Genomic DNA, 55,079 nt, shown 5'->3' on the forward strand with positions numbered 1-55,079 from the left:
AGCCCGGCCAGGTCATATGTCTTGTCACCGTCGACGACGACGGGCCGCTCACTACCCGCGGCGCCCAGCCGGGCGAGCTTCACTATGTCTCCTTCTCGTGGAGTGGTCGGGTGTCTGAACCGAATGTTAGGGAAAAATCGTGCCAGTAGCGAGCCTTGACGCCCAAGACATCGGATGTCTATCGTTCGGCGTGACGCAGGCCATACTGCGGCTCTCACGAAGGAGTGTGCGTGGCTCGAATCATCGCCCTGCAGACCCACGACGTGCGGTTCCCGACTTCCCAGACGCTGGACGGGTCCGACGCGATGAACCCGGATCCCGACTATTCGGCCGCCTACCTCCGGTTGATCACCGACGCCGGTGACGGGCTGGAGGGGCACGGTTTCGTCTTCACCATCGGGCGCGGCAACGACGTGCAGGTCGCCGCGCTGCACGCGCTCGAAGGCCACCTCGTCGGCCGTGACGTCGACCGGACGCTGGCCGATCTCGGCGGTCTGTGGCGTGAGCTCGTGCACGATTCGCACCTGCGCTGGCTGGGTCCCGAGAAGGGGATCATGCACATGGCGATCGGTGCCGCGGTCACGGCGTTGTGGGATCTGCGCGCCAAACGCGAGGGCAAGCCGTTGTGGCAGCTGCTCGCGTCGCTGAGCCCGGAAGAGATCGTCGATCTGGTCGATTTCCGTTACCTGACAGACGCTTTGACCCGGGACGAGGCGCTGGAGATCCTGCGCGCGGCCCGGTCCGGGCGGGCCGGGCGTGAGGCGCGGCTGCTGGCCGAGGGATATCCCGCCTACACCACGACTCCGGGCTGGCTGGGCTACGACGACGACAAGCTCGCCCGGCTGTGCCGCGAGGCCGTCGCCGACGGTTTCACCCAGATCAAACTCAAGGTCGGCGCCGATCTCGACGACGACGTCCGCAGGCTCCGGATCGCCCGCGAGGTCGTCGGCCCCGGCATCCGCATCGCGGTCGACGCGAACCAGCGCTGGGACGTCGCGGACGCGATCCGCTGGCTGGACGCGTTGCGGCCCTTCGACATCGCGTGGATCGAGGAGCCGACGAGCCCGGACGACGTGCTCGCGCACGCGGCCATCGCCAAGGCCGTTTCCCCGATCCCGGTCGCGACCGGTGAGCACGCCGCAAACCGCGTGATGTTCAAGCAGTTCCTGCAGGCGAAAGCGCTTTCCGTGCTCCAGCTCGACGCGACGAGGGTCGCCGGGGTGAACGAGAACATCGCGATCCTGTTGCTGGCAGCCAAATTCGGTGTCCGGGTGTGCCCGCACGCCGGCGGGGTCGGCCTGTGCGAGGCGGTGCAGCATCTGGCGATGTTCGACTATGTGGCGGTGTCCGGCAGCGCCGAGAACCGGATGATCGAGTACGTCGACCATCTGCACGAGCATTTCGTGACACCCGTCGAGGTCCACGGCGGCCGGTACTTCGCGCCGACCGCGGCCGGCGCGGGCACCGAGATGCACAAGGCGTCCATTGTGGAGTACAGCCATGGCTAGCCCGCCGCTCGGCCGGTTCGCGCTCGGGACGGCGAGTCTCGGCAATCTTTACGCGCCGGTCGGAGACGAGCAGGCGCACGCCGTGCTCGAAGCGGCGTGGGAGTGCGGTGTCCGCTACTTCGACACCGCGCCGCACTACGGGCTCGGGCTGGCCGAACGCCGCCTCGGCGCGTTCCTCAAGACAAAACCCCGCGCCGACTACGTGGTGTCCACAAAGGTCGGCAGGCTGCTGGTGCCCGACCCCGAGGGCGCCGCCCGGCTCGACCTCGCCGACGGCTACCACGTGCCCGCGGACCACCGTCGCGTCTGGGACTTCTCCGCGGCGGGCATCCGCCGCAGCCTGGAGGAGTCACTGGCCCGGCTGGGGCTGGACTCGGTCGACATCGTCTACCTGCACGACCCCGACGAATACGACCTGGAACCGGCGCTGGCGCAGGGACTTCCCGCCGTGGCCGCACTGCGCGACGAAGGCGTGGTGCGCGCGGTGGGGCTCGGGTCGAAGTCGACGAAGGCCCTCGCCGCCGGCGCCCGCTCGGGGGCGCTGGACCTGTTGATGATCGCCGGCCGGTTCACGCTGCTCGAACAGCCCGCCGTGGACGACATCGTGCCCGAATGCCGGGCTCACTCGGTCGGCATCGCCGCCGCGGGGGTGTTCAATTCCGGCCTGCTCGCCACGCCGGAACCCTCGCCCGAGGCGCATTACGAGTACGGCCGGGTGCCGCCGGAAGTGCTCGCCACCGCACGCGAGATCGCCGTGGTGTGCACCGAGTTCGGTGTGGACCTGCCGACGGCCGCGCTTCGGTACCCGCTGCGCGAACCCCTCGTGCGCACCGTCGTCGTCGGTGCCGCGAGCGCGGAGGAGGTGCGGCAGAACCACCGGCGCCTGTCGGCGGCCGTGCCCGACGGGCTGTGGACCGCGTTGCGCGACAAGGGGCTGGTGCGGCAATGACCATCGACACGCACCTGCACCTGTGGGATCTCACGGTGAGCGAGTACGCGTGGATCCCCGGCGGCCCGTTGCACTCCACCTACACCGCGAAACAGGCGCGGTCCGAATTGGACTCCGCCGGTGTCGGTACCGCGATTCTCGTGCAGGCGGAGGATTCCGAGGCCGATACCGAGTTCATGCTCGCGCAGGCCGCCGAGCACGACTGGATCACCGGCGTGGTCGGCTGGGTGAAGCTGGAGGATCCGGACACCGCGGCCCGGCAGCTCGACCGCTGGCAGGAGCACGGCGCGTTCCGCGGCGTGCGGCACCTGGTGCACGACGATCCGCGGGAGGGGTTCCTCGAACTGCCCGGTGTGCGCCGGTCGCTGGCGACGCTCGCCGAGCGCGGCCTGACCTTCGACGTGCCCGACGCGTGGCCGAGACATCTCGGCCGGATCGCGCACCTCGCCGCGGCGGTGCCCGGCCTCACCGTCGTGGTCGACCATCTCGGCAAACCGCCACGCGATCCCGAGGCCTTCCGGCGGTGGCGCGCGACGTTGCGCGAGGTCGCGAAACGGTCCAACACCGTGGCGAAACTGTCCGGCCTGCAGCTGCCCGGCGAACCGTTCACCGTCGAAGCCGTGCGGCCAGCCGTGACCGAGGCGCTGGAGGCGTTCGGGCCGGAACGCCTGATGTACGGCGGGGACTGGCCGATGACCGTCCTTTTCGGAGGATACGCCCGCGCCTGGGAAATCCTCTCGGCGCTGATCGGTGAACTGTCCGCACCCGAACGCGAGAAGGTGCTGTCGGGCACGGCGCACCGGGTTTACGGAGGCAGCCGATGACAGGGGTGATCACCGTGACCGAACCGCTGCTCGAGGTCGAGGGAGTGGACAAGAGCTTCCCCGGTGTGCGGGCGCTGCACGACATGCGGCTGGACCTGTCCTCCGGCGAAGTACTCGCGCTGGTGGGCGAGAACGGGGCCGGCAAGTCCACCCTGATGAAACTGTTGTCGGGCATCCACAAGGCCGACGCGGGACATTTCAGGCTGGGCGGAAAGCCCTACGAACCGACCAATCCGCGGCACGCGCTGGAACTGGGCATCAGCATCATCCACCAGGAGTTCAACCTGGTGCCGCATCTGACCGTGGCTCAGAACATCTTCATCGGCCGGGAACCGCGGCGCGGCAAGGTCCTGCTGGACGAGCGCAAGCTCAACGCCGAAGCCACCACATTGCTGGAAAAGCTGGGCCTGCCACTGGATCCGCGTGCCGTCGTCGGCGAACTGACCGTCGCCAACCAGCAGATGGTGGAGATCGCCAAGGCGCTGTCCTACGAACCGCGCGTGCTCATCATGGACGAGCCGACCGCGGCGCTCAACGACGCCGAGGTCGACACGCTGCACGAGCTGATCCGCCGGTTCGTGCGGCCCGGAACGGGCGTCATCTACATCTCGCACCGGATGGAGGAGATCAAGCGGATCGCCGACCGGGTCACGGTGATCCGCGACGGCGAGTACATCGACACGCTCGACGTGGCCACGGCGAGCACGCCGGAGATCATCGCGCTGATGGTCGGCCGCGCGATCAACACCGACGCCCGGCCGCAGGGCGTGCGCGACGACCGCGACGTGGTGCTCTCGGTCGCCGGGCTCGGCACGAAGGACCTGCTCACCGACGTGTCGTTCGATCTGCGCAAGGGCGAGATCCTCGGGTTCGCCGGGCTGATGGGCGCCGGCCGCACCGAGGTCGCACGGGCGCTCGTCGGCGCGGACAAGATCGCCACGGGCACGATCACGGTGCACGGCAAGCGGGTCCGCATCTCCACCCCGGCCGACGCGGCGCGGCTGGGCATCGGGTACCTGTCCGAGGACCGCAAACGGTACGGGCTGCTGCTGGACGCCGACGTCAAGGCCAACATCGCGCTCTCGGCGCTGCGGGAGCAGTTCACCAAGGGCGGCTTCGTGCGGGACCGCGCGCTGCGCACGAAAGTGGGCGAGTACGTCGGCACGCTGCGCATCAAGACACCTTCGCTGGACCAGACGACGAAAAACCTCTCCGGCGGCAACCAGCAGAAGGTGGTGATCGCCAAATGGCTGGCCAAGGACTGCGACGTACTGATCTTCGACGAGCCGACGCGCGGCATCGACGTCGGCGCGAAAGAGGAGATCTACCAGCTGCTCAACGAACTGGCGGCGCAGGGCAAGGCGATCATCATGATCTCCTCGGAGCTGCCGGAGATCCTGCGCATGTCGCACCGCGTCGTGGTGATGAGCGAGGGCCGCGTCACCGGCGTGCTGAACGCGGCCGAGGCGACGCAGGAGAACATCATGCACTTCGCGACCCTGCGGCCCGACGAGAACCCGGCCGACGCGGCCGAACTCGGCCTCATCGCTGAGGAAGGAATCCAGGCATGACCACCGTGAAGGCTCCCGCACGGGAGCGGACCCAGGCCACCGGGCTGACGGGGGCGATCAAGAGCAGGCTGCAGCAACTGCTCGCGTTCGCGAGTCTCGTCGTGATCTACGCGTTCTTCTCGATCGTGAGCCCGTTCTTCTTCTCCTACGGCAACTTCATCGCGATCCTGTTCTCCACGGTGGTGATCGGCACACTCGCCATCGGCACCACGTTCGTCATCATCTCGGCGGGCATCGACCTCTCGATCGGCACCGGGATGGCGTTGTGCGCGGTCATGGCGGGCGTGTTCATGGTGAACATGCACCTGCCGCTGGGGCTGGGTGTGCCGCTGGCGATCCTGTTCGGCGGGCTGATGGGACTGGTCAACGGGATCAACGTGGCGATACTGCGGATCCCGCCGTTCATCGCGACGCTGGCGATGATGCTCGTCGCGGAGGGGCTCGCGCTGGTGCTGTCGCATTCGACGCCGATCTACTTCAGCGATGTCGCCGGCTACACCGACCTCTCCACCGGCAACCTGATCCCGAACGTGCCGAACGCGGTGCTGATCCTGCTGGTCGTCGCGATCATCGCGGGCGTGTTGCTGACCAAGAGCGTGCTCGGCCGCTACACGTACTCGATCGGCAGCAACGAGGAGGCCACCGCGCTGTCCGGGATCGACGTGCGGAAGTGGAAGATCGCGATCTACGCGTTCGCGGGCTTGTTCACCGGGCTCGCGGGCGTGATGATCTCGGCGCGGCTCGGTTCGGCGCAGCCCGCGACCGGGATGGGCTACGAACTGCAGGCGATCGCCGCGGTGGTGATCGGCGGGACGTCGCTGTCCGGCGGCAAGGGCTCGATCATCGGCACCCTGATCGGCGCGCTGATCATCTCGGTGCTCAACAACGGCCTGCAGATCATGTCGATTCCGCAGGAATGGCAGAACGTCATCCTCGGCGGCGTGATTCTCGTGGCGGTGTACACGGACCGGATCCGGAAAAAGGAAGCCTGAACAAAGGAGTTCACGCATGAGGACACGGAAGATCGTCGCCGCGGCCGCCGGCGCGGTGCTCGCGCTGAGCCTGGCGGCGTGCGGCCAGAGCGGTACCTCTGGCGCGAGCGGGAATGGCGGACCGCTGATCGCGATCGTCTCGAAGGGGTTCCAGCACCAGTTCTGGCAGTCGGTGAAGAAGGGCGCGGAGGACGAGGCCGCCGCCAAGGGCGCGCGGATCACCTTCGTCGGCCCGCCGACGGAGAAGGACGTCGAGCAGCAGGTCAACATGCTGACCAACGAGCTGGCGAAATCGCCGCAGGCACTGGGTTTCGCGGCACTGGACTCGCGGGCCGCGGCGCCGCTGCTGCAGCAGGCGAAATCGCAGAAGATCCCGGTCGTGGCGTTCGACTCCGGTGTGGACAGTGACATCCCGGTGACCACCGTGGCCACGGACAACAAGGCCGCGGCGGCGGAGGCCGCCAAGCATCTCGCCGAACAGATCGGCGGCCAGGGCAAGGTCGCGATGGTCGTCCACGACCAGACGAGTCTGTCCGGCAAGGACCGGCGCGACGGGTTCATGGCGTGGATGAAGCAGAACGCGCCCGGCATCACGGTGCTGGAGCCGCAGTACGGCGGTGGTGACCAGCTGGAGTCGGCGAACATCACCAAGTCGATCATCCAGGCGAACCCGGACCTCAAGGGCATCTACGCGTCCAACGAGGGTTCCGCGATCGGCGTGATCAAGGGCGTCGAGGAGAGCGGCAAGTCCGGCGCGATCAAGATCGCCGGATTCGACTCGGGCAAGGCGCAGATCGACGCGATCAACAGCGGCGTGATGGCCGGTGCCGTCACGCAGGACCCGGTGGACATGGGCAGGCAGCTCGTCGACGCCGCGCTGAAGGCGATCAAGAACGAGCAGCTGCCCAAGCGCATCGACACGGCCTACTACTGGTACGACAAGTCCAACATCAACGATCCGAAGATCGCGGCCGCGCTGTATCAGTAGTGAACGCGCCCGCCTTCGCGGCGGCGCAGGCGGCCCCGGCGGCCCGCACGGCGGCTTCGTCGTCGAGCAGGCCGCCGTCCAGCAGGAACCGGTAGTACAGCGGCGCCGACACCGCGCGGATCACCTCGCGCGTGTCGGTGCCGGCCGGGATCTCGCCGCGCTCGACGGCCTGGCGGGCGCACGGCTCCCACTCCTCGATCCGGACCTCGTAGAACCTCCGCAACGCCGCCGCGGTGCGCTCGTCGCACGTCGCCGCCGCGATGACCGCCTTGAACAGCGGGCCCTGCCTGGCATCGGTCAGGGTGCGCCGGACCAGCCGCGCGTTCGCGGTCAGATCTCCCAGCAGCGCACCCGTTTCCGTGCGCGGTACCGACTGCTCGGCCATGTCCTCGAGCAGATCGGTGACCAGCGCCGTCACCGTGCCCCAGCGCCGGTACAGCGTCGTCTTGCCGACCTCGGCGCGGCGCGCGACCTCGGCCAGGTCCAGGTGCGCGAAGCCCTGTTCGGCCAGTACGTCTCCCGCCGCCTCCAGCACGGCCGCCCGCACCCGCGCGGTGCGGCCACCAGGGCGAACGGTGCCCGGTTCCATAAATGGGTCTCCAGTTCCGTTAGTTGTGCTAACCTGACCGCATTCTAACGGAACTATGGAACCATTAAGGGGATGTCGTGGAGTACAGGAGACTGGGTGCGTCGGGACTCGAGGTGCCCGTGCTGAGCTTCGGCGCGGCCACGTTCGGCGGGCGGGGCGCGCTGTTCGGCGAGTGGGGCGACACCGACGTGGCCGGGGCGCGGCGGATGGTCGACATCTGCCTGGACGCGGGCCTCACCCTGTTCGACACCGCGGACGTCTACTCGGACGGGGCGTCGGAGGAGGTGCTCGGGCAGGCGATCAAGGGGCGCCGGGACCGGGTGCTGATCTCGACCAAGACGGGGCTGCCGTGGGAAGGCGGCGCCGGCACCTCGCGCGTGCGGCTGATCAAGGCCGTGGACGACGCCCTGCGCAGGCTGGGCACCGCCCACATCGACCTGTTCCAGTTGCATGCCTACGACGCGGGCACCCCGCTCCACGAGGTACTGTCCACACTGGACGATCTGACGCGTGCAGGGAAGATCCGGTACGCCGGGGTATCGAACTTCTCCGGCTGGCAACTGATGGCCTCGCTCGACCTCGCCGACCGGTACGGCTACCCGCGGTATGTCGCGCACCAGGTGTACTACTCACTCGTCGGCCGCGACTACGAATGGGATCTCATGCCGCTCGGCCTCGTGCAGGGCGTCGGCGCGATGGTGTGGAGCCCGCTCGGCTGGGGCAGGCTGACCGGCAAGGTGCGCCGCGGGCGGCCGCTGCCGGCCCGGAGCCGGCTGCACCGCACCGCCGACTACGGCCCGCCCGTCGAGGACGAGAAGCTCTACCGTGCCGTCGACGTCCTGGACGAGATCGCCGAGGAGACCGGCAAGGCGGTGCCGCAGATCGCGCTGAACTGGCTGTTGCGGCGCCCGACCGTCGCGTCGGTCATCGTCGGGGCCCGCGACGAGCGGCAGCTGCGGCAGAACCTGGGCGCCGTGGGCTGGTCGCTGACCGACGCGCAGATCGCGCGCCTGGACAAGGCCTCGGCCACGACGGCCCCATACCCGCATTTTCCTTACCAGCGCCAGGAGGGCTTCGCGCGGTTGAATCCGCCGCCCGTGTGACCTGGACTTAAGGTGTAGCCCTGCGATGTGGTCAGGGAGGTCCGGCGGCTGTGGTGGACAAGCGGAGACGTGGCAGGCCGCCGGCGAGCGCGGGGCCGAGCACCAGGGACCAGATCCTCAAAGCCGGGCGCGAGGTGTTCTCCGAACTCGGCTACGAGGGCACCACCTTCAAGGCGATCGCCGAGCGCGCCGGGCTCACCCGGCCCGCCGTGAGCCACTACTTCCGCAACAAGGAGCTGCTCTTCCTCGCGTTGTCCGAATCGGCACGCGACACCGTGGTCACGGCCGGTGCGGACCGGGCGGGCGGCGCGATCACGCTGCCGGACCGGCTCGCGGCGTTCCTGGACTCGGCCATGCAGGTCGACTCCGCCGATCCCTCGTTCGCGCGGTTCATGGCGGCTTCGGTGCTGGACGCGTTCCGGCATCCGCAGCTGCGCGAGGCCGCGCACGGCCAGCTCGACCACGTGCGTGCTTTCGTGCGCCAGGCCCTCGAAGCCGCCGTCGCCGAGGGCGAGGTGCGGCCCGACCTCGACGTTCCGGCCGTCACCGAGATGCTCATCGCGGTGCTGTGGGGGATGGGCCTCTACGCCGGTTTCGTCGGCACCCACGAACAACTGGAGGACGTGGTCGCGCAGTTCGTCCGGCTGCTCACCGGCGATCTCTGGTAGCTCAGGACACGATCCGCCGCAGCAGCTGCACCAGCTGGGCCCGTTCGCCTTCGTCGAGTGCGCCCAGTGCCTCGTCGTCGACCTTCGTGGCCAGCTCACTCGCCTTGGCGAACGCGTCGCGGCCGGAGTCGGTGATCACGACCAGCCGGGTGCGGCGGTCGTCGGGATGTGGATCGCGGCGCACGTAGCCCTCCCGCTGCAGGTCGTCGACCAGCGCGACCACCGCGCTGGGGTCGATGCCCAGCAGCTCGCCCAGCTCGCGCTGCGACAGCCCGCCGTGCTCGGCCGTGGCCATCAGCACCGTGTAGTGCCGTGCCCGCAGCCCGAACGATTCCAGCTCCCGGTTGAGGTTGCGGATCAGCCGCCCGCCGGCCAGCGACAGCAGGAAACCCGCGTCGCCGTCGAGCGTGCGGCCCTTTTTCGAAGTGGTGATGGCTCCTCCTCCCGCCTCCGTCGGCCCATTGTGCCACCCGGCCACGTGATGAGAACAATCATTGACAGGCCCAACGATTGATGAGTACACCTATTCTCAGCACATCTCGACGAGGAGGGCTGGAATGGACTTGACCGGCAAGGTCGCGATCGTGACCGGCAGCGGGCGCGGGCTCGGTCTGGCGTATGCCAGGGAACTGGCCGCGGCGGGGGCGAAGGTCGTCGTCAACGACGTCGACGCCGCGACCGCCGAGGCAGCCGCGAAGGAGATCACCGACGCCGGCGGCACCGCCGTCGCCGAGGTCGCCGCCGTCGGCCGCACCGAGGCCGCGGAAGCGCTGGTCGCTCGCGCGGTGGACGAGTTCGGCAGGCTCGACGTGCTGGTCACCAACGCGGGCGTGCTGCGCGACAAGGTGCTGTGGAAGATGTCCGACGACGACTTCGACACCGTCATCGACGTGCACCTGCGCGGCACCTTCACCTGCGCCCGCGCCGCCGTGCGGCGCATGCGGGAGCAGGGCGAGGGCGGCAGGCTCATCCTGATCGGCTCCCCGGCCGGTCAGCGCGGCAACTTCGGGCAGACCAACTACTCCGCGGCCAAGGCGGGCATCGTCGGTTTCGCCCGCACCTGGGCGATGGAACTGGAGCGCGCCAACATCACCGTCAACGCCGTCATCCCGGTCGCCGCGACCGCGATGACCGAGACGATCCCCGCGCTCAAGCCCTACGTCGACGCGCTGCGCGCCGGTGAGCCGATGCCGCCGTTCGCGCGCACGGCACTGGCCTTCGGCACGCCCGAGGACGCCGCCGGGCTGGTCGCGTTCCTGGCCTCCGACGCCGCTTCGGGCGTCACCGGGCAGGCGATCGGCATCGGCGGGGACCGGCTGTCGCTGTGGTCGCATCCGCAGCAGGTCGTCGCCGCCTACGCCGACGGCGGCTGGCGTCCCGGCGCGATCGCCGAAGCGTGGCCGACGACGGTGGGCGCGCAGTTGCAGACTGTGGGCGAGAACCTGCCCGAACCGCCCGCCGCATAAGGAGATCACCGTGGATCACGAAAAGCTCGACGCGATCGATGTGCACGTCCACATCGAGACCGACGACCACGGGCACCTGTCCCTGCCCGACGATTTCCTGGAGGCAGCGTCGGCGCATTTCGGTGCCGACGCCAAGCGCCCGACGCTGGACGAGATCGCGGCCTACTACCGCGAGCGCAACTTCGGCGCCGTCGTGTTCACCGTCGACATCGAGTACTTCTCCGGGCATCCCGCGTTGTCCAACGAGGAGATCGCCGAGGGTGCGGCCCAGCACCCCGACGTGCTGATCCCGTTCGCCAGCATCGATCCGCACAAGGGCAGGGCCGGTGCGCGGCGGCTGCGGCGGCTGGTGGAGGACCACGGCGTGCGCGGCCTGAAATTCCACCCGAGCATCCAGGACTTCGCGCCGAACGACGGCACCGCCGACCCGCTGCTGGACGTGGCACAGGAGTACGGCATCCCGGCGTTGTTCCACACCGGACAGACGGGGATCGGGGCGAACATGCCGGGCGGGGGCGGTGTCCGGCTGTCGCTGTCGAACCCGATGCTGCTCGACGACGTGGCCGTGAAGTTCCCCGGACTGACGATCATCATGGCGCACCCGTCGTTCCCGTGGCAGGACGAGGCCCTGGCCGTGGCCACCCACAAGCCCAACGTCTACATCGACCTGTCCGGCTGGTCGCCGAAGTACTTCCCGCCGCAGCTGGTGCGCTACGCGAACTCGCTGCTGCAGGACAAGGTGCTGTTCGGCTCGGACTATCCGCTCATCACGCCGGACCGGTGGCTGCGCGATTTCGACAAGCTCGACATGAAACCCGAAGTGCGCCCCAAGATCCTCAAGGGCAACGCGGTGCGCGCACTCGGACTGGACGAGGAGAAGGCATGAAGGTCACTTTCGACGAGCTGAAGACCCTGGCGGGCACCGATCTCGGCACCAGCGACTGGATCACGGTCGACCAGGGCCGGATCAACATTTTCGCCGACGCGACCGACGACCACCAGTGGATCCACGTCGATCCGGAGAGAGCCAAGGACGGCCCGTTCGGCGGCCCGATCGCGCACGGCTACCTCACCCTGTCGCTGATCATTCCACTGTGGACGAATCTGCTGGACGTCGAGGACGTGACGACGAAGGTCAACTACGGCATGAACAAGGTGCGTTTCCCCGCGCCGGTGCCCGCCGGCGCGCGGATCAGGCTGGCAGGCAGGCTCGCCGACGTCGCGGAGGTCGCCGGTAACGGTGTGCAGATGACGGCCGACCTCACGGTCGAGATCGAGGGCGGCACCAAGCCCGCGTGCGTGGCCCAGACGGTCATGCGCTTCTACCACTAGGCACGGCACGAGAGGTCGACGATGATCTACCGCAGCCCGCTTCCCGACATCGCCATCCCGGACGTGACGCTCACCGAGTTCGTGATCGGGGGAGCGCGGCGGTACGGGGACGCGACGGCACTCGTGGACGGCGTGACGGGGGAAAGCCTGACCTACGCCGAGTTGCGCGACTCGGTGTACTCCGCCGCCGCCGGGCTCGCCGCGCTCGGCTTGGGTCCCGGCGACGTGGTCGCGCTGATGAGCCACAACCAGCCCCGGTTCGCGGTCGCGCTGCACGCCGCGATCGCGGCCGGGGCCGCGGTCACGCCCGTCAACCCGGTGTTCACGCCGGCCGAGGTGGTCAAGCAGCTCACCGCCGCGAAGGCGAAAGTGCTGATCGTGGCGGAGGAGGCGGAGGCCAAGGGACGCGAGGCCGCGGCGGCCGCCGGTATCGAGCACGTGTTCACGCTCGGCTCGCTGCCGGCCGGCGGCGAGCCGCCCGCGCAGGATCTCGACCCGGCCGCCACCGTCGCGGTGTTGCCGTTTTCCAGTGGTACCACCGGAGTTCCCAAGGGCGTGCGGCTGACCCACCGCAACCTGGTGGCCAATCTCGCCCAGACCAGGGTGGGCTGGAAGATCGGCCGGGACGACGTGCAGGCCGCGGTGCTGCCGTTCTTCCACATCTACGGGTTCACGATCATCCTCAACTCCGGGTTGCTGGCCGGCGCGAAGGTGGTCACGCTGCCGCGCTTCGAACCGCGCGGCTACCTCGCGGCGCTGGCCCGGTATCGCGTCACGCGCGCGTACTTCGCCCCGCCGATGGTGCTCACGCTCGCGACCGCGCCGGAGGTGGAGGACTACGACCTGTCCTCGCTGAGGTTCGCGCTGTGCGGGGCGGCGCCGCTGGATGTCGAGGTCACCGAGCGCGCGGAGAAACGGCTGGGCTGCCGGATCCGGCAGGGCTACGGGATGACCGAGGCGAGCCCCGGCACGCACCAGGTCTTCGACGACGAGTTCGCCACCGTGCCGCCCGGCAGCGTGGGCCGGCTGTCGCCGAACACCGAGGCGCGACTGGTGGAGCCGGGCACCGACACCGACGTCGGACCGGGTGAGACCGGTGAGCTGCTGATCCGCGGCCCGCAGGTGATGGCCGGGTACCTGAACAACCCGGAGGCCACGGCCGCGACGGTGACCGATGGCTGGCTGCACACGGGCGATCTGGTGCGTGCCGACGACGACGGCGTGTTCTGGATCGTGGACCGGCTCAAGGAACTGATCAAGTACAAGGGTTACCAGGTGGCGCCCGCGGAACTGGAGTCGGTGCTGCTGACTCATCCCGGCGTGCGGGACGCGGCCGTCGTCGGTGTTCCGCACGCCGAGGGCGGGGAGGCGCCGAAAGCCTTTGTGGTGGCCGGAAAACCGCTTGACGGCGAAGAGCTGATGGCGTACGTAGCCGAGCGTGTGGCGCCGTACAAGAAGGTGCGCGAGATCGAGTTCATCGACGCCATCCCCAAATCACCGACCGGAAAGATCCTGCGGCGGATGCTCAAACGCTGAACCGGTACTCGGCGGGCGTCCGGCCGGTCTCGCGTTTGAACACGTGGCCGAAATGGGACGCGCCACGGAAACCCCAGCGGGTGCCGATGCTCGACGCCGGTACCCGGGCCAGCGCCGGATCGGCCAGGTCTCGGCGGCACATCTCGATCCGGCGGGTCCTGATCCACCGCCCGACGCTGGTTCCGGTCTCCTCGAACAAGTGATGAAGGTGCCGCGGCGAGATGTAGTGCGCGGCGGCGATGCGGCCCGGGGTGAGCCCGGGATCGCCGAGATTGTCCTCGATGTAGCCCTTCACGTGTCCCAGCAGATCCCACTGCGCGGCGGGCTCGCCGCCGAGTTCGACGCGCAGCAGGGCACTCACCAGGTCCATCGCGCCGCGCACCGCGGCCGGCCCGTGGTCGCCGAGCGTCTCCAGATTGCGGTTCAGGCTGATCAGCAGATCCCACACGGTCGCGCTCAGCCCCGGGCCGTACTCGAACGCCGTCGCGGTGATCCCGGCCAGCGGCTCGGGTGCGCGTGAGCCCAGGCGCTCCTTGGGAAACCGGATGCACGTCGAGGAGTAGTCGTCGCTCGCGGTGATGGCGGCGGGCCTGGACGAGTCGTACACCGCGAACAGGCCCGGTTTCAGCACCGCGATCTTCTCGTCCTGGGTCATCCGCAGCTCGCCGGACAGTTGCAGGGTCAGCACGTAGAACCCGCTGTCCGCCTGGGAAATCGTGGCGGCATCGCGGTAGGCGGCGTGCCTGCCGCAGCTCATGTTGATGAAGCTGACCCCGGCCAGCGAACGGTTGGTGAAGATCCCGGCGAAGGCGCGTGGGCGGTCGCAGTCGAACTGGAAGCGCATGACACCACGCCGCACGGCGCTGGTCCACGAGCCGAACGGCACCGTCCGCTCGCTCTGGGAGACCAGGTCGGCGGCATGCTCCGCGACTGACGTCATCGTCGCTCCACGGTTTGGCTGCGCGCTCAACCACACGCTACCCGCCGCCCGGGCCGAGTCAACCCCGCACGGACACGACAGGGTCGTGCGCTCTGGCGCAATGCCTTCGCGGCGCGGATCTTCCTAGTGTTTTCAGTGCAGTACCCCTCAACGCGGAGGTTGCCATGGCCTATCTCGAAGGCTCCCATCACGTGACGTTGTCGGTGGGGCACGCGCAGGAGGACGTCGATTTCCACGTCAAGGTCCTCGGGATGCGCTTCATCAAGCGCACGGTCCTGTTCGACGGCTCGCTGCCGATTTATCACCTCTACTACTCCAACGCCAACGGCGATCCCTCCAGCGTGGTGACGACGTTCCCGTGGGCGCAGGCCGGGTTCTTCGGCAAGCGCGGCACCAACCAGGCCCGCGAGGTGCTGCTGTCGGTGCCGCACGATTCGCTCGACTTCTGGCACCGGCGGCTGACCGAGCACGACGTCGAGGTGGCCGACGTCGAACGGTTCGGGCAGCGGCGGCTCGCGTTCCGGCATCCCTCGGGCATCGAGTACATGTTCGTCGGCAACACCGGCGACGACCGGACCGGGCATCCCGGTTACGGCGTTCCCCCGGAGTGCGCGATCCACGGCATCCACGGGGTCGGTGTGCACATGTCCACTCCGGACCGGATGCTCGAATTCGCCACGGATTCGTTCTTCTCCCAGGGCAAGCTCTCCGAGGAAGGGGACGTCGTCGCGCTGCAGGTGGGCAACCAGAAGGTGGGCAACCACATCGAGATCACCTACAACCGCACCGACGACCAGGGCACCTGGCGTTACGGCGCGGGCACCTACCACCACTTCGCGTGGAACGCGGCCACCCTGGAGAACCAGGACGAGGTCAAGTTCGCCATCGAGGGCGCGGGCTACACCGACATCTCCGAACTCAAGGACCGCAAGTACTTCAAGAGCGTCTACGTGCGCACGCCCAGCGGTGCGCTGTTCGAACTCGCCGTCACCCACGCCGAGGGCGGCTGGACCTGCGACGAATCGCCTAAGGAGCTGGGCACGAAATTCCAGCTGCCGGAACAGTTCGAGCACCGGCGCGAGGAGATCTTCGCGAAGCTGGAGCCGATCGAGATCTAGGAGAGCCCGGATGAGCGCACCACACGTGGCGGGCGGTCATCAGGTGACCGTCCGTCGTGGGCAGTTCTGGATTCCCGGCGAACGCGTGGAAACCGAGGGCGGGACGGTGCAGCGCGGGCCGATGTTCGTGTCCTGGGAGGCGCCGCTGTCCCAGGCCCATCCGCTGCCGCTGGTGCTCGTGCACGGCGGTGGCGGGCAGGGCACGGACTGGACCGGCACCCCGGACGGGCGGCCGGGCTGGGCCACGCGGATGGTGGAGGCGGGTTTCGCCGTGTACGTCGTGGACCGGTGCGGGCACGGGCGTTCCCCGTACCACCCCGACGTGATCGGGCCGATGGGTGCGCCGCTGAGCTACGAGGCCGCGACCGGGTTGTTCGCGCCGGGGGAGTTCGATCCCGATCAGCTCCTCGCCTCGATGGGACCGCTGCCCGCGGACCTCGCGGAATCGCAGCGGATGGACGCCGACCGGCTCGCCCGGCTGCTCGACCGCACCGGCCGGGCGGTGCTGGTGACGCATTCGCTGGGCGGCCCGGTCGGCTGGCTGACCGCGAACGCCCGGCCGGACCTCGTCGCGGCCATCGCCGCGATCGAACCCGTCGGGCCGCCGTTCGCGGAACTGCCCGGAATGGGCACGCTGACCTGGGGCGTGACCAGCGCGCCCGTCGCGTGCGACCCGGCCGGCGGGCGCCCGGAAGACGTGCCGGGACGGCGCATCCCGGGCCTGGACGGGCTGCCGGTCGCACTGGTCACCGGTGGCGCGTCGGCGTTCGCCGGGTTCGCCGGCGAGATCATCGGGTTCCTGCGCGGGGCGGGCGCCCTGGCCGAGCGCCTGCACCTGCCCGAGCACGGCATCGACGGCAACGGCCACGGCCTGATCTTCGAGTCCAATTCGGACGACACCGTGAAACCGGTGCTGGAGTGGATTCTCGCGCAAGGGAAGGAGTGACGATCCATGGGGCAGCTGCATGTCAGCGACGAGTTCGACGCGCTCATGGCCCGGCTGGACGGGATCGCCGGGGTGCTGGAGGACAACGCCGACCAGGGCGAGGAGATCGGCAGGCTCACCGACGAGGCCGCGAAGGCACTGAAGGAAACCGGCGCGTTCCGGGTCGGTGTTCCGCGTGCGCTCGGCGGCTACGAGTTCTCGCCGCGCCAGGTGATCGACACGATCGCGAAGATCACCTACACCGACGCCTCCGCGGGCTGGGCGTTCATGGCAGTGCAGATGGTCACCGGCACCACCGCCGCCTACCTCGGCGAAAAGGCCGCCGGTGTCCTGTTCCCCGACGTCCGAAGTGGACATCACGCCTTGATCGCCGGGCAGGGCACGAAACTGGGCAAGGCCGTCACGGCCGAGGGCGGCTACCGGATCAGCGGGCACTGGCATTTCGCGTCCGGAATCCCGATGTGCAGCCACATCCACACCGCGGCGTTCTGCGAGCAAACCGGCGAGGCGCTGGTGTTCACGCTGCCCGTCGAACAGGCCACACTGATCGACAACTGGGACGTGATGGGCCTGCGCGCCACCGCGAGCATCGACTACACGGTCGACGACGTGTTCGTGCCGGAGGAGTTCGTGTACCCCATCGCCACGATGGACGTGCGGCTCGGCGGCGCGATCTACCGCATGGGCCTGGCGAACATGGCCGGCATCTGCCACACCGGCTGGGCCTTCGGCGTCGGCCGCAGGATGCTGGACGAGATGCGCGCCCTCGCCGCGAAGAAGACCGGCAATCCCGGCGCGACCGTGGACACGCACCAGTTCTACGCCGAGTACGCGCAGGCCGAGGCGAAGCTGCGGGCGGCGCGCGCGTGGGCGATGGAGGTGTGGGCCGACAACGAGGCGACCCTGGATCGCGGCGAGAAGCTCTCGACCGAGCAGGAGACGGTCACCCGGCTGATGCTCAACAACGCCACCTGGTCGGTGCACGCCGCCGGACTGGCCGCGTACAAGTGGGCGGGCACGGCGGCGCTGCGACGTGGTGCGCTGCAACGGTTCTTCCGCGATCTGCACGCCGGAACCCAGCACGTCACCTCGGGCCCGGGCGTGCTGCAGGGCTGCGGAAAGTGGCTCGCGGGCCTGGCCCCGGACGCGCACTGGGAGTTCCTGGAGCTGAAAGGGTGACGGCGATGCTCGAATGGGGCCCGCCGAGGGACCGGGCGGCGTGCGCGGTGCTCGCGGTGCACGGCCGCGGCCAGGACCCCGGATTCATGCGGGACACCGCCGCGCGCTTCGGCGCGGTCAACGCCCGGTTCTACGCACCCGAAGCGCCCGGCAGCAGCTGGTATCCGCATCCGTTCCTGGTCGAGCCGACGCGCAACCAGCCCGCGCTGGGCCGTTCCCTGAGCACGATCGGCACCTGCGTGGAACGCCTGGGCGAACAGGGTTTCGGACCGGAACGCGTGGTGCTGTGGGGCTTTTCGCAGGGCGCGTGCCTGCTCAGCCAGTACCTGCTCACTGTCGCGCCGCGCGCCTATGGCGGCGCCGCGCTGTTCACCGGCGGCTACCTCGGCCCGGGCTCCGTGCCACCGCCCGCGGGAAATCCGTTGCGCGGACTGAATGTTGTGCTGCGCAGCATCGAACACGACCCGTTCGTGCCCAGCCGGCGCGTCGAGGAGACGGCCGCGGTGCTGACCAAGGCCGGTGCGTCGGTGGACCTGCGCATCGACCCCGGCGACGAGCACATGATCACGGGCGAGGCATGCGCGGCCGCGGCGCGGTTGCTGGGCTCGGTGGTGCCGATGCCCGCGGCGCCGGGGTCCTAGGTCCTGTCACCACCCGCCACACCACGATCCGCCACGAAGATCGGCGGAATCCCGCCCCTGGGTCATCCCTATGCGGGCGTGGCGGGCCTCAGTTGATGATCGGCGCGCCCGTCTTCTCCTTGATCTCGCCCGCGTCCACGCCCGGAGCGGTCTCCACCAGCCGCAGGCCCTCCGGAGTCACGTCGAGCACCGCCAGATCGGTGATGATCCGGTCCACCACACCGGCGCCGGTCAGCGGCAGATCGCACTTCTCCACGATCTTCGGCGTGCCGTCCTTGGCGATGTGATCGGTGATCACCACGACCCGCTTGGTGCCCGCGACCAGGTCCATCGCGCCGCCCATGCCCTTGACCAGCGCACCCGGCACGGTCCAGTTCGCCAGATCGCCGTTCGCACCGACCTGCAGCGCGCCCAGCAGGGCGATGTCGACGTGCCCGCCGCGGATCATCGCGAACGACGTGGCCGAGTCGAAGAAGCTGCCACCCGGATTGACCGTCACGGTCTGCTTGCCCGCGTTGATCAGGTCCGGGTCCTCTTCGCCCTCGATCGGGAACGGGCCGAGCCCGAGGATGCCGTTCTCGCTCTGCAGCGTCACCCGCACGCCTTGGGGCACGTGGTTGGCGACCAGCGTCGGGATCCCGATGCCGAGGTTGACGTAGTCGCCGTCGCGCAGTTCCCGCGCCGCGACCGCGGCCATCTCGTCGCGTGTCCAGCCCATGATCTCAGACCTCCGCCCTCGGCCGCACGGTCAGCTTCTCGATCTCCTTGACCCGCTCGGCCGCCTTGATCAGCCGGTTGACGAACACACCGGGCGTGATCACCAGGTCCGGGTCGACGAAGGAGTCGAGCACGATCTCGGCCTCGGCGACGCTGACCTTGCCGCACGTGGCCACCAGCGGGTTGAAGTTGCGCGCGGCGTAGCGGTAGACGAGATTGCCCGCGCGGTCCGCGGTGTGCGCGTGCACCAGCGACAGGTCCGCGACGATCCCGCGCTCCTGCACGTAGGTGACGCCGTCGAACTCGGCGTGCGGCTTGCCCTCCGCGATCGGCGTGCCCACCCCGGTCTTGGTATAGAACGCGGGAATCCCGGCGCCCCCGGCACGCATCCGCTCGGCGAGCGTGCCCTGCGGCGCGAACTCGACCTCGATCTCGCCGTCGAGGTACTGCTGCGCGAACAGCTTGTTCTCCCCGACGTAGGACGCGATCACCTTGCGCACCTGGCGGTTCTCCAGCAGCAGGCCGAGGCCCTTGCCGTCCACGCCCATGTTGTTGGACACGATCGTCAGGTCCCGTACCCCGGAGTCGCGCACGGCCTCGATGAGGTCGTTCGGATTCCCGGACAACCCGAAACCGCCCACGGCGATCGTGATGCCGTCCTTCAGCACGTCGGATAGCGCGTCGGCGGCGCTGCCATACATCGTGGACACGCGACCTCTCTTCCCAGCCTGTCCGTTCAATGAGCGACACCGGAAGTGAAAGCTCGCGCAGGTCAGGCGTCAAGGAAGCTCTCGCCTGATGAACGTCCCGGTGATGCGCGTTCACTGAGTGGACTACTATCGGTTGTGTGACCAGCCCTCCCGTGCACGTGACCGGCCGCATCGCCGCGGTGCTGCGCGCGCTGTCCGGCGTCGAGGGCCGGGGTGCGGCCACTTCGGCCCTCGCCCGTGCGACGGGACTCGCCCGGCCGACCGTGCACCGGCTGCTGGCCGCGCTCGCCGCCGAGGGCTATGTGGACCGCGACCAGCGCGACGGGCTGTGGTATCTCGGCCCGGAGCTGTACCTGCTGGGCGAGGTCGCGGCGCGCCGGTACGACGTCACCCAGCACGCGCGCGCGAGCGTGCACCGGCTGGCCGCCGCGACGGGGGAGAGCGCGTTCTTCTCCGCGCGCCGCGGGGAGGAGACGGTCTGCCTGCTGCGCGAGGACGGCGCGTTCCCGATCCGGTCGTTCGTGCTCTACGAGGGCGCCCGGTTCCCGCTCGGCGTGGTCTCCGCCGGTATCGTCGTGCTGGCGATGCTGCCCGACCGCGAGGTCGACGACTACCTCGGCCGCACCGATTTGACCGTCCACTGGGGACAGTCGCACAGCGCGGAGGCGTTACGGGAGCGGATCGCCCGCACGCGTGAGACCGGCTACTCGGTCAATCCGGGGCTCGTCGTCGAGGGCAGCTGGGGCATGGCCGCCACGGTGTTCAGCCGGGCGGGCGAACCGGCGTGGGCGCTCACCCTGACCGGCGTCGAGTCCCGCTTCCGCGACGAGCGCCGGCCCGAGCTGGGTGCGCTGCTGCTGAAGGAGGCGCACGCGCTGACCAACCTCCTGCGGGCGTAAATCTGGTTTATAGTTCCACCGTGGCAAGGCATTCCGCGGTTCACCTCGCCAATCTCGACCTGAACCTGCTGGTGACCCTGCGGGAGCTGCTCCGCGAGCGGAACGTGACCCGCGCGGCCGCCCGGCTCGGCGTGTCCCAGCCCGCCGTCAGTGCCTCGCTCGCCCGGCTGCGGCGCCACTTCGACGACGAACTGCTGGTGCGCAGCCGCGGCGGCTACGTGCTCTCCGCACTCGCGATCCAGCTCGCGGACCAGGTCGAGACCATCTGTACTGCCACCGAACGGCTCTTCGGCACCGGTCACGACTTCGATCCCGGTGCCTCGCGCCGCGAGTTCACACTGCTCATGGCCGACTACACGGTCGAGGTGCTGGGCGCGCGCCTGTCCACGCTGCTGGCCGAACAGGCTCCCGGCACGCACCTGCACGTGCGGCTCGTGCGGGAGGCGTTCGCGGCCGACATCGCGACCACGATCCGGTTCATCGACGGCATGGTCGCGCCCCCGGTGAGCCGGTTCGACCTGCCCGAGGTGCGGTCGGTGGAGCTGTTCACCGACCGCTGGGTGGTCGTCGCCGACCCCGCGAACCCGCACCTGGCCGGCGGCCCGGTCAGCCTGGAGGACCTGGCGGGGATGCCGTGGGTCGCGCCGTTCCAGCCCGACCGCGGTTTCCCGCCGGCGGCGCCGATGAGCCGCCAGCTCGTGCTGTTCGGGATCCAGCCACGCATCCAGATCCGGGTCGAGAGCTACCAGGCGGTGCCGCATTTCGTGGCGGGCACCGAGCGCGTCGCGTTGCTGCAGGAACGGCTCGCCACGCGGGTCGCGGGCCCGCTCGGGCTGCGGGTGCTGCCCTGCCCCGGCGACCCGGAGCCGATCGTGGAACGGCTGTGGTGGCACGCCGGTTACGACGGCGATCCGGCGCACCGCTGGCTGCGTGAGTCGCTGGTCGCGCTGGCCGCCGACCTGGCGGTATAAACCGGGCTGATCGCCGCGCAGCACAATTGTCTATTTCCGCGAGCGGCGATCGGGCTCCTAGCGTGTGAGCCATGCCGCATCCCCTCACCGAACTCAAGGTCCGCACCGTGCGCAAACCGGCCGGACCGGCGACCCACCGGGTGACCGCCGACGTCTGCGTGGTCGGCGCCGGCATCGCGGGCCTGTCGGCCGCGATCGAATCCGCCCGGCTGGGCCGCGACGTCGTGCTCGTGGACGCACTGCCGGTGCTGGGCGGGCAGATGGTCAACTCGCTGATCGGGCTGTTCTGTGGCGTTTTCGGCAACGCGCCGGAGTACCGCCAGCTCACCCACGGCATCTTCGACGACATCTTCCGCGATCTCGGCGAAACCGGGGACGTGTTCTACACCCGGCGCCACACCATGACGGTGGGCTACGACGAGGTCGTGCTGGGGCGCTGGGTCGAGAACACGGTGTCGGAGCTGGGCATCCAGGTGATCACCGGCGCGTCGATCACCGGCGTCGTCCGCGACGGCGGGCGCGTCGAGTCGGTCACCTTCGCCACCCGCTACGGCAGCGTCGAGGTCAGCGCGCTCGGGTTCACCGACGCCAGCGGCGACGCCTCGCTGGTGTGGGAGGCGGGGCTGCCGTGCCGGCTGCCCGAGCGCGAGATCTACGGCTCCCAGCAGCTCGTGGTCGAGCACGTGGACGAGGACGGCAAACCGGAACCGGACGACCTCGCCGAACGGGTGGGCGCCAAGGCCGAGCAGTACGGGCTGCGCCGTCACGACGGGCTCGCGTTCTACTTCCCCTCTCGCGGCACGGCCGTGCTGAACATGACCCACATCGAGGCCCCGCTGGAACCCGTCGCCGCGGCCCGCGCGCAGCTCGAAGGCAAGGCGCAGGCCGACCGCGTGGTGGACTTCCTGCGCGCGGAGTTTCCCGAGGCCTTCGCCCGCGCGCGCGTGCGCGCCTACGGGCTTCCCGGCCGTCGCCAGACACGGTGGGCGCAGGGGGCGCACCAGCTGACGATCGGCGAAGTCCGGGCGGGCACCCGCTTTCCCGACGCGGTCGCGCGCACGGCGTGGCCGGTCGAGCTGCACGACACCGCCGAGGGCTACGTGTGGGAGACCTTCGACGCCGACCACCTGCACTACGTGCCGCTGCGGTCGATGACCCCGCCCGAGGCGCACAACCTGCTGGTCGCCGGGCGCTGTGTGGACGGCGACGCGGCGGCGTTGTCGAGCGTGCGCGTGATGGGGCCGTGCGGGGCGATGGGCATGGCGGCGGCGCATGCGCTGGAGCTGGCGGGCAAGGACAGCGTGCACGACATCGACCATGCCGAACTGGCTGCCCGGCTGACCGCCAATCTCGACGGCTGATCGGAGAATCCCGTGGTACGCAGCGATTTCCCACCCGGCACGGTGCGCTGGGCGACCCGCCGGGCGCAGTGGCGGGCACTGGGGCTCACCGACGACGACCTGCGCAAACCGAAGATCGCGATCGTCAACTCCTCCTCGGATCTGGCGATCTGCTTCAGTCACCTGGACGAGATCGCGGCGCGGATCAAGAAGGGCGTCGCGGCGGCGGGTGGGCTCGGGTTCGAGGTGCGCACCACCGCGCCGAGCGATTTCATCCACTCCGCCGGTCACGGCGGCGGATACATCCTCTCCGCGCGCGACCTGATCGTGAACGACATCGAGGTCGCCGTGGAAGGCGCGCAGCTCGACGGCATGATCTGCCTCGCCAGCTGCGACAAGACCGCGCCGGCGCAGCTGATGGCGGCCGGCCGGCTGAACGTTCCCACGCTGCTCGTCGCGTGCGGATACCAGCCCAGCGGGTGTTTCCGCGGTGGGCACTGCGATATCGAGGACGTGTTCCTGCACGCCTGCGGTTCGTCCACAGTGGACGAGTTGACCGAGATGAGCGAGACCGCGATCGGCGGGCCCGGGGTGTGTCCCGGTATGGGCACCGCGAACTCGATGCACATCGTCGCCGAGGCACTCGGCATGGCGCTGCCCGGCACCACGCCGGTCGCCGCGAACTCACCCGCCATGTGGGCCGCGGCCGACGCGGCCGCGGCGCGCATCGTGGAGATGATCGGCGAGGATCTGCGGCCCCGCCAGGTGCTCACCGAGGCAGCGTTCACCAACGCGGTCCGGGTGGCGCTGGCGATCGGCGCGTCGATCAACACGATCAAGCACCTGCAGGCCGTCGCCGAAGAGTCCGAAGTGGACATCGATGTGCTCGGCCGGTACGCCGAACTGGGCGCGACCACACCGGTGCTCTCGGCGGTCCGGCCGAACGGGCCGCACACGATCGAACAGTTCGAGGCCGCCGGCGGCGCGGCCGCGGTGCTGCGGCAACTCGGCGACCTGATCGATCCGGCGCCGCTGACCGTGTCCGGGCGGACGGTGGGGCAGAACCCCGCGCCGGTGGTCGACCCCGAGGTCATCCGCCCTCGTGACCGTCCTTTCGCGACAGAGCCGCTCATCGTCGTGGTACGAGGTTCGCTCACCCCGGCGGGCGGAATCGTGAAACTCGCCGTGGACGACGAGCGCCCGGCCGCGTTCACCGGTCCGGCACGGTGTTTCGAGGCGCAGGAGGACGCCGTCGCCGCGCTCGGTGCCGACCGGATCGTCGCCGGTGACGTCGTCGTGCTGCGGGGCCTCGGCCCGCGCGGCCGACCCGGGATGGGCATGGCCTCGCAGATCGTGTTCGCGCTCGACCGCGCCGGGCTGACCGGGAAGGTCGCCGTGGTGACCGACGGGCAGCTGTCCGGCCTGGTCAACCGCGGCATCGTGGTCGGCGAGGCGAGACCGGAAGCCGCCGACGGCGGGCCGCTCGCCCTGGTCCGCGACGGCGACACCGTGCACGTCGACTTGCCGCGCCGCACCTGTGACCTGCTCGCCGACGTCACCGGCCGCGACCCCCGGTCCGCCCGTGAGCACGCCGAGACCGGCTGGCTCTCCATCTACCGCCGCACCGTGCGGCCCCTTGAAGACGGAGCGGTTCTCCGTCCCTGACACCCCAACCACCGGAGGACGGCAATGACGCTGCCCGGCAAACCCACCACCGTGATCACCGAAGCCGACGAACGGCGTTCCGCGCGCGGCGGGGCGTTCTCGATGTTCGTCGACAGTTTCGACGTCTACCTGCCCGCGCTCGTGCTGCCCGCGGCGATGGCGTACTTCATGCCCGCGCACCTGCCCGCCGAGGTCCGCGCGACCTTCACGACGCTGCTGTTCACCGTCGGCCTCGTCGCGCGGCCCATCGGCAGCGTCCTCTTCGGCAACCTGTCCGACCGCATCGGCCGCAAACCCGTCACCATGATCAGCGGCTGGGGCTTCACGATCGTCACGCTGCTGATCGGCCTGCTGCCCGGCTACGGATCCTGGGGCTACGGCGCGATCGCGATCTTCGCCGTGCTCCGGCTGATCGGCGGCATCTTCCTCGCCGGCGGATACGCCGCCCCGATCCCGCTCGCGCTGGAACAGGCGAATCCCACGCGGCGCGGCCGCGTGGGCGGGCTCATCGGCGTCGGCGCGCCCGGCTCGTTCCTCGTGATCAACCTGCTGCTGCTCGGCATGCTCGACGTGCTGCCGCACAGTGGTTTCCTGTCCTGGGGCTGGCGCATCCCGTTCTTCCTCGGGTTCGTGCTCGGGCTGGTCTACCTGTGGCACTACCGCCGCGTGAAGGAGGACGACACGCTCTTCGAGGGGCGCCGCACGAAGCGCCAGCCGGTGGTCGAACTGTTCACCACGCACCGCCGCCTGATCGTCAGCGTGTTCCTGTTCACCTGCGGCTACTGGTTCGCCACGCAGATGTCGGTGTCGTTCCTGCCGACGCTGCTGGTGCAGGTGCTGGACCAGAGCCCGCGGATGTCGACCACCGTGGAGATCATCAGCTCGGTGCTCACGATCGTGGCGATCATGGCGGTCGCCGCCCTCGGGCAGCGGATCGGGCGGCGCGCGCTGCTGATGCGCTGGGCGCTGGTGCTGGCGTTCGTGGTCGCCGGCGCGTTCGCACTGCTGACGGTGGCCGCGCGGGCCGGCGCCCCGGTGTGGCTCATCGGGCTGATCGCGGTGATCGCGAAGGTGCTGCCCTCGGCGCCGCTCGGCGTGATCCTGGTGTACCTCAACGAACGGTTCCCCGCCTCGGTGCGCGCCAGCGGCTACGGCATCGGCTACATGTTCGGCCTGATCCTGCCGGGGCTCTACACCTTCTGGCTGCTCGCGCTCAGCTCGTTCATGCCCTACGAGTTCACCCCGATCGTGCTCATCGTCTTCGGCGGCCTGCTGATGTTCGCCGCCGTGCGCCGCGGCCCGGAGACCAACGCTCCCGTCCCGGCGGTGACGGCGGCCCGGGAGGAGGTAGCGCGGTGATCCTCACCGACGAGGAGAAGGCGATGCGCGACGGCGCCGAGGGGCCCGCCGTCGCCGCGGCCATGGACCTGCTCATCCGCTACGGGGAGGCGCTGGACGCGCAACGCCTGTGCGACACGCGAAACGTCGCGGGCACCACCACGCAGCCCTCGCCGGTGAAGGCGAAACTCGTCGCCGAAGGCGGCTGGCACAAGGCCTTCGCGGTGCTCAACCTCGACTCCGACGCCGAGTTGGAGATCCCGGACATGAGGGTGCCGACCTGTCAGCTGCAGCAGGGTTTCGGCCCCGATTCGGCCGGGATCGCCCCGTACCCCCAGGAGTTCGTCGAGCTGCAGACCGACGCCGAGGCGTTCTACGGCCGGCGGGGCGTCAACATCCTCGCCACGTGCACCCCGTACCAGGTGGGCAACCTCCCGGTACGCGGCGAGCACTGCGCGTGGATGGAGTCCTCCGCGGTCGTGTACTGCAACTCGGTGATCGGTGCGCGCACCAACTGCGAGGGCGGCGCGTCCACCGGCGCGGCGTCGCTGACCGGCAAGATTCCCTGCTGGGGCAACCATCTACCGGAGAACCGGTTCGGTACTCACCTCATCCATGTGGACGAGGGCGTGCGGGACTTCCAGGACTGGGGCATGCTCGGCTACTTCGCGGGCGGGCTCGTGCAGGACGAGCGGCCCGTCGTGACCGGCGAGTTCGCGCATCCGGATCTGGTGGACCTCAAGCATTTCGGCGCCGCCGCGGCTTCGTCGGGTGGTGTGGAGCTCTATCACCTGCCGGGGATCACGCCGGAAGCGCCGACCGTCGAAGCCGCCTTCCGCGGCCGGATGCCGGATGCGATCCACTATGGACAGAAGGAGCGGCTGGCGGTTTACGAGACGCTCAACAACCAGGGCAGCTCGACCGACGTCGATTTCGTGCTGCTGGGCTGCCCGCACGCCTCGGTCGACCAGATCCGTGCCGCCGCGAAAGCGCTGGACGGCAAGCGTTTGCACGACGGCACCCAGCTGTGGATCATGGTGCCACGAGCGTTGAAGGCGGTGGCGGACCGCAGCGGCTACACCGCGGTGATCGAGGCGGCGGGAGGGAAACTGCTCGCCGACTCGTGCCCGGCGATGTCGCGTGCCGCACCGCCCGGCACGAAGGTGTTCGCGACGGACTCGGCCAAGCAGGCGCACTATCTGCCCGCGATCCTCGGCATCGAGGCGTGGTTCGGCTCGCTGGAGGACTGTGTGGACGCGGCCGTCACCGGGCGCTGGCGGGGTGAGCTGACGTGATCACGTTGCGCGGGCGCACGGTCGTGCCGGGAATTGTGGAGGGCGAGGCACTCGTGTCGCACGAAACCATCTCCGGCTGGGGCGGCATCGACCCGGCGACCGGCACGATCATCGAACGGCGGCACGAGCTGTCCGGGGTGTGCTTCACCGGCAAGATCCTGGTTTTCCCCGGCGCGAAGGGCTCTTCGGGCTGGTCCGGGTTCTTCCAGTCCACCCGGCTGCTCGGCACGGCGCCGCTCGGCCTGCTGTTCACCGTCACCACGACGAAGGCCGCGCTCGGCGCCGTGGTGACCAGGGTTCCGGCGATGAGCGATTTCGACATCGACCCGGTGTCGGTGATCCGTACCGGTGACCGCGTGCGCATCGACGCCGATCACGGGGTGGTGGAGGTCGAGCCCGCGCGGCCCTGAACGCTGGTGGGCAAGGAAAAGCCGAGTGCCTCGGCGGCGGCTTCGGGGGTGGGCTGCGACCAGCGGTCGAGGACGTGCGCGTTCGCCGACAGCGAGCGCATTTCCGCCCGGTCGAGGTAGAGCATGCCGTCGAGGTGGTCGGTCTCGTGCTGGACGATGCGCGCCGGCCAGCCCTCGGCCACCTCGTCGAGTTCGCGGCCGGTCTCGTCCTGGCCGCGCAGCCGCACGCGCTCGAGCCGCGCGGTGACCGCCTGCCAGCCCGGGACGCTCAGGCATCCTTCGAAGAACGCCGCCACACCGGGACCCGCCGCCTCGTAGCGAGGATTGACCAGCACGCGGAACGGCTGCGGCACCCGGCGGCGTGCCCGCAGCACCTCCGCCGGCCCGGGCGCGGGATCCTCGATGACGGCGATCCGCAACGGCACCCCGATCTGCGGCGCGGCCAGCCCGACACCCGGCGCCTCGTTCATCGTCGTGCGCATCAGGGCGAGCAGGCCGTCCAGTTGTGCGGCGGAAAGCTGCCCGTCGTAAGGCAGCGCGGGCCGCCGCAGCACGGGATCGCCCGCCGTCACGATCGGCGCGGGCGAGGCACCGGCGAGCAGTGTGTCGACCAGGTCACCGAGAGACGTCACGGGCGGAGCCTTTCCTTGCCATTTCGGGTCTTCCGACTCTAGTACCTCGCTGGAGATCACTGTCGGGTGTGTCCATTGTGTCCGCTCGGCGTCGGAACGGGACCGGCGGACCGGTGCCGGCCACCTGACATGGGGTCGTGGCTCCGCCGCTCGCGCTGGAACCGGCGAGGTAGCGGCCGCGAGATCCGGCCGATGACGAACCGGGAGTGCCATGGATCGTGCACCCGCTCGGGCTGTGGGAGGACCCCGCCTGCGACGAGCGCGCCCGATCGTGGGCGCGGCACGTGCGGGAGGCGAGGCCGCACTCGCCCACCGAGCGCTCAACTCGCGCGCGCCCAAACCCCAACGTGCGCGCCGAAAGCCGAACTCGGGCGCGCGCAACCCTGGACTCGCGCCCACCCGACGCCCAACTCGCGCGTTCGACGCCCGACTTGCGCGCATCCATAGCCGAACTCGCGCCCAGCCGACGCCGAACTGGCGCGCTCAACCCTGAACTCGGGCGCGCTTAAACCTCGACTCGGCCGCAGCGAAACCTCAACTCGCGCGTTCGACGCCCGACTTGGCCGCGCTCAAACCCCGACTCGGCCGCAGCGAAACCCCGACTCGCGCGTATCCAAACCTCGACTCGGGCGCGGCCAGAGCTGGACTCGCGGGTGGGGTTAGAACTCGTCGCTTGCCGAGAGCTTGTGCTCGAACTCGTCGGCCTTGGCGGCGACCGAGCGCATCGGGCGCTCGAACTCCTCCTGGATGTGCAGCGACGTCAGCGGCACCATGTGCTTGATCAGCGCGACACCGTCGACCACGGCGGCGCCGCCGACGCTGGTCGAGCCCGCGAGTTCGAGCAGGCGGCGCAGGTCGATCTTGTCGGCCCAGCCGACCGCGGAGGAGATCTCGGCCCACTCCGCGCCGTCGTGCTCGGGCAGGTGGTGCACGGTGACCTGCTGGGAACGGCTGTCCCCGGTGTCGAGCCGGAAGCGCAGCCAGTCGCCCCGTTCCTCCAGCACCTCGTACCGCACGCGCACGTAGTTGATCACGTCGGTCCAGATGGTCACTCTTTCCCCGCCTCTCGCCCCGTGGCCTTTGGCGCCAGCTTAACGGTCAGGACCCCGGCAGCTCGCCGTACCGCACCGCTGCGCCGACCATGGTCGCCAGCACCTCGATATCGGCCAGCTCCGCCACCCCGACGCGATAGGGATCCGCGCCCAGCACGACGAGATCGGCGAGTTTCCCGCGTTCGACACTGCCCGCCACGTCCTCCATCAGGCAGGCCGTCGCGGCGCCGAGCGTCGCCGCCCGCAACGCCTCGGCCACGGTCAGCTCCTCGCCCGGCCCGACGTGCCTCCCGGTCGCCGCGCGCCGCTGCACCATGAACCGCACCGCGCGCAGCGGGGCGCCGTCCACCACCGGCCGGTCCGAACTCGACGCCAGCGGGATACCCGCGTCGAGCAGCGCGCGGCCCCGGTACAGCCAGCCCGCGCGGTCCGGGCCGAGCACGTCGGAGTAGTCGTCCCCGTTGACCCACAGGAACTCCGGCTGGATCACCGCGGTCGCGCCGACCGCCGCGAGCCGGGCGAGCTGGTCCGGCCGCACCATCCCGCAGTGCTCGATCCGGTGCCGGGGATCGGGCCTGGGCACCGCCCGCTGCGCCTCCTCCAGCGCGTCCAGCGCCACGTCCAGCGCACGGTCACCGATCGCGTGCACCGCCAGCTGCCAGCCCGCCGCGTGCCCGTCGAGGATCACTCGCCGCAGCGCGGCCGGATCGTCCTGCAGCAGCCCGGAAGAATCGCTGCCTTCATAAGGCGCGGACAGCGCCGCCGTGCGGGCCTGGATGCCGCCGTCGAGCCACAGTTTCAGCGCTCCGACACCGAGCCATTCGTCCCCGAAGCCGGTGCGCAGCCCCAGATCCATCCCGCGCCGGATGCCGTCCTCGGGATGCGCCGCGAGCTTTCGCAGCGCGTCCGCGGCGACCATCAGCCGCATCCGCACGGGCAGCCTGCCCTGGTCCCGCGCCGACTGGTAGGCCGAGACCTCGACCGGCGGCGTCGCGATGAGCCCGCCGCCGATCCCGGCTTCCGCGCACATCGTGATGCCCTGCGACAGGCACGTGCGTCCGGCGCGTTCGATCGCGTCGACCAGTTCGGCGTTGCGGTAGGGCAGCCGCGCCGCGCGCACCGCGGTCTGCGCGTTCTCCAGCATCAGGCCGTTGGGTTCGCCGTCGTCCCTGCCGACCTCGTCGCCGAGCGCGGCCAGTTCCGCGGCGGGCACCAGGTCGAGCACCGCGCTGTTGACCACCCCGGCGTGCCCCGACGTGTGCTTGAGCCACAGCCGCCGCCCCGCCGACACGGCGTCCAGCTCGGCGCGCGTGAGGTGACCGCCGATGGCGCGCTGGTCGTAGCCGGTGACCTCGACCCAGTCACCGGGTGCCGCCGCGCGGCACGCCTTTTCGAGCGCGGCGAGCATCCCGGCCCGCTCCACGATGCCGGTCAGGTCGGTGCCGCCCTGCGCCATGCCCGACCACACCATGTGCGTGTGCGCGTCGACGAATCCGGGCAGCACCACGGCGCCGCCCAGCCGCACGGTCCGCGCCGCGGGCAGCCCGTCCAGCTGTTCGTCCACACCCACGATGCGGCCGTGCCAGATGCCGATCCGGCTCGCGCGCGGCCGGCGCGGGGACATGGTGTGCACGGTCGCGTCCTCGAGCAGCAGATCAAGCATCCGCGCGTCCTCCCGCGAGCGCGACGGTCGTGGCCAGTATCGCGCCGAGCTGCACGCCGACCAGTTTCGCCAGCGGGATTTCCTGCCGCTGCTGGGGATCCTCGGCGATCCAGCCCTCGAACACCTCCGACAGCCGCTGGTGCGCCGCCCGGATCGCGGGCGTGCCGTTGCCGATCGCGAGCTCGCCGCCGAGCACGTTGAGCAGCATGCCGCCGAACCGGACCCGCCCGGACAGCACGCTGCCGATCGCGTGGAACCGCTCCGCGACGACAGCGGGCCGGTCGTTGTCCTGCCTGCCCGCCAGCGTCCGCGAGGATTCGGCGGCGTCCCACAGGAACGGGATGAACGCCTCGCTCGCGCGCAGGTACGGCGAGCGCACCGACAGATCCGGCCGCACCGATTCCAGCAGCCCGGTGAGCGTGCGCGCGGTCTCCTCGAATCGTTCGCCCCGCTCGGCGAGCAACTCGGGATAGGACATCGCCAGCGGGGTGTGGTCGTCGGCGTCGGGGCTGGCCCAGTACGGCACCTCCGCCGCCAGATACCGCGTGCCGTACCTGGCGGCGTAGGCGCCGCTGGAGGTGCCCGCCTTCCGCCGTCCGGCGTCCAGGCCGAGCTCCTCCATGAAGTCGCATTCCTGCTCGGCGGTGAAACCGCGGAAGATCGCGGGCGCGATCTGCTCGATGAACGCCGCCTCCGGCTCACCGGTGTGCAGCGGCAGCCCGAGCCGCACCGGGATCGCGGCGAGCTGTTCGTTGAGCGCGTCGGTGGTGTCGCTGAGGTAGTAGTAGACGCCGCCGTACTCGCCGTTGTGCAGTGAGCACAGCAGCGCCGGTTTCGTCTCGTCGATCACCCGCATGAGCGCGATCGTCTCCGGCATCACCCGGTCGAAGAAGTTTTCCTTGTAGGCGAAGGGGAAACTCCACTCCACCTGCTCGCCGGGCGCGGGCCGGTAGAACGAGCGGCCGTAGGAGCCCAGCGTGAGCGGGGGAGTGAACCAGCCTTCGTTGAGCCGCGTGCCGTCCGGGTCGATGCACGGGATGATGTGCCAGGTACAGCCGAGTTCCTCGCGCAGCGCGTCGTTTTCGGTGAGGGTCCGCGCGAGCCGGATCGAGGTGAGCCCGCCGACCGGTTCGTTGGGGTGCACCGCGGCGACCACGAGGATCCGGCGCGGGCCGCCGGAGATCGTCAGTGACCACAATGGCTCGCCCAGCTTCGACGAACCGATCCGGTGCCAGCGCGTCAGCTCCGGGTACTGCCGCGCGATCTGCCCGGCCTGGGCGAGCAACTCGTCCACGCCGGCGAAGCGCTCGACGGGCGGGATCGACCCGGCGAGCGCCATGATGCGTTCGAACACCACGTTCCTTTCAGGTTCTTCGCGGGGGCGCGCACCGTTCGTCGCCGCTCGATGCGCTCCTTCCCGGTGCCCGTCAGCGCGACCCCGGCGCCAGGAGTCCCCGGCGGAAGGCCTCGGCGACCGCGGCGGCGCGGTCGCCGACTCCGAGTTTGCCGTAGATGTTGAGCAGATGGGTTTTGACGGTGGCCTCGGTGATGAACAGCTTCGCGGCGGCGTCGCGGTTGGTGTTGCCCGCCGCGACGAGTTCCAGTACCTCCAGCTCCCGGCGGCTCAGCGGCCCGGCTTCGGGGGTGCGCACCCGGTTCATCAGCGCGGCGGCCACCGACGGGGCGAGCACGGCCTCGCCCCGCGCCGCGGCGGTGACCGCGCGCAGCAGTTCGGCGCGCGGCGCGTCCTTGAGCAGATATCCGGTCGCGCCGGCCTCGATCGCGGGCAGCACGTGGCTGTCGGTGTCGTAGGTGGTCAGCACCAGCACCCGCGCGGTGCTGCCCTGGCGCGCGAGTTCGCTGATCGCGGCGACGCCGTCCATGCCGGGCATTCGCAGGTCCATCAGGATCACGTCGGGCCGCAGCGTCGCGGCCAGCCGCACCGCCTCGGCGCCGTCGGCGGCCTCGCCGAGCACGCCGAACCCCGGCTCGCGGGCGAACATGCTGCACAGCCCGTCCCGCACCACGGGATGGTCGTCGACGACCAGCAGCCCGATCATGACCGCACCGCCGGCACACGGGCCGAGATCCCCGTACCGCATCCCGGTCCGGACTCGACGCGCAGCGTGCCGGACAGGCTTTCCACGCGCTGCCGCATCGCGACGAGACCGAACCCGTCCGACGAGCCACCGGGATCGAACCCCCGGCCGTCGTCGCGGACGTCGAGCGCGACCTCACCGTCCAGATAGGACAGTGTGAGGCCGACGCGGTTCGCGTTCGCGTGCCTGGCCACGTTGGCCAGCGCCTCCTGCGCCGTGCGCAGCAGCGCGATCTCGGCCTCGGCGGGCAACGGGCAGGCGGTGCCGGTCGTGGTGACCTCCACCGTCAGCCCGTTGCGCGCGGACCATTTCGCGGCGACTCCGGCCAGGGCCTCGCTCAGCCGCGCGGCCTCCAGCGGTTCCGGCCGCAGTGCGCGTACCGACCGCCGCGCCTCGGACAGGCTTTCCCGCGCCAGCGCGGTCGCGGCGCCGACGTGACGGCGCCACCCCACCGGATCGTGCTCGGCGGCCTGCAACTGCGTGACGATCCCGGTCAGTCCCTGCGCCAGCGTGTCGTGGATTTCGCGGGCCATCCGCTGCCGTTCGTCGAGCACCCCGGCCTCGCGGGCGAGCCGGACGTTCTCGTCGAACATCGCCTCCAGCCTGCGGTTGGCCTCGCGCACGTCGGCCAGCGCCTGCCTGCGCTGCTCGTCCTGCTGCCCGTCCCGCCAGGCGAACCACGCGAACCCGCACATCGGCACCACGTTCACCACCAGGATCGCCAGATACCCCACCAGCCCGGCGGCGGTGGTCTTGTCCAGTCCGTACGCCTGCGCCGTGCCCGCCACGACCGCGACCGCGCCGACCCCGGCCAGCCGCCACGGCCAGCGCAGGACCCGGAACGCGTAGAAGTAGGCGGCGGGAGTGAAGAAACCGAACCACGGCGCCCGCACGACGAGCACCGCCGTGATCGCGAGCAGCACCGTGAAGAACACCGCCATCACCACCGGCCGCGTGCGCCATCCCGGCCGCAGCGTGAACACCCCCAGCATCCACGCGGCGGCCGCGCCACACAGCCAGAACACGACGGGGTCCGGCCCGATCGGCACCGTGACGAGCACGAGCACCGCCAGCAGCACGTACGGCACGACCGTGACCACCGGCGAAGACACACCATCTCGGCTCATCGGCGCCCTCCCCGGCAGCCAATCTAGTCGCGTCGCCGGTTCACCAGCACCACCACGGCCGCGAGCAGCACCCCGCAGACGGCCTGTTCGATCCGCAGCCAGACCGGGAACGTGCCGGGCAGCGCGATGATCACCACCGCCGCGGCGAGCATCACGGCGGAGATGATCCGCAGCCGCCGCAGAGCCGGGCGTGAGCCATTCGCGGCGCGCACCGTGAACAGGAAGATCAGCGCGGCGTTGAGCAGTACGAACAGTCCGCGGATCCACACCGCGTCGGTGACCAGAGCCGGGTCGCCGTGCAGCAGTGCGGCGGCCACGAGGGTGAGCACGCTGAGCGCGAGATAGCCGACCGCGAGCAGGCGCACCGTGCGCAACGGCGGGGCGGCGGTGAGGTTTTTGTTCATGTCACAGAGCTTCGCCGGGATATCGGCGCGCCGGTATCGGTCGATCCGCCGGCCGCGGGGATGATTCCGTGCTCCACCGATCGGTTGATTCTCAGGGTTCGGCTCCGGGAGAAACCGGAGGACTTTTGTCGGGGGCAGGGCCTATGTTGGGTGCACAGCAGACAGGGGGTATGTCGGTTATGCCTGAATCAGACGTAGCGGTGCGAGCGCGTGGCCTGGTCAAGACCTACGGGTCGACCCGCGCGCTCGACGGGGTCGATCTCGACATCCCGGTCGGGCAGGTGATGGGCCTGCTCGGCCCGAACGGTGCCGGCAAGACCACCACCGTGCGCATCCTGACCACCCTGCTGCGGCCCGATGCGGGGCAGGCGTCGGTCGCCGGGCACGACGTGCTCACCGAGCCCGATCCGGTGCGGCGCGCGATCGGGCTGTCCGGTCAGTACGCGGCGGTCGACGAGAACCTCACCGGTTTCGAGAACCTGTACATGGTGGGCAGGCTCTACGGCAGGAAACGGGCGGCGGCCAAGGCGCGGGCGCGTGAGCTGCTGAGCCGGTTCCGGCTGGAGGAGGCGGCCGACCGGCCCGCGAAAGGCTATTCGGGTGGGATGCGCAGGCGGCTGGACCTGGCCGGGGCGCTGGTCGGCGAGCCCAGCGTGGTAATCCTGGACGAGCCGACCACGGGCCTGGACCCGGCGGGCCGCCTCGACACCTGGGACGTGATCAAGGAACTCGTCGCCGACGGCACCACGGTGCTGCTCACGACGCAGTACCTGGAGGAGGCCGACCAGCTCGCCGACGCCATCGTGGTGATCGACAAGGGCAAGGTGATCGCGCGCGGCACGGCCGACGAGCTGAAGGCGCAGACCGGGGGAGAGCGGCTGGAGCTGGTGCTGGCCTCGGCCGCGGACCTGCCGGTGGCTGGGCAGGTGCTGCGGGAGGTCGGCTCCGGCGAGCCGGTCGCCGACGAGCACACCCGCAAGATCGAGATCCTCGTCGACACGGGGCCGAAGGCGCTGATCGAGGCGTTGCGCAGGCTCGACGCGCTGAACGTCACGGTGCAGGACGTGGGGTTGCACCGGCCCACGCTGGACGACGTGTTCCTGTCGCTGACCGGGCACGGCGCGCAGGACCGTGCGGAGGTGGCGAAATGAGCGCGCTCGCGAAGGGTATTTCCGACGGTGGCGTGATCACCTGGCGGAACCTGATGAACATCCGGCGCAATCCGGACTGGCTGATGGCGGCGACGCTGCAGCCGATCATGTTCGTGCTGTTGTTCGCGTACGTCTTCGGTGACGCCATCGGCGGCGCGGCCGGTGGTGCGGCGTACCGGGAGTTCCTGATCGCCGGGATCTTCGCGCAGACGGTGGCGTTCAACTCGGCGTTCACCGTGATCGGGTTCGCGAACGATCTGCAGAAGGGCATCATCGACCGGTTCCGCTCGCTGCCGATGTCACGGCTGGCGGTGGTGCTGGGGCGGACCATGTCGGATCTCGTGGTCAGCGTGGTGGCGCTGCTGGTGATGTCGCTGTGCGGGCTGATCGTGGGCTGGCGGATCCACGGCGGTTTCGGCGACGCGGTGCTCGGCTATCTGGTGATGCTGATGTTCGCGTGGGCGCTGTCGTGGGTCGGCGCGCTGATCGGGCTGGTGGCGCGGAGCGTGGAGGTCGCGCAGAGTGCCGGGCTGATCTGGATGTTCCCGCTGAGCTTCATCTCCTCGGCGTTTGTCCCGCTGGACAAACTGCCCGGGATTCTGCGGGTGATCGCCGAGTGGAACCCGTTCACCGCGGTCATCAACGCCACGCGCAATCTGTTCGGCAACCACTTCGGCGCCGCACCGGTGGGCTGGCCCGCCCAGCACGCGGCGCTGTACTCGGTCGTGTGCTGCGTCGTGATCATCGCGATCTTCGCCCCGCTGGCGACGGCGCGATACCGGAAGGTGGCGAGCAAGTAGGGGCGACGCGCGCTCAGCGCGGAGCCCGCCCGAGCAAGCCGTCCGCGATCAGGTCCGCCAGCTCTCGCGCGGTGCGTTCCTGGGTTTCCCGGGTGACGGGCCGGGCCCGGCCGAGCCGGTGCGCGAGTGGCAGCTGGACCAGGCCGGCGACCGGGCTGATCACGGCGAAGAACAGCACATCCATGGGCACGGTGGGCATGCGGCCCGCCGCCATCAGCCGCTCGACCGCCGGAACCAGCGGGTCCAGCGTCGGCGCCACGTAGTTGTCGTACAAGTAGTCCAATCGTTCGGACTCGCGGCTGAACTCGTCGGCCAGCAAGCGGCCGAGCAGCGGTGCCTCGACGGCGGCCTGATAGAAGTGGACGATCACCGACCGTACCCGCTCGGCGTCGTCCACGTCGGCGTCGAGCAGTTCCTCCCGCTCCCGCTGGTCGCCCTCCAGCGCCGCGTCCACCACGGCCCGCCAGAAGCTGGCCTTGGACCCGTAGCGGTCGTTGATGAAGTTGTGGCTGACGCCCAGCCGTCTCGCGAGCTCTCTGGCCGAGGTCCGGTCGTAGCCGAGTTCGGCGAAGGCCTCCATGCCCCGCCGGAGGATCTCGGCCTCGGCGGGCACCGGAGGGGCGCCCGCCCCGGGGCGCCCCGGTCCTCGCGCCGCGCCGGTCGCCGGCTCGTGCACCGCCATGCGCTCATTCTCCTCGACGACTGCGCCCTCGCCCCGCCCGCGCGTATTTGACACCTGTCAGAATACGCCTAATCTGACAAGTGTCAGGCGGCGGGAGGAAGAACAATGGCACGCATCACCCCGGACATCACGGTTCCCGATCTCAGCGGCAAGCTCGCGGTGGTCACCGGCGCGAGTGACGGCGTCGGCCTCGGCCTGGCCACCCGGCTCGCGGCCGCGGGCGCCGAGGTCGTCATGCCGGTGCGCAACCCGCGCAAGGGCGAGGCCGCGATCGCGAAGATCCACCGCCGGTACCCCGACGCGAAACTGTCGCTGCGCGATCTGGATCTGTCCTCTCTGGCGTCCGTCGCCGGCTTCGCGGGCCAGCTCACCGAGGAGGGACGGCCCATCCACATCCTGGTCAACAACGCCGGGGTGATGACGCCGCCGGACCGGCAGACCACAAAGGACGGTTTCGAGCTGCAGTTCGGCACCAACCACCTCGGGCATTTCGCCTTGGTGGCCCGGCTGCTTCCGCTGCTGCGCGCGGGGAAGGCCCGCGTCACCTCGCAGATCAGCATCGCCGCCGACCAGCGTTCCATCAACTGGGACGATCTCCAGTGGGAGCGCAGGTACAACGGCAACGGCGCCTACAGCCAGTCGAAGATCGCGTTCGGGCTGTTCGGTCTCGAACTCGAACGGCGCAGCCGCGACGGCGGCTGGGGCATCACCAGCAACCTCTCCCATCCCGGGGTGACGCCCACGAACCTTCTTGCCGCGCGCCCGGAGGTCGGCCGCGGCCGCGACACCGCGCTGGTGCGGGTCATCCGTGCGCTGTCCGCGCGCGGAATCCTGTTCGGGAAGGTGGAGTCGGCGTTGCTGCCCGCGCTCTACGCGGCGACGTCACCCGGCGCCGGAGGCGGTCGTCTCTACGGGCCCAGCGGCTTCCGTCACCTCTCCGGCCCGCCCGCCGAACAGAAGCTGTATTCAACCCTGCGCAGCGCCGAGAACGCCCGCAGGATCTGGCGGATCTCCGAGGAACTGACCGGCTTTCACTTCCCGGCTGCGCGCAGCCAAGTACGGGCCCGACGAACGGGAGGCTCCGAGCCCGTACCGTAGGTCGCCGCGGTGACCAGGCCGTAAGCCAGGTGTGGCACCACGTCCGACGCCCAGTCCGCGAAGCTCCACTTCCGCGGATCGGTGATGCCCAGTGTCGTCATCGGGGCGCTCGAGCCTGCCATCGCCGCCCCGCTCGCCGCGAGCCCGCCCGTGAGCACCGAAGGCCGCCAGCCCAGTGCGTGTGCTGCCCCGTAGCCGGCGCCGACGGTGGTTCCGGTCAGCAGCCCGAGCAACGCCCCCAGGCCCGACACCCGGTTCGGCCTCGTCTTCGCGTTGCCGGGCACCCTCGCGCCGGTCTTCTCCGAGAGGAGCTCCACCGTCTGCTCCGGGGTATTGCTCGCCGGGCGGCCCCGCAACGCCATGTCGAGATACGTGACGGCGTTGAGTGCCGTGGCCCCGGCCGCACCGGCCGCCGCCCCGCGCAGGATCGACCTCATCATGCCGTGCGGCTACCCGTTTCGCGCCAGGTGAACCGGCCGCGACCGCCGGGCCAGGACGAGGGGACGGCGCTGCGGCGCGCGCGGGACGCGGTGATGGGCGCGGAGGCCGCCGGGTGCGACGATGCGTGGATGGCCGAGCACCACGTCATGTCCTATGGCACCTGCCCGTCCGCGATCACGTTCGCGGCGCACGCCGTCGGCGCCGCCTCGCCGCGGCGGTGCCGCTGGTACCGGTACCACCCCGGAATGACCGGGGTTCCTGGCGGGATCACCCCGCTGATCTACGACCGGTCGTTCACGATCGACGCGTCGGTCCTGATGTCCGAAGTGCCGCACACCGGAAACGGCCCCGTGCGTGCGGGGCCGTTTCCGGTGTGAATCCTCAGGCGAGGGCGGCCGGTTCGGTGGTGCGGACCTCCAGCTGGTGCACGACCCGCTCGGTGCTCAGCTCGTGCACGGTCAGGTCGGCCAGCGCGACCAGCACGACGGCCAGGGCGTCGGCGAACAGCAGCGCGGGGCTGGTGAACACCAGCGCCGCGATCAGCGACCACAACCCGGCGAGACCGAGCACACCGTGCGCGATCCTCGCCGAGATCCGGGTGCCGAGTGCGGCACCGAGCGCGCCGAGGACGGCGAGTCCGGTGAACACCCCGAAACCCGTCCAGCTCGCGGCCGTGGCCGGGAAGGCCACCGCGGCGACGGCCAGGAAGCCGCCCGCCAGCAGGCCCACCACGTCGATTCCGAAACGAGTGCTCGACGACATCGTGAAAAACACCTCCACTACTACGCGGAAGAGTCGGGCAGGACGCGTCTTCGTGCCTGGGCGGCTCTGGGTCCGGCTTGAGCTCCGGAACCCATCCTGATCAACAGCGCTCCCGCGGTGATGTTTCCCGGCCGGGGTGTCTCGCGCGCCACACCGGGTAGTAACTTACTCGCGGTAGGGAGGTGCGAGAGTGGACCAGACGCTCGCGGGCCGGTTCGGCGGCGGGGCCGTACCCACGCGCGGCGTGGACTGCGACGGCGGCTGGGCCGAGTACACGCTGGCCACCGTGGACACCCTGGTGCCGATACCGGACGAGCTGCCCTTCGAGCAGGCGTGGTTTTCGCGCTCGGTCAGCGACGTGCCGCCACTGGCCGGGGCACCGAAGGCGGTGACGCGGCTGTCCATAGAGGAGGCCGACCCGGTCCGGCTGGTGCTCAAGCCGTGACGGAAAAACATGGAGGACCGATGAGCGGAGTCGTACTGATCACCGGCGCGAGTTCGGGCCTCGGCGAGGAAATGGCCCGGCAGTTCGGGGCGCTGGGCTATGACCTCGCCCTGTGCGCACGGCGCGTCGAACGGCTGGAGAAACTCGCCGGCGAGCTCCGCGCGACCGGCCGCCGCGTCGAGATCGCGGCGCTGGACGTCACCGACTTCGACGCCGTGCCCAGGGTTTTCGGTGAGTTCGCGGACAAGTTCGGCACGATCGACCGGATCATCGTCAACGCCGGCCTCGGCAAGGGTGCCCCGCTGGGCACGGGCAGGCCGGACGCGAACCGCGCCACGGCGATGACGAACTTCGTGGGCGCGCTCGCGCAGACCGAGGCGGCGCTGGAGATCTTCCGCCGCCAGGGCCGCGGGCACCTCGTGCTGATCTCGTCGATGTCGGCGCTGCGCGGGATGCGCAAATCGATGACCACCTACGCGGCGACCAAGGCCGGCCTGGCCTCGATCGCCGAGGGACTGCGCTCGGAGCGCATCACGGGACTGGACATCTCGGTCATCTACCCGGGCTACATCCGTTCGGAGATGAACGAGCACGTCCAGCAGAAGACGTTGTTCATGGTGGACACCAAGACCGGGGTGCGGGCCATGGTGCGGGCGATCGAAAAGCGCCGCACCAAGGCCTACGTCCCGGCGTGGCCGTGGGTGCCGATCGGGTTCGCGATGAAGCTGCTGCCGATCGGCGTCGTGCGGCGGCTCACCTGACGGCGCTGCGCCAGCCCTGGTGGTAGTTCTCGCGGACCACCGCCGAGTACGGCGCCGGGCTCACGATCGCGCGCACCGGGAACTGCTCGTGCGGCTGTACCGTCGTCTTGCGGGTACCGCCGTCCGGTTCGCCCCACACGACGCGCACCTCGGCGCCCAGCGGGACGTCCGGGTCCACTGTGGCCAGTGACAACGCCGTGCGCTCGTTCGCGCTGTAGCCGGTGAACAGCGACAGCCCGACCAGTGCGCCGTCGGCGTCGACGACGGAGTCGAAATTGGACGATCCGTAGTTGGCGTTGGGCAGATCGAAGAACTGGTAGCCGGGGCCCTTCGGATCGACCGGCGAGGCGAGCAGTTTCCCGACGTCTTCGGCATTCCACGCCAGTGTCACCTTGCGCCGCTGCGCTTCCGGCTCGATCGCGGCCAGCGCGTCGCGTCCGATGAAGTCGTGGTCGAACCGGACGAACGAGCCGTAGCCCAGCTCCCACGGGTTGAGGTAGTAGTCCTCGATCCGGTCGGAGACGAAGGATCCGGCGAGCGCGTTGGTCGCCTCGTAGCCCTGCGCCGGAAGCCATTCGCGATACGGCCGCAGTTCCTCGCTCGTGTACACCGCGGGCAGCGGGGAGGGGATCCAACCCGATTCGAGTGTGTTGCACGAGTACGCCCGCGCCCCGGCAGGTTCGAGCCCGAACTCCTGGCCCGCTTCGAGGATCGCGTCGCGGACCTTGTCGTAGGTTTCGTAGGGGCCCCAGATTTCCAGGCCCGGCGCGCCCGCCATGCCGTGCCGCAACGTCCGGACCTTCTCGCCGGCCACGTTCAGGTGGCCCATGCGGAAGAACCTGACCTGCTCGACCGGTCCACCGTGGACCTTCTCGATGACCGGCCACGCGTTCGGCCCCTGGATCTGGAAACGCCACACATCACGCGTCACGGGTTTGCCATACGGGCGTGAGGGCGAGCGCTGGTCCATCCGGATGTCGACGTTGTAGCCCTTGCCGCCGTGGTAGGTCAGCCAGTTCGCGACCGGGGCACGCCCGACGAAGACGAACTCCTCCTCGCCGAGCCGGAACAGGATGCCGTCGCCGATCACCCCGCCTTCGGGCGAGACCGGTACGAACTGCTTGGCCGAGTCCACCGGGAACCTCGCCATGCTGTTTATTCCGTTGTCCGACAACAGTTTCAACGCGTCCGGACCGGAGACCCACAGGTTCACCATGTGATGCGTCTGGTCGAACAGCACCGCGGTCTCGCGCCACGCGATGACCTCGCGGCGCCAGTTGGTGAACTCCGACGGGACGACCGGGTAGATGTAGGCCCCCAGCTGGGAGTTGCGGAGCAGCTCGACCGTGCTGCGCGACTGGTCGAGGACTTCCTGCAGATTCTTCGCGGTCATGACTTACCCGTCCTGTCGTGCGTATTCCTCGGCGGTGAGGTATTGGATGCCGAGTTGTGTGAGTTTGGGGCGGAGGTTGTAGTGGTCGAGTCCGAGTGTGCCGTTGCGGAAGGCTTGGCGGGTGGCTTGTTCTTTGTGGGCGCGTGTTTGGGCGGTGGTGAGGGCGGTGTGGGTGTGGTGGCGGGGGATGACCATGGCGCCGTCGTTGTCGGCGAGGATGGCGTCGCCGGGGTGGATGTGTTGTCCGGCGATGGTGATGGGGGTGTTGACGGAGCCGGGGGTGTTTTTGACGGTGCCTTGGGCGCTGATGGTGGGGGACCAGACGGGGAAGTTCATGGTGTGGAGTTGGGTGGTGTCGCGGATGCCGGTGGTGGTGATGAGTCCGCGGACGCCGCGGTGTTGGAGGGTGGTGGCGAGGAGTTCGCCGAAGGCGCCGTCGGTGTTGGGGGAGGTGGTGGTGACGACGAGGATGTCGCCGGGTTGGGTGTGTTCGATGGCGGCGTGGATCATGAGGTTGTCGCCGGGCCAGCACAGGACGGTGATGGCGGTGCCGGCGATGGGGGGTCCGGGGTAGAGGGGGCGTAGGTGGGGGCCGAGGTAGCCGGTGCGGCCGAGGGCTTCGTGGACGGTGGCGACGCCGTAGTCGGTGAGGGCGGTGACGGTGGCGAGGTTGGCGCGGGGTGGGTTGGTGATGATGAGGGGTGTCATGCGAGTTCTCCGGTGACTTGGGGGTAGAGCCGCATGTAGGCCTCGGCTTTGGTGGTGTGGGGTAGGGCGAGGTTGGGGCCGGCGTTGCGGGTGAGTTGGGTGCCGCGGCGGGTGGCGAGGTCGGTGTAGTAGTGCCACATGTGTTGTTGGGCGGGTAGGCAGTGCATGGCTTGGTGTTTGGTGTCGAAGACGTTGGTGATGTCGAGGAGCAGGTTGGGTGTGAAGTCGCATTGTTCGGGTTGGTGGGGTTCGAAGAAGAACACCGGGGGCGCGCCGAGTGGTTGGCCGGGGGCGTTGTAGCCGGGGGCTTGGGCGAGGATGCGGGCTTGTAGGGCCATGCGGGCGGCGGCGGGGTGGTCGTTGTTGTAGGGGTCGGTCAGCGGGTGGGTGAGCACGATGGTGGGGTTGAGGCGCCGGTAGATGTGCACGATGCGGTCGACGAGTTCGGGGGTTTCGAGCAGGGGGTAGTCGCCGGCGTCGAGGAATTCGATGTCGGCGCCCAGGACGTGGGCGGCGTTGCTGGCTTCGGTGCGGCGCAGGGTTTTGATCTCATCGAGGGTGTGGCCCTCGCGCCAGGCTTTGGCGGATTCGCCGCGTTCGCCGTAGGTCAGGCACACCACCGTGGCGGGCTCACCGCGGGCGGTGGCCAACGCGATCGCTCCCGCCGCACGCCACACGAAATCCCCCGCATGCGCCGACACCACCAACAACGACATCACACAACTCCCTCGTCCGTTCCGGCTTCACGAGCGACACTAGGAGCGCGGGCACCCGCCGCGTCAGGTCCTCGCGACCGGTCTGCGCTACGTCATTCGTCGCGGGTAAAACCGCCTCGATGCCTGACGAAACCTGATCTCCGCTCGGCTCTACTGAGGGCATGGGATCTGAGAGCCTCGAAGCGGCCATCGCCCGTGCGGGATCGCCCGTCACACTGCTCCGCGACTCGCCCGTGCGCCCGCACACCTTCCCGGCCGCCCCGGAGTTCACCAACTGGCGCAGCGAGCAGAACGCGTGGCGCACCACCTGTGCCCTGCTCGACCAGTCGCACCACATGACCGACCTGTACCTGCGCGGCAGGGACGCGCTGCGGCTGCTGTCCGACTTCGGGGTCAACACGTTCGCGAACTTCGTGCCGGGCAAGGCGAAACAGTACGTCGCGGTCAACGACGACGGGTTCCTCATCGGCGACGCGATCCTGTTCCACCTCGAGGACGGACTCTTCGACCTGGTCGGACATCCCACCGTCGCCAACTGGCTGCAGTACCACGCCGCCAACGGGGGCTACCGGGTCGAGCTGGAACGCGACGAGAACTCCTACGACCGCCCCGCCGGTCCGCCGAAGCTCTACCGCTACGAACTGCAGGGCCCGACCGCGCTGCCGCTGGTCGAAAAGGTCACCGGCGCCGCGCTACCCGGCGTCGGGTTCTTCACCATGACCGAGTTCAGCATCGCCGGGCACCGTGTCCGCGCGCTGCGCCACGGAATGGCGGGACGGCCCGGCTTCGAACTGTTCGGGCCCTGGGCCGAAGGCGAGGATGTGCTCGCCGCGCTGCTCGCGGCCGGTGAGGAGTTCGGTCTCGTTCGTGCCGGCGCCAAGGCGTACTCGACGGCCAACCTGGAATCCGGCTGGATTCCCACCGCCGTCCCCGCGATCTTCGGCCCGGAGCAGAAGGGCTACCGCGAATGGCTCGCCGCGGACGCGCTCGGTTCACTCGGCGGCAGCATGGACTCACTCGACATCACCGACTACTACGTCACCCCCTACGACCTCGGCTACGGCCGCACCGTCCGGTTCGACCACGACTTCCTCGGCCGCGAGGCGCTCGAACGGATGGAACCACGGCGCAAGAAAGTCACGCTGGTGTGGCATCCCGACGACGTCGCCGCCGTCAACCGGTCCCTGTACGAACCGGGCATTCCGGCGAAGTACATCGAGATGCCCAAGGCGCGATACGCGTTGTTCCAGGCGGACAAGGTGCTACGCGGCGGGGAGGTCGTCGGTATGTCACTCGACCCTGGTTATCTCGCCAACGAGCACGCCTTCGTCTCACTGGCCACAGTGGACACCGGTGCGGCCGGCCCGGGCACCGAGGTGACGGTGCTGTGGGGCGAGGAACCCAACTCCGCCAAACCCGCGGTCGAGCGGCACCGGCAGGCCGAGATCCGCGCCCGGGTCGCGCCGGCGCCCTACGTCCGGGAAATCCGCAGCTCCTACCGCAGGAACGAGACCCCATGACCATCCAGCAGGAGGTCGCCGGCCACGGCCGCCGGCGCAGCAGGCTGGCCGGCCTCGTGCACGACATGAGCTACGAGGTCATGCCGTTCAAGAACACCGAACGCGACGTGCTCGCCCACGTGCCGACCACGGTCCCGCTGACGGTCACGGTCACCGAGGCCAAGGGCATCGACACCACCCTGAACCTCACCGAACGCCTGCTGGGCCACGGCTACCGGGTCGCCCCGCACCTGCCCGCTCGCCTGTTCACCGGTGAGGCGCACGTGCGCGACGTGATCGCGCGCCTGCGAGACGGGGGAGTGCGGTCGGTGTTCGTCATCGGCGGCGACGCGCCCGAACCCGCAGGCCCCTACCCGGACGCCTTCTCGCTGCTGCAGGCGATCGCCGCGACCGGGCACCAGTTCGACGACGTCGGCATCGGCGGATATCCCGAGGGACACCCGAAGATCCCGCAGGACGCCCTCGACCTCGCGCTGAAACAGAAGGCCCCGCTGGCCACCCACGTCATCACGCAGATCTGCTTCGACGCCACCACCACCGCACGCTGGGCCGCCGGAATCGCCTCGGCGGGTATCGACCTGCCGATCCGGATCGGGATGCCGGGGCCGGTCAACCGGCAGAAACTGATGCGCATCTCGGCCGGGATCGGGCTCGGCCAGTCCGCGCGGTTCCTGCGCAAACAACAGAACCTGCTCTGGCGGTTCCTGCTGCCCGGCGGATACCGGCCCACGAAACTGGCCGAACGGCTCGGCGCGAAGGCGCCCCAGGCTGTCGCCGGGCTGCACATCTTCACCTTCAACGAACTCCGCGGCACCGAACGATGGCGCCAGGACATGCTCGCCCTGGTGTCTGAAAAGGACGAACGATGACCGGTCCCGAGCGCATGACCGACTACGGCCGCCTCATCGTGCGCGGCGAGGACCGGCCCGGCATCGTGGCGAACGTCTCCGGCGTGCTCACCGAGTTCGGCGCCAACATCGTCTCGCTCGACCAGTCCTCCAGCGACCCCTCCGGTGGCCGGTTCTTCCAACGCACCGTCTTCCACCTCGACGATCTCCCGGCACGGATCGGGCGGCTCAACGACGTGCTCGAACAACGGCTCGCCGACAGGCTCGGCCTGGATTTCCGGCTCGTGGAAGCCAAGCGGCGCAAGCGGGTCGCCATGTTCGTGTCCAAAGCAGACCACTGCCTGCTCGACCTGCTGTGGCGGCAGCGGCGCGGCGAACTGCACATGACGGTGCCGATGGTCGTGTCCAACCACCCCGACCTCGGCGAGGAGGTGCGCCAGTTCGACATCCCGTTCTTCCACGTGCCGGTGGACAAGGACAGCAAGGCCGCCGCCGAGAAGGAACAGCTCAACCTGCTCAAGGGCAACGTGGACCTGCTCGTGCTGGCCCGCTACATGCAGATCCTCTCCGGCGGCTTCCTGGAGGAACTGGGCGTGCCGGTGATCAACATCCACCACTCGTTCCTGCCCGCCTTCATGGGCGCCGGACCGTACCAGCGGGCCAAGGAACGCGGCGTGAAACTCGTCGGCGCCACCGCGCACTACGTGACCGAGGACCTGGACGAGGGACCGATCATCGAGCAGGACGTCATCCGCGTGTCCCACCGCGAATCCGTGCGCGACCTGCAACGCCGCGGCGCGGACGTGGAACGGCTCGTGCTCTCCCGCGCGGTGTCCTGGCACTGCGACGACCGCGTCATCCGCGACGGCAACTCGACGGTGGTGTTCTAGCGATGAAAGCACGCGACGACTACGTCCTCGACCTGACCCAGAATCGGCGCGGCTATGCCATCAACCGGCTGTGCGGCTCGCTGAAGGACGCCGGAAACCGGCGGCGCTTCAGCGAGGACGAGTCCGCCTACTGCGACGCCTACCGGCTCTCGCCGGAACAGAAGAAAGCCGTGCTGGAGCGCGACTGGACGGGCATGCAGGAGCTGGGCGCGTCCATTTTCTACACCTACAAACTGGCCATGCTCGACGGCACGTCGATGCAGGACCTCGGTGGCGTGTTCACCGGCATGTCGACCGAAGAGTTCGTCGCGGCCATGCACGCGGGAGGGCGGAGATTTGGCTAGGGTCATCTGGGGTCTGGCGACCTCGCACGTCCCGTCGATCGGCGCGGCGATGGACAACCACAAGACTTCCGACGAGTACTGGAAACCCCTGTTCGACGGCTATGAGCCGGCGCGGAAGTGGATGGCGGCGCGCCGGCCGGACGTCGCGATCGTGATCTACAACGACCACGCCAACGCCGTCGGCCTCGATCTGGTGCCTGCCTTCGGCCTCGGCACCGCCGACTTCTACGAGGTCGCGGACGAGGGCTGGGGCCGCCGCCCGGTGCCGCCGGTGATCGGCGCGCCGGAGCTGTCCGAGCACCTCGTGCGCGAGCTGATGGACGACGAGTTCGACATCGCCACGTTCAACCGGCTCGACGTCGACCACGGGCTGACCGTGCCGCTGTCGGTGTACTGCCCCGATCCCGGCGACGCGTGGCCGTGCGCGGTGGTTCCGTTGCTGGTCAACGTGATCCAGTACCCGCAGCCGACCGCGGCCCGGTGCTACGCGCTGGGCAAGGCGCTCGGCCGCGCGATCCGTTCGTTCCCCCGTGAGCTGGACGTCGCCGTGTTCGGCACCGGGGGCATGTCACACCAGCTCGCCGGGGCGCGGGCGGGGCTGATCAACAGCGAGTTCGACCGGATGTTCCTGCGTGCCATCGAAACCGAGCCGGAGAAGCTCGCCGCGCTCTCGCGGGAGGACTACATCCGCCAGGCCGGCACCGAGGGCATCGAGCTCATCATGTGGCTGGTCATGCGGGGCGCGCTCAGCGACAAGATCGCCCGCGTGCACGAGACCTACCACGTGCCCGCCTCCAACACCGCCGCCGGGGCGGCCCTGTTCGAAGATCTGGGAGAGTGATGAGTACTTTCGTTCTGCTGCACGGAGCCTGGCACGGCGGCTGGGCGTGGCAGCGCGTCGCGCCCCTGCTGCGCGAGGCCGGGCACGAGGTGCACACGCCCACCCTCACCGGCGTCAGCGACCGCGCGCATCTGCTGTCGCCGTCGGTGGGGCTGGGCACCCACGTCGAGGACGTCGTGGCACTGCTGGAGGCCTACGACGCCCACGACGTGGTGCTGGCCGGGCACAGCTACGCCGGGCAGGTCGTCACCGGCGTCGCCGACCGGGTGCCGGAGCGGCTCGCCCGGCGCGTGTACCTGGACGCGTTCGTCGGCGAGCACGGCGAGGCCGCGATCGACCTGCTGCCGGGCAAGGTCGCCGGCCACTACCGCGAATCCGTCGCGGGACCCGGGTTCGGCTGGCTGATCCCGGTGCGCTCGCTCCAGGTGCTCGGCGTCACCGAACAGTCCGATCTGGACTGGCTCATGGCACGGCTGACCCCGCACCCGTGGCTGACCTACACCGAACCGCTGCGGCTCACCGGCGCCGCGGACGGCGTCGCGGCGACCTTTGTGGAATGCACCGACTGGATGCGGGTGTTCCAGGCCCACGCCGAACGAGCCGCCGCCCGCGGCTGGCCCGTGCACACGATCGCCACCGGGCACGAGGCCATGGTCACCGCGCCCAAGGAACTCGCCGACCTGCTGCTGACCCGCTGACCCGGAGAAACCATGGAATTCCTGGTGCGCACCGAGAACCTGCTGCCGCCCGACACCCCCGACGAGACCCGCGAGCAGTTGCGTAAGGCCGAACGGGCGCGCGCGACGCAACTGCGCGAGGCGGGTGTCCTCAAGCGACTGTGGCGGGTGCCGGGCCGCAACGCCACGATCGGGCTGTACGAGGCTCAGGACCCGGCCGCGCTGCACGACGCGCTGGTCTCGCTGCCGATGTGGAAGTGGATGGACATCTCCGTGGAGGCGCTGGCCACCCATCCGCAGGAGCAGTGACGCTCAGGGCTGCGGTGGCACCAGGCCCTCGGCCACCGCGACCAGCGCCGCCTGGGTGCGGGAGCTGAGCTGCAGCTTGCGCAGCACGTTGCTGACGTGGGTGCGCGCGGTCCGTTCGCTGATCACCAGCTCGTCGGCGATCTCGCGGTTGGAGTGCCCGCGCGCCACCAGGCTCAGCACGTCCCGCTCACGTTCGGTCAGCGCCCCGAGCCCGGTGGGCGGCGAGACCATCTCCTGGGTCAGCCGCCGCGCGATCGCCGGGTCGAGGAACACCTCGCCGCGTGCGGCGGCCTCGATCGCGGCGGAAACCTCGGCGGGACCGGCGCTTTTGAGCAGGTAGCCCGCCGCGCCACCGGCCAGCACCGCGTGCACCCGCTCCATCTCCCCGAAACTCGTCAGCACCACCACCCGCACGCCGGGGTACTGGCCGGTGATCCTCGTCGTCGCGCGCACGCCGTCCATCCGCGGCATCACCAGATCCAGCAGCACCACGTCGGGCAGATCGCGGTGCGCCGCCATCGTGGCGAGCGTGTCCAGCGCCTCCTCGCCGTCGGCCGCCTCCGCGACGACCTCCATCCCGTCCAGCACCTCCAGGTACGCGCGGATTCCCCGGCGCACCACGGCGTGGTCGTCGACGATCAGCACCCGGACGGGACGCGTCATGACCGCTCCGCCAGCGGGATGGCGAGCCGGACGATGGTCCCTGATCCCCGTCGTGGCCCCGCCGTCACCGTTCCACCCCATCGCTGCGCCCTTTCCCGCATCGTCTTCAACCCGTAGCCCGAACCCGGCCCCGTCGCGCCGATCCCGCGCCCGTCGTCGGTCACGGTCGCGCGCAATTGCTTGCCACGCAAGGAGAACCGGACGTTCACCCGGCCCGCCCCGGCGTGCTTGACCACGTTGTGGATCGCCTCGGCGAGGATCCGGTACACGTCCTCGGCCAGCTCGCCCTGGATCCGCGCGGGCGCCTGCCCGAGCGCGAGCGAGAACCGCAGTCCGGTGCGGTTGGTGGTGCTGTCCACCAGCGCGCGCAGCGCCTCTTCCAGCCCGCCCTGCCCGGCCGCCGAGGACGGCCGCAGCTCGTGCACCATCGCCCGCAGATCCGTCAGCACCGTGCGGGACAGCAGCCCTACCTCGTCGGCGATCCGGCGCGCCGGCTCGGCCGGGATCAGCTCACCGCGACTGCCCAGCACCTCCATCGACTTGGCCTGCATGCTGATCGAGAACACCTGCTGCACGATCGAATCGTGCAGATCGCGCGCCAGCCGTTGCCGTTCCTCGCGCCGCGCCACGTCCCGTTCCCGCTGCAGCAAGGCCCGGTAGTCGATGGCGATCGCGGCCTGCTCGGCCATCGCGATCAGGAACTCCAGCGTCCGCTGCCCGACGGCCTGGGCCGGCGTGAAGAACGCGTTGAGCACCCCGGCGGCGCGGCCGCGGATCATCAGCGGCACGCTGGCGAAGGAATCCCACTCCGGCCGCGCGTGGTAGTCCCGCAGCGGCTGCCACGCGGGATCGTCGCGAATGGACGTCCACCGGTTGGGCACCACCACGGGTCGGGCGTCGCGCAACGCCTCCCGCATCCGCAGTGTGCCGCCGCGGCGCTCGACCTGCATCAGCCGGTCGAAGAAGTCCGTGCGGTGGGCGAAACCCGCGGTGCCCATGACCCGCAGATCGTGGCTGGCCTCCTCCAGTGTCAGAATCTGCGCACCGGCCAGCGCGTCGGCCTTGACCACCTCGGCGGCCAGCGCGTCCAGCGTGTCGATCAGGGAGCCCTCGGTGGCCAGTTTCGCCGCCGTGCGCGCGATCGCCGCGACCCGGCGCTGCCGGTGCCGTTCGTCGGTGACGTCGCGGAACGCGATCATCGTCAGCTCCGGCTCACCGGCGACCCGCTGCTCCCGGTAGGCGAACTCGCGCCGCAGACCCGGCGCGGGCGACCACGTGGTGACCTGCTCGGTGCTGCCGTCGTCGAGCAGCCCGGCCGGCTCGGCGCCGCCGGCCTGCGCCAGCGCGAACGGTGAGCGCATCCCGGCCAGATCGGCTTCGGTCCGCCCGCACAGCCGCGCCGCGGCCTGGTTGACCTGGACGAAGCGGCCGGCCGAGTCCACCAGCGCGAGCCCGTCGGGCGCGTCGAGGGCGAGCCGTGCCCAGTCCACCGCCGGCGACAGGGGCGCGACCATGGTGAACCTCCTCGGCGTCGAGCGGATGCGTGTCCAGCATGCATGGTGTCGCGCTCGCCGTGCGAGATCTACGTCATTTGACTCATTCCGGCCGGGCGGGATGCCGGGTGGCGCCGGGTCATTGCGCGCTGTCCCGGCCGCCCCGCCCTGCTTACGCTCGAGGCACAGTGGACCAGGAGGGCCGACGATGGACGTCTCCTTCGGCACCTTGTGGGAAGCCGTCGCCGCCGCACTGCCCGGCGAGATCGCGATCTCCGAACCCGGGCGCGAGCTGACCTACGCCGAGTTCGAGGACTCCTCCGCACGCCTCGCCGCCGCACTGGCCGAAGCCGGTGTCGGGCCGGGCGACAAGGTCGCGTGCTACCTGTTCAACGGCGCCGCCTACCTGCAGACCGTGTTCGCCGCGTTCAAGATCGGCGCCGTCCCGGTCAACGCGAACTACCGCTACACCGGCGAGGAACTCTCGGCGCTGCTGGCCGACGCGGACGCCGCGGCACTGGTGTTCAGCGGAGAACTGGCCGGGAAGGTGGCGCACGCCGCACGGCACGTGTCCACGCTGCGGCTGCTCGTGCGCGCGGAGCCGGGAGACGGCCCGGACGCGCGCGACCTGGACGAACTGCTCGCGGCGACCCCGCCCCGGCCCGCCGCACCACGTCCCGGCACCGACCAGCTGTTCATGTACACGGGCGGCACCACCGGCACACCCAAGGGCGTGATCTGGCGGCTCGCGGACCTGCTGCACTCCCTTGCCGTGCCGATCTTCGGCCCGCTGGGCGTGGCCGGGCTGCCCGCGTCGCCGGCAGACGCGGTGCGCGTCGCCGTCACCGCGCGCCGCGAGGGCCGCGCACCGGTGACCATGCCCGTCGTCCCGCTCATGCACGGCACCGGGCTGTTCAACTCGGTGGGCGCGCTGCTGGCCGGTGGCCGCGTCGTCACACTCGGCCGTGGACTGGACCCGCGCCGGGTGTGGGAAACCGTCGCGGCGCAGGCCGTGGGCATGATCATCGTGGCGGGCAACGCGGTCTGCGGGCCACTGGTGGCCGAACTGCGCAACAGGGCCCACGACCTGACACCGCTGCGTTCGGTGCTCAGCTCCGGTACGGCGCTGTCCGACCGGCTCAAACGCGCCCTGCACGAACGCACCGAGGTCACGATCATCGACGCCATCGCCTCCAGCGAGGGCGGGCCGTTCGCGTTCGCGATCACCTCCTCGGTGCGCGATCTGCCGTCCCGTTTCCGGCCCGTGCCCGGCACGACGGTGCTCACCGAGGACGGCCACGCGGCCGCGCCGGGGGAGGTGGGCACGCTCGCCTACCGGGGCCCGATGCCGCTGGGCTACTACAAGGACAGCGCGAAGACCGCGGCCACGTTCCGTGTGATCGACGGCGTGCGCTACACGATGCCCGGTGACCTCGCGGCGATCGAACCCGACGGCGCGATCCGGTTCCTCGGCCGCGGCTCAGGCGTGATCAACACGGGCGGCGAGAAGGTGCACGCGCACGAGGTCGAGGAGGCGCTGCTCGCCCATCCCGACGTCACCGACGCGGTCGTGGTCGGCGTGCCCGACGAGACCTGGGGCGAACGGGTCTGCGCCGTCGTGGCCACCGCGAACACCGCGCTGACCGCCGCGGACCTGCGCGAGGCCGTTCGCGGGCGCCTCGCCGGGTACAAGATCCCGCGCCGGATCGTGCTGCTGCCCGGGCTGCGGCGCACCCCGACCGGCAAGCTCGAACTGGCCTGGGCACGGGAAGTGGTTGACAGCCCCGCACTGCCCCGGCACTAATGATGTGATGGGCGACGGTGCGCGATGGTGAGGCGGAATCCGGTCTCGCTGGCCAGTCTCGACCTGAATCTGCTGGTCTTCCTGCGTGAGCTGCTCCGCGAACGCAACGTGACGCGGGCGGGGGCGCGGGTCGGCGTCAGCCAGCCCGCCGCCAGCGCCGCGTTGTCCCGGCTGCGCCGCCACTTCGACGACGAACTGCTCGTGCGCTCGCGCGGCGGGTTCGTGCTCTCGCCGCTCGCGGTCCAGCTGGCCGGCCAGATCGAGCCCGTCTGCCGTGGCGTGGAGCGGTTGTTCGCCACCGGCGCCGAGTTCCGGCCCGCCGACGCCGAGCGCGAGTTCACCCTGCTGACCCCGGACTACGTGCTGGCCACCTTCGGCGAGCGGCTGTCCACCGCGCTGTACGCGGCGGCGCCGAAGGTCCGGCTGCACATCGAGGTCGTCAAACAGCGCCTGCCCACCGACGCGGCGGAGGTGCTGCGGCGCATCGACGGCATCATTTCCGCGCCCACCGCGAACTTCGGTGCGGCGGGCATCCGTTCGCTCGAACTGTTCCGCGACCGGTGGGTGTGCGTGGTGTCGGCGGACAACCCGGTCGGCGACCGGCTCGAACCGGCCGATCTGGAACGGCTGCCGTGGGTCGTGCCGCACCATCCCGACGGCGAGTACCCGGCCAGCTCACCGCTGACCCCGTTGATGGCGCGGCTGACGGTGCGGCCGCGCGTCGCGGTGCGCGTGGACAGCTATCACGCCACCGCGTATTTCGTCGCGGGCACCGACCGGGTCGCGATCATGCAGGGCAGGCTCGCGGCGCTGCTGGCCGACCGGGCGGATCTGCGCGTGCTGGACTGTCCCGGCGAACCACCGCCGATCGTGGAAACCCTGTGGTGGCACGAGAAGAACACCGACGACGAGGGCCACCGGTGGTTCCGCACGGTCACCGCGGCCGCCGCGCACGAACCCGCCATATCCGCCGTTTATGCGGCACATTCCCAGAACTGATTTCCGTTCCGTGTTCCGGATTCGTAAATTGAATTCTGGAAAAGTGAACGCGCACAAGGGAGTGTGCCCATGGCCTCACGTTCCGCCGAGCCCGTCGTCGACGTCGTCCCGCTGCTGGAACGCCAGAAGGTGGGCCGGTTCTGGCTGATCCTGTTCGCGGTGTCCTGGGTCGTCACCTTTCTCGACGGTTTCGACCTGCAGATCATCTCCTTCGCGGGCCGCTACATCCAGCGTTCGTTCGCACTGAGCAACACCGAACTCGGCACGCTGGGCACGATCGGTGTGCTGGGCACGCTCGCCGGCTCGATACTGATGGGATACCTCGGCGACCTGACCGGGCGCAAACCCGCGATCGTCGTGTCCGCGGCCGGGTTCGGGGTGTTCACCCTGGCCTTCGCCGTCGCGCAGGACTATCCGCAGCTCATCGCGCTGCGCTTCGCCACCGGCGTGTTCCTCGGCGGCGCGCTGCCGCTGATCTGGGCGCTGGTCACGGAGTTCGCGCCGCTGCGGCTGCGGTCGACCTCCGTGGTGATCACGATGATCGGTTACAGCTTCGGCAGCGCGGCCGGCGGGCCGTTGTCCAACCTGCTGATCCCCTCGTTCGGGTGGCAGTCGGTGTTCGTCGCCGGCGGCCTGGCCTCGTTGCTCGCCGTGATCCCGGTCGTGCTGTTCCTGCCGGAGTCGGTGAAGTTCCTGGCGCAGAGGGACTTGCGGCAGCACCGCATCGCGCCGATCCTGCGGCGGGCGCTACCGGAGACGGCCTTCGCCGACGGAACCCGTTTCACCGTCGGCACCGGGCCGCGGCAGCGCACCTCCTTCACCCCGGCCGCGTTGTTCCGGGGCCGCACGCTCGCCGTGGTCACACCGCTGATCTGGCTGGCCTACCTGTCGTCCTCGGCGATCGTGTTCTACCTCGCGTTCTGGGGGCCGATCCTCAACGAGCGCATCGGGTTCAGCGTGTCGCAGGCCGCGACGCTCGCGGCGTGGGCGTCGGTGGCCGGTGCGGCCGGGCAGCTCGTCGCCGGGCGGTTCATCGACCGGCGGGGCGCCGGCATGATCGCG

The 55,079-nt window shown here is 70.0% G+C and carries 60 protein-coding genes (2 of these 60 cut by a window edge); 39 read left to right on the forward strand and 21 right to left on the reverse strand.

Annotation, left to right across the window (positions count from 1 at the left end; translation table 11 throughout):
* Positions 1–83, reverse strand: the start of a protein-coding gene (locus HFP15_RS00535; RefSeq protein ID WP_168510206.1) for a fumarylacetoacetate hydrolase family protein. 769 nt of this gene lie to the left of the window's left edge; only the first 83 of its 852 coding nucleotides appear in the window; it begins with the start codon at positions 81–83; the stop codon falls past the left edge of the window.
* A 147-nt stretch (positions 84–230) separates the two neighbouring features.
* On the opposite strand from HFP15_RS00535, the gene HFP15_RS00540 reads away from it, so the two are divergent.
* The 6 genes from HFP15_RS00540 to HFP15_RS00565 are packed head-to-tail and all read left to right on the forward strand — an operon-like array spanning position 231 to position 6,832.
* Entirely contained in the window at positions 231–1,508 is a 1,278-nt protein-coding gene (locus HFP15_RS00540; RefSeq protein WP_168510208.1) for an enolase C-terminal domain-like protein, read from the forward strand.
* A complete protein-coding gene (locus HFP15_RS00545; RefSeq protein WP_168510210.1) occupies positions 1,501–2,457 on the forward strand; it encodes an aldo/keto reductase in 957 nt (318 codons plus the stop codon). The genes HFP15_RS00540 and HFP15_RS00545 overlap by 8 nt, the downstream gene beginning before the upstream one ends.
* Complete coding sequence (locus HFP15_RS00550) at positions 2,454–3,281, forward strand: amidohydrolase family protein (protein WP_168510212.1); 828 nt, start codon at positions 2,454–2,456, stop codon at positions 3,279–3,281. Before HFP15_RS00545 ends, HFP15_RS00550 begins: the two co-directional genes overlap by 4 nt.
* Positions 3,278–4,852: a sugar ABC transporter ATP-binding protein gene (locus tag HFP15_RS00555; RefSeq protein ID WP_168510214.1), complete on the forward strand. Its 1,575-nt coding sequence runs from the start codon at positions 3,278–3,280 to the stop codon at positions 4,850–4,852. Before HFP15_RS00550 ends, HFP15_RS00555 begins: the two co-directional genes overlap by 4 nt.
* The gene (locus tag HFP15_RS00560; RefSeq protein ID WP_168510216.1) at positions 4,849–5,844 is read left to right on the forward strand and encodes an ABC transporter permease; all 996 of its coding nucleotides are present in this window, start codon (positions 4,849–4,851) and stop codon (positions 5,842–5,844) included. Before HFP15_RS00555 ends, HFP15_RS00560 begins: the two co-directional genes overlap by 4 nt.
* A 16-nt stretch (positions 5,845–5,860) precedes the next feature.
* The gene (locus HFP15_RS00565; protein ID WP_168510218.1) at positions 5,861–6,832 is read left to right on the forward strand and encodes an ABC transporter substrate-binding protein; all 972 of its coding nucleotides are present in this window, start codon (positions 5,861–5,863) and stop codon (positions 6,830–6,832) included.
* Here HFP15_RS00565 and HFP15_RS00570 read toward each other — a convergent pair.
* Positions 6,795–7,421 (reverse strand): TetR/AcrR family transcriptional regulator, encoded by a 627-nt coding sequence (locus HFP15_RS00570; protein WP_168510220.1) that lies wholly within the window; start codon positions 7,419–7,421, stop codon positions 6,795–6,797. The two genes, HFP15_RS00565 and HFP15_RS00570, sit on opposite strands and share 38 nt — an antisense overlap.
* Positions 7,422–7,498: 77 nt before the next feature.
* Here HFP15_RS00570 and HFP15_RS00575 point away from each other — a divergent pair, with 77 nt between their 5' ends.
* Both HFP15_RS00575 and HFP15_RS00580 read left to right on the forward strand, forming a co-directional pair.
* Complete coding sequence (locus tag HFP15_RS00575) at positions 7,499–8,524, forward strand: aldo/keto reductase (protein WP_168510222.1); 1,026 nt, start codon at positions 7,499–7,501, stop codon at positions 8,522–8,524.
* 53 nt (positions 8,525–8,577) lie between these two features.
* Positions 8,578–9,192: a TetR/AcrR family transcriptional regulator gene (locus HFP15_RS00580; protein ID WP_312871345.1), complete on the forward strand. Its 615-nt coding sequence runs from the start codon at positions 8,578–8,580 to the stop codon at positions 9,190–9,192.
* Between the two features lies 1 nt (position 9,193).
* Here the strand turns inward: HFP15_RS00580 and HFP15_RS00585 are convergent, their stop codons facing one another.
* Positions 9,194–9,670, reverse strand: coding sequence for a MarR family winged helix-turn-helix transcriptional regulator (locus HFP15_RS00585; RefSeq protein ID WP_312871346.1), 477 nt, complete (start codon positions 9,668–9,670; stop codon positions 9,194–9,196).
* Positions 9,671–9,749: 79 nt separating this feature from the next.
* Here HFP15_RS00585 and HFP15_RS00590 point away from each other — a divergent pair, with 79 nt between their 5' ends.
* Genes HFP15_RS00590 through HFP15_RS00605 form a run of 4 tightly spaced genes read left to right on the forward strand, consistent with a single transcriptional unit; the run spans position 9,750 to position 13,526 of the window.
* A complete protein-coding gene (locus HFP15_RS00590; RefSeq protein WP_168510226.1) occupies positions 9,750–10,658 on the forward strand; it encodes an SDR family NAD(P)-dependent oxidoreductase in 909 nt (302 codons plus the stop codon).
* Positions 10,659–10,668: 10 nt separating this feature from the next.
* On the forward strand, positions 10,669–11,544 hold the full coding sequence (locus tag HFP15_RS00595) for an amidohydrolase family protein (RefSeq protein ID WP_168510228.1): 876 nt from the start codon (positions 10,669–10,671) through the stop codon (positions 11,542–11,544).
* A complete protein-coding gene (locus tag HFP15_RS00600) occupies positions 11,541–11,990 on the forward strand; it encodes a MaoC family dehydratase (protein WP_168510230.1) in 450 nt (149 codons plus the stop codon). Before HFP15_RS00595 ends, HFP15_RS00600 begins: the two co-directional genes overlap by 4 nt.
* Before the next feature lie 21 nt (positions 11,991–12,011).
* A complete protein-coding gene (locus HFP15_RS00605) occupies positions 12,012–13,526 on the forward strand; it encodes an AMP-binding protein (RefSeq protein ID WP_168510232.1) in 1,515 nt (504 codons plus the stop codon).
* Here the strand turns inward: HFP15_RS00605 and HFP15_RS00610 are convergent.
* The gene (locus tag HFP15_RS00610; RefSeq protein ID WP_168510234.1) at positions 13,516–14,466 is read right to left on the reverse strand and encodes an AraC-like ligand-binding domain-containing protein; all 951 of its coding nucleotides are present in this window, start codon (positions 14,464–14,466) and stop codon (positions 13,516–13,518) included. The two genes, HFP15_RS00605 and HFP15_RS00610, sit on opposite strands and share 11 nt — an antisense overlap.
* Before the next feature lie 164 nt (positions 14,467–14,630).
* Between HFP15_RS00610 and HFP15_RS00615 the strand changes: the two genes are divergently transcribed.
* The 4 genes from HFP15_RS00615 to HFP15_RS00630 are packed head-to-tail and all read left to right on the forward strand — an operon-like array spanning position 14,631 to position 18,350.
* Complete coding sequence (locus HFP15_RS00615; protein ID WP_168510237.1) at positions 14,631–15,584, forward strand: VOC family protein; 954 nt, start codon at positions 14,631–14,633, stop codon at positions 15,582–15,584.
* 10 nt (positions 15,585–15,594) lie between these two features.
* Complete coding sequence (locus tag HFP15_RS00620; RefSeq protein ID WP_210716585.1) at positions 15,595–16,530, forward strand: alpha/beta fold hydrolase; 936 nt, start codon at positions 15,595–15,597, stop codon at positions 16,528–16,530.
* Positions 16,531–16,536: 6 nt separating this feature from the next.
* The gene (locus HFP15_RS00625) at positions 16,537–17,709 is read left to right on the forward strand and encodes an acyl-CoA dehydrogenase family protein (protein WP_168510239.1); all 1,173 of its coding nucleotides are present in this window, start codon (positions 16,537–16,539) and stop codon (positions 17,707–17,709) included.
* A 5-nt stretch (positions 17,710–17,714) separates the two neighbouring features.
* Positions 17,715–18,350, forward strand: coding sequence for an alpha/beta hydrolase (locus HFP15_RS00630; RefSeq protein WP_168511215.1), 636 nt, complete (start codon positions 17,715–17,717; stop codon positions 18,348–18,350).
* Positions 18,351–18,438: 88 nt separating this feature from the next.
* Here the strand turns inward: HFP15_RS00630 and HFP15_RS00635 are convergent, their stop codons facing one another.
* Positions 18,439–19,068 (reverse strand): CoA transferase subunit B, encoded by a 630-nt coding sequence (locus HFP15_RS00635; RefSeq protein WP_168510241.1) that lies wholly within the window; start codon positions 19,066–19,068, stop codon positions 18,439–18,441.
* Positions 19,069–19,072: 4 nt separating this feature from the next.
* Positions 19,073–19,768: a CoA transferase subunit A gene (locus HFP15_RS00640; protein ID WP_210716663.1), complete on the reverse strand. Its 696-nt coding sequence runs from the start codon at positions 19,766–19,768 to the stop codon at positions 19,073–19,075.
* Between the two features lie 146 nt (positions 19,769–19,914).
* On the opposite strand from HFP15_RS00640, the gene HFP15_RS00645 reads away from it, so the two are divergent.
* The 7 genes from HFP15_RS00645 to HFP15_RS00675 all read left to right on the forward strand — a co-directional run bounded on the left by HFP15_RS00645 (position 19,915) and on the right by HFP15_RS00675 (position 27,695).
* The gene (locus HFP15_RS00645) at positions 19,915–20,676 is read left to right on the forward strand and encodes an IclR family transcriptional regulator (RefSeq protein ID WP_168510245.1); all 762 of its coding nucleotides are present in this window, start codon (positions 19,915–19,917) and stop codon (positions 20,674–20,676) included.
* A gap of 20 nt (positions 20,677–20,696) precedes the next feature.
* Complete coding sequence (locus HFP15_RS00650; RefSeq protein WP_168510247.1) at positions 20,697–21,647, forward strand: LysR family transcriptional regulator; 951 nt, start codon at positions 20,697–20,699, stop codon at positions 21,645–21,647.
* Positions 21,648–21,718: 71 nt separating this feature from the next.
* Positions 21,719–23,008, forward strand: a complete 1,290-nt coding sequence (locus HFP15_RS00655; RefSeq protein WP_168510249.1) for an FAD-dependent oxidoreductase — start codon at positions 21,719–21,721, stop codon at positions 23,006–23,008.
* A gap of 12 nt (positions 23,009–23,020) precedes the next feature.
* Entirely contained in the window at positions 23,021–24,652 is a 1,632-nt protein-coding gene (locus HFP15_RS00660; RefSeq protein ID WP_168510251.1) for a dihydroxy-acid dehydratase, read from the forward strand.
* Positions 24,653–24,676: 24 nt separating this feature from the next.
* Positions 24,677–26,011, forward strand: a complete 1,335-nt coding sequence (locus HFP15_RS00665; RefSeq protein WP_168510253.1) for an MFS transporter — start codon at positions 24,677–24,679, stop codon at positions 26,009–26,011.
* Entirely contained in the window at positions 26,008–27,285 is a 1,278-nt protein-coding gene (locus HFP15_RS00670) for an aconitase X (protein WP_168510255.1), read from the forward strand. Before HFP15_RS00665 ends, HFP15_RS00670 begins: the two co-directional genes overlap by 4 nt.
* A complete protein-coding gene (locus HFP15_RS00675) occupies positions 27,282–27,695 on the forward strand; it encodes an aconitase X swivel domain-containing protein (protein ID WP_168510257.1) in 414 nt (137 codons plus the stop codon). Before HFP15_RS00670 ends, HFP15_RS00675 begins: the two co-directional genes overlap by 4 nt.
* Here the strand turns inward: HFP15_RS00675 and HFP15_RS00680 are convergent.
* The 7 genes from HFP15_RS00680 to HFP15_RS00710 form a co-directional block, all read right to left on the reverse strand.
* Positions 27,659–28,327 carry a peptide deformylase gene (locus HFP15_RS00680; RefSeq protein ID WP_312871351.1) on the reverse strand — a complete coding sequence of 223 codons (669 nt, stop codon included), beginning with the start codon at positions 28,325–28,327 and terminating at the stop codon, positions 27,659–27,661. The two genes, HFP15_RS00675 and HFP15_RS00680, sit on opposite strands and share 37 nt — an antisense overlap.
* A 659-nt stretch (positions 28,328–28,986) precedes the next feature.
* Positions 28,987–29,379: a hypothetical protein gene (locus HFP15_RS00685; protein WP_168510261.1), complete on the reverse strand. Its 393-nt coding sequence runs from the start codon at positions 29,377–29,379 to the stop codon at positions 28,987–28,989.
* Between the two features lie 46 nt (positions 29,380–29,425).
* Complete coding sequence (locus HFP15_RS00690) at positions 29,426–31,042, reverse strand: amidohydrolase (protein ID WP_168510263.1); 1,617 nt, start codon at positions 31,040–31,042, stop codon at positions 29,426–29,428.
* Entirely contained in the window at positions 31,035–32,396 is a 1,362-nt protein-coding gene (locus HFP15_RS00695; protein ID WP_168510265.1) for a M14 family zinc carboxypeptidase, read from the reverse strand. Before HFP15_RS00695 ends, HFP15_RS00690 begins: the two co-directional genes overlap by 8 nt.
* 73 nt (positions 32,397–32,469) lie before the next feature.
* Entirely contained in the window at positions 32,470–33,102 is a 633-nt protein-coding gene (locus tag HFP15_RS00700; RefSeq protein WP_168510267.1) for a response regulator, read from the reverse strand.
* A complete protein-coding gene (locus tag HFP15_RS00705) occupies positions 33,099–34,268 on the reverse strand; it encodes a sensor histidine kinase (RefSeq protein ID WP_168510269.1) in 1,170 nt (389 codons plus the stop codon). The genes HFP15_RS00700 and HFP15_RS00705 overlap by 4 nt, the downstream gene beginning before the upstream one ends.
* Positions 34,269–34,291: 23 nt before the next feature.
* Positions 34,292–34,672, reverse strand: coding sequence for a hypothetical protein (locus tag HFP15_RS00710; protein WP_168510271.1), 381 nt, complete (start codon positions 34,670–34,672; stop codon positions 34,292–34,294).
* Between the two features lie 179 nt (positions 34,673–34,851).
* Here HFP15_RS00710 and HFP15_RS00715 point away from each other — a divergent pair, with 179 nt between their 5' ends.
* A complete protein-coding gene (locus HFP15_RS00715) occupies positions 34,852–35,823 on the forward strand; it encodes an ATP-binding cassette domain-containing protein (RefSeq protein ID WP_168510273.1) in 972 nt (323 codons plus the stop codon).
* A complete protein-coding gene (locus HFP15_RS00720) occupies positions 35,820–36,623 on the forward strand; it encodes an ABC transporter permease (protein ID WP_168510275.1) in 804 nt (267 codons plus the stop codon). The genes HFP15_RS00715 and HFP15_RS00720 overlap by 4 nt, the downstream gene beginning before the upstream one ends.
* 13 nt (positions 36,624–36,636) lie before the next feature.
* Here the strand turns inward: HFP15_RS00720 and HFP15_RS00725 are convergent, their stop codons facing one another.
* A complete protein-coding gene (locus HFP15_RS00725) occupies positions 36,637–37,305 on the reverse strand; it encodes a TetR/AcrR family transcriptional regulator (RefSeq protein WP_168510277.1) in 669 nt (222 codons plus the stop codon).
* Between the two features lie 105 nt (positions 37,306–37,410).
* On the opposite strand from HFP15_RS00725, the gene HFP15_RS00730 reads away from it, so the two are divergent.
* Positions 37,411–38,403, forward strand: a complete 993-nt coding sequence (locus HFP15_RS00730; RefSeq protein ID WP_168510279.1) for an SDR family oxidoreductase — start codon at positions 37,411–37,413, stop codon at positions 38,401–38,403.
* Here HFP15_RS00730 and HFP15_RS00735 read toward each other — a convergent pair.
* Positions 38,337–38,843 (reverse strand): hypothetical protein, encoded by a 507-nt coding sequence (locus HFP15_RS00735; RefSeq protein WP_246271244.1) that lies wholly within the window; start codon positions 38,841–38,843, stop codon positions 38,337–38,339. The two genes, HFP15_RS00730 and HFP15_RS00735, sit on opposite strands and share 67 nt — an antisense overlap.
* A 3-nt stretch (positions 38,844–38,846) precedes the next feature.
* Between HFP15_RS00735 and HFP15_RS42435 the strand changes: the two genes are divergently transcribed.
* Positions 38,847–39,221, forward strand: a complete 375-nt coding sequence (locus tag HFP15_RS42435; protein WP_246271245.1) for an LLM class flavin-dependent oxidoreductase — start codon at positions 38,847–38,849, stop codon at positions 39,219–39,221.
* Between the two features lie 4 nt (positions 39,222–39,225).
* On the opposite strand, the gene HFP15_RS00745 is transcribed toward HFP15_RS42435, so the two are convergent.
* A complete protein-coding gene (locus HFP15_RS00745) occupies positions 39,226–39,606 on the reverse strand; it encodes a hypothetical protein (RefSeq protein ID WP_168510281.1) in 381 nt (126 codons plus the stop codon).
* Positions 39,607–39,796: 190 nt separating this feature from the next.
* Between HFP15_RS00745 and HFP15_RS42090 the strand changes: the two genes are divergently transcribed.
* A complete protein-coding gene (locus HFP15_RS42090) occupies positions 39,797–40,051 on the forward strand; it encodes a hypothetical protein (protein WP_210716586.1) in 255 nt (84 codons plus the stop codon).
* 20 nt (positions 40,052–40,071) lie between these two features.
* Positions 40,072–40,812 (forward strand): SDR family oxidoreductase, encoded by a 741-nt coding sequence (locus HFP15_RS00755; RefSeq protein WP_168510283.1) that lies wholly within the window; start codon positions 40,072–40,074, stop codon positions 40,810–40,812.
* Here HFP15_RS00755 and ligM read toward each other — a convergent pair.
* From ligM to HFP15_RS00770, 3 genes are read right to left on the reverse strand one after another with little or no spacing between them, the layout of a single operon-like run.
* Positions 40,805–42,205, reverse strand: a complete 1,401-nt coding sequence (ligM, locus tag HFP15_RS00760) for a vanillate/3-O-methylgallate O-demethylase (RefSeq protein WP_168510285.1) — start codon at positions 42,203–42,205, stop codon at positions 40,805–40,807. The genes HFP15_RS00755 and ligM overlap by 8 nt on opposite strands.
* Positions 42,206–42,208: 3 nt before the next feature.
* Positions 42,209–42,913 (reverse strand): 4-carboxy-4-hydroxy-2-oxoadipate aldolase/oxaloacetate decarboxylase, encoded by a 705-nt coding sequence (locus HFP15_RS00765; RefSeq protein ID WP_168510287.1) that lies wholly within the window; start codon positions 42,911–42,913, stop codon positions 42,209–42,211.
* The gene (locus tag HFP15_RS00770) at positions 42,910–43,632 is read right to left on the reverse strand and encodes a PIG-L deacetylase family protein (protein WP_168510198.1); all 723 of its coding nucleotides are present in this window, start codon (positions 43,630–43,632) and stop codon (positions 42,910–42,912) included. Before HFP15_RS00770 ends, HFP15_RS00765 begins: the two co-directional genes overlap by 4 nt.
* Positions 43,633–43,790: 158 nt before the next feature.
* On the opposite strand from HFP15_RS00770, the gene HFP15_RS00775 reads away from it, so the two are divergent.
* The 7 genes from HFP15_RS00775 to HFP15_RS00805 are packed head-to-tail and all read left to right on the forward strand — an operon-like array spanning position 43,791 to position 49,058.
* A complete protein-coding gene (locus HFP15_RS00775) occupies positions 43,791–45,149 on the forward strand; it encodes an aminomethyl transferase family protein (protein ID WP_168510289.1) in 1,359 nt (452 codons plus the stop codon).
* A complete protein-coding gene (locus tag HFP15_RS00780) occupies positions 45,146–46,018 on the forward strand; it encodes a methylenetetrahydrofolate reductase (RefSeq protein WP_168510291.1) in 873 nt (290 codons plus the stop codon). The genes HFP15_RS00775 and HFP15_RS00780 overlap by 4 nt, the downstream gene beginning before the upstream one ends.
* Positions 46,015–46,887, forward strand: a complete 873-nt coding sequence (gene purU / locus HFP15_RS00785; RefSeq protein ID WP_168510293.1) for a formyltetrahydrofolate deformylase — start codon at positions 46,015–46,017, stop codon at positions 46,885–46,887. Before HFP15_RS00780 ends, purU begins: the two co-directional genes overlap by 4 nt.
* A gap of 2 nt (positions 46,888–46,889) precedes the next feature.
* Positions 46,890–47,231, forward strand: coding sequence for a protocatechuate 3,4-dioxygenase (locus HFP15_RS00790; protein WP_168510295.1), 342 nt, complete (start codon positions 46,890–46,892; stop codon positions 47,229–47,231).
* Entirely contained in the window at positions 47,224–48,072 is an 849-nt protein-coding gene (locus HFP15_RS00795; protein ID WP_168510297.1) for a class III extradiol dioxygenase subunit beta, read from the forward strand. The genes HFP15_RS00790 and HFP15_RS00795 overlap by 8 nt, the downstream gene beginning before the upstream one ends.
* The gene (locus HFP15_RS00800) at positions 48,072–48,770 is read left to right on the forward strand and encodes an alpha/beta fold hydrolase (protein ID WP_168510299.1); all 699 of its coding nucleotides are present in this window, start codon (positions 48,072–48,074) and stop codon (positions 48,768–48,770) included. Before HFP15_RS00795 ends, HFP15_RS00800 begins: the two co-directional genes overlap by 1 nt.
* A 12-nt stretch (positions 48,771–48,782) precedes the next feature.
* Positions 48,783–49,058 carry a muconolactone Delta-isomerase family protein gene (locus tag HFP15_RS00805; RefSeq protein WP_168510301.1) on the forward strand — a complete coding sequence of 92 codons (276 nt, stop codon included), beginning with the start codon at positions 48,783–48,785 and terminating at the stop codon, positions 49,056–49,058.
* A gap of 3 nt (positions 49,059–49,061) precedes the next feature.
* On the opposite strand, the gene HFP15_RS00810 is transcribed toward HFP15_RS00805, so the two are convergent.
* A complete protein-coding gene (locus HFP15_RS00810) occupies positions 49,062–49,721 on the reverse strand; it encodes a response regulator (protein ID WP_168510303.1) in 660 nt (219 codons plus the stop codon).
* Positions 49,718–51,235: a PAS domain-containing sensor histidine kinase gene (locus HFP15_RS00815; RefSeq protein ID WP_168510305.1), complete on the reverse strand. Its 1,518-nt coding sequence runs from the start codon at positions 51,233–51,235 to the stop codon at positions 49,718–49,720. Before HFP15_RS00815 ends, HFP15_RS00810 begins: the two co-directional genes overlap by 4 nt.
* 187 nt (positions 51,236–51,422) lie before the next feature.
* On the opposite strand from HFP15_RS00815, the gene HFP15_RS00820 reads away from it, so the two are divergent.
* The 3 genes from HFP15_RS00820 to HFP15_RS00830 form a co-directional block, all read left to right on the forward strand.
* Positions 51,423–53,018: an AMP-binding protein gene (locus tag HFP15_RS00820; protein WP_168510307.1), complete on the forward strand. Its 1,596-nt coding sequence runs from the start codon at positions 51,423–51,425 to the stop codon at positions 53,016–53,018.
* Between the two features lie 24 nt (positions 53,019–53,042).
* Positions 53,043–54,017, forward strand: a complete 975-nt coding sequence (locus HFP15_RS00825; protein WP_168510309.1) for a LysR family transcriptional regulator — start codon at positions 53,043–53,045, stop codon at positions 54,015–54,017.
* A gap of 69 nt (positions 54,018–54,086) precedes the next feature.
* Positions 54,087–55,079 carry the 5' portion of an MFS transporter gene (locus tag HFP15_RS00830; RefSeq protein WP_168510311.1) on the forward strand. It continues 408 nt past the right edge of the window, so the window shows 993 of its 1,401 coding nt (coding positions 1–993); the start codon lies at positions 54,087–54,089; the stop codon falls past the right edge of the window.

Origin of the sequence: Amycolatopsis acididurans (assembly GCF_012328925.1) — a bacterium.
Classification (GTDB): Bacteria; Actinomycetota; Actinomycetes; order Mycobacteriales; family Pseudonocardiaceae; genus Amycolatopsis_E; species Amycolatopsis_E acididurans.

Coding starts and splice junctions, on each gene's coding strand:
- HFP15_RS00545 (WP_168510210.1), top strand. CDS start 1,501: ATGGCTAGCCCGCCGCTCGGCCGGTTCGCGCTCGGGACGGCGAGTCTC.
- HFP15_RS00550 (WP_168510212.1), top strand. CDS start 2,454: ATGACCATCGACACGCACCTGCACCTGTGGGATCTCACGGTGAGCGAG.
- HFP15_RS00555 (WP_168510214.1), top strand. CDS start 3,278: ATGACAGGGGTGATCACCGTGACCGAACCGCTGCTCGAGGTCGAGGGA.
- HFP15_RS00560 (WP_168510216.1), top strand. CDS start 4,849: ATGACCACCGTGAAGGCTCCCGCACGGGAGCGGACCCAGGCCACCGGG.
- HFP15_RS00565 (WP_168510218.1), top strand. CDS start 5,861: ATGAGGACACGGAAGATCGTCGCCGCGGCCGCCGGCGCGGTGCTCGCG.
- HFP15_RS00570 (WP_168510220.1), bottom strand. CDS start 7,421: ATGGAACCGGGCACCGTTCGCCCTGGTGGCCGCACCGCGCGGGTGCGG.
- HFP15_RS00590 (WP_168510226.1), top strand. CDS start 9,750: ATGGACTTGACCGGCAAGGTCGCGATCGTGACCGGCAGCGGGCGCGGG.
- HFP15_RS00600 (WP_168510230.1), top strand. CDS start 11,541: ATGAAGGTCACTTTCGACGAGCTGAAGACCCTGGCGGGCACCGATCTC.
- HFP15_RS00605 (WP_168510232.1), top strand. CDS start 12,012: ATGATCTACCGCAGCCCGCTTCCCGACATCGCCATCCCGGACGTGACG.
- HFP15_RS00610 (WP_168510234.1), bottom strand. CDS start 14,466: ATGACGTCAGTCGCGGAGCATGCCGCCGACCTGGTCTCCCAGAGCGAG.
- HFP15_RS00615 (WP_168510237.1), top strand. CDS start 14,631: ATGGCCTATCTCGAAGGCTCCCATCACGTGACGTTGTCGGTGGGGCAC.
- HFP15_RS00620 (WP_210716585.1), top strand. CDS start 15,595: ATGAGCGCACCACACGTGGCGGGCGGTCATCAGGTGACCGTCCGTCGT.
- HFP15_RS00625 (WP_168510239.1), top strand. CDS start 16,537: ATGGGGCAGCTGCATGTCAGCGACGAGTTCGACGCGCTCATGGCCCGG.
- HFP15_RS00630 (WP_168511215.1), top strand. CDS start 17,715: ATGCTCGAATGGGGCCCGCCGAGGGACCGGGCGGCGTGCGCGGTGCTC.
- HFP15_RS00635 (WP_168510241.1), bottom strand. CDS start 19,068: ATGGGCTGGACACGCGACGAGATGGCCGCGGTCGCGGCGCGGGAACTG.
- HFP15_RS00640 (WP_210716663.1), bottom strand. CDS start 19,768: ATGTATGGCAGCGCCGCCGACGCGCTATCCGACGTGCTGAAGGACGGC.
- HFP15_RS00655 (WP_168510249.1), top strand. CDS start 21,719: ATGCCGCATCCCCTCACCGAACTCAAGGTCCGCACCGTGCGCAAACCG.
- HFP15_RS00665 (WP_168510253.1), top strand. CDS start 24,677: ATGACGCTGCCCGGCAAACCCACCACCGTGATCACCGAAGCCGACGAA.
- HFP15_RS00690 (WP_168510263.1), bottom strand. CDS start 31,042: ATGCTTGATCTGCTGCTCGAGGACGCGACCGTGCACACCATGTCCCCG.
- HFP15_RS00700 (WP_168510267.1), bottom strand. CDS start 33,102: ATGATCGGGCTGCTGGTCGTCGACGACCATCCCGTGGTGCGGGACGGG.
- HFP15_RS00705 (WP_168510269.1), bottom strand. CDS start 34,268: ATGAGCCGAGATGGTGTGTCTTCGCCGGTGGTCACGGTCGTGCCGTAC.
- HFP15_RS00710 (WP_168510271.1), bottom strand. CDS start 34,672: ATGAACAAAAACCTCACCGCCGCCCCGCCGTTGCGCACGGTGCGCCTG.
- HFP15_RS00715 (WP_168510273.1), top strand. CDS start 34,852: ATGCCTGAATCAGACGTAGCGGTGCGAGCGCGTGGCCTGGTCAAGACC.
- HFP15_RS00720 (WP_168510275.1), top strand. CDS start 35,820: ATGAGCGCGCTCGCGAAGGGTATTTCCGACGGTGGCGTGATCACCTGG.
- HFP15_RS00725 (WP_168510277.1), bottom strand. CDS start 37,305: ATGGCGGTGCACGAGCCGGCGACCGGCGCGGCGCGAGGACCGGGGCGC.
- HFP15_RS00730 (WP_168510279.1), top strand. CDS start 37,411: ATGGCACGCATCACCCCGGACATCACGGTTCCCGATCTCAGCGGCAAG.
- HFP15_RS00735 (WP_246271244.1), bottom strand. CDS start 38,843: ATGATGAGGTCGATCCTGCGCGGGGCGGCGGCCGGTGCGGCCGGGGCC.
- HFP15_RS00745 (WP_168510281.1), bottom strand. CDS start 39,606: ATGTCGTCGAGCACTCGTTTCGGAATCGACGTGGTGGGCCTGCTGGCG.
- HFP15_RS00755 (WP_168510283.1), top strand. CDS start 40,072: ATGAGCGGAGTCGTACTGATCACCGGCGCGAGTTCGGGCCTCGGCGAG.
- ligM (WP_168510285.1), bottom strand. CDS start 42,205: ATGACCGCGAAGAATCTGCAGGAAGTCCTCGACCAGTCGCGCAGCACG.
- HFP15_RS00765 (WP_168510287.1), bottom strand. CDS start 42,913: ATGACACCCCTCATCATCACCAACCCACCCCGCGCCAACCTCGCCACC.
- HFP15_RS00775 (WP_168510289.1), top strand. CDS start 43,791: ATGGGATCTGAGAGCCTCGAAGCGGCCATCGCCCGTGCGGGATCGCCC.
- HFP15_RS00780 (WP_168510291.1), top strand. CDS start 45,146: ATGACCATCCAGCAGGAGGTCGCCGGCCACGGCCGCCGGCGCAGCAGG.
- purU (WP_168510293.1), top strand. CDS start 46,015: ATGACCGGTCCCGAGCGCATGACCGACTACGGCCGCCTCATCGTGCGC.
- HFP15_RS00790 (WP_168510295.1), top strand. CDS start 46,890: ATGAAAGCACGCGACGACTACGTCCTCGACCTGACCCAGAATCGGCGC.
- HFP15_RS00800 (WP_168510299.1), top strand. CDS start 48,072: ATGAGTACTTTCGTTCTGCTGCACGGAGCCTGGCACGGCGGCTGGGCG.
- HFP15_RS00805 (WP_168510301.1), top strand. CDS start 48,783: ATGGAATTCCTGGTGCGCACCGAGAACCTGCTGCCGCCCGACACCCCC.
- HFP15_RS00810 (WP_168510303.1), bottom strand. CDS start 49,721: ATGACGCGTCCCGTCCGGGTGCTGATCGTCGACGACCACGCCGTGGTG.
- HFP15_RS00815 (WP_168510305.1), bottom strand. CDS start 51,235: ATGGTCGCGCCCCTGTCGCCGGCGGTGGACTGGGCACGGCTCGCCCTC.
- HFP15_RS00820 (WP_168510307.1), top strand. CDS start 51,423: ATGGACGTCTCCTTCGGCACCTTGTGGGAAGCCGTCGCCGCCGCACTG.
- HFP15_RS00825 (WP_168510309.1), top strand. CDS start 53,043: ATGGTGAGGCGGAATCCGGTCTCGCTGGCCAGTCTCGACCTGAATCTG.